General features: G+C 65.9%; 47 protein-coding genes and 2 pseudogenes (1 of these 49 running past the window's edge). 20 read left to right on the forward strand and 29 right to left on the reverse strand.

Annotated features, from left to right (window positions below; all coding sequences use genetic code 11):
- Nucleotides 1-542, forward strand: partial view of a hypothetical protein gene (locus FHY19_RS13545; RefSeq protein WP_259166647.1) — the 3' portion only. 424 nt of this gene lie to the left of the window's left edge; the window shows 542 of its 966 coding nt (coding positions 425-966); its start codon lies off the left edge, out of view; its stop codon occupies nt 540-542.
- A 348-nt stretch (nt 543-890) separates the two neighbouring features.
- Entirely contained in the window at nt 891-3,182 is a 2,292-nt protein-coding gene (locus tag FHY19_RS13550; protein ID WP_276580836.1) for a PAS domain-containing protein, read from the forward strand.
- A gap of 661 nt (nt 3,183-3,843) precedes the next feature.
- Here FHY19_RS13550 and FHY19_RS13555 read toward each other — a convergent pair.
- From FHY19_RS13555 to FHY19_RS13565, 3 genes are read right to left on the reverse strand one after another with little or no spacing between them, the layout of a single operon-like run.
- Nucleotides 3,844-4,971, reverse strand: a complete 1,128-nt coding sequence (locus tag FHY19_RS13555) for an XVIPCD domain-containing protein (protein WP_259166650.1) — start codon at nt 4,969-4,971, stop codon at nt 3,844-3,846.
- A gap of 15 nt (nt 4,972-4,986) precedes the next feature.
- Nucleotides 4,987-5,553, reverse strand: coding sequence for a hypothetical protein (locus tag FHY19_RS13560; protein WP_259166652.1), 567 nt, complete (start codon nt 5,551-5,553; stop codon nt 4,987-4,989).
- 3 nt (nt 5,554-5,556) lie between these two features.
- A complete protein-coding gene (locus tag FHY19_RS13565) occupies nt 5,557-6,726 on the reverse strand; it encodes an HDOD domain-containing protein (RefSeq protein WP_259166654.1) in 1,170 nt (389 codons plus the stop codon).
- 272 nt (nt 6,727-6,998) lie between these two features.
- Here FHY19_RS13565 and FHY19_RS13570 point away from each other — a divergent pair, with 272 nt between their 5' ends.
- On the forward strand, nt 6,999-7,439 hold the full coding sequence (locus FHY19_RS13570) for an SRPBCC family protein (RefSeq protein ID WP_259166656.1): 441 nt from the start codon (nt 6,999-7,001) through the stop codon (nt 7,437-7,439).
- A 414-nt stretch (nt 7,440-7,853) separates the two neighbouring features.
- On the opposite strand, the gene FHY19_RS13575 is transcribed toward FHY19_RS13570, so the two are convergent.
- The 4 genes from FHY19_RS13575 to FHY19_RS13590 form a co-directional block, all read right to left on the reverse strand.
- Nucleotides 7,854-8,165 carry a protealysin inhibitor emfourin gene (locus FHY19_RS13575; protein WP_259159206.1) on the reverse strand — a complete coding sequence of 104 codons (312 nt, stop codon included), beginning with the start codon at nt 8,163-8,165 and terminating at the stop codon, nt 7,854-7,856.
- Nucleotides 8,162-9,226: a M4 family metallopeptidase gene (locus tag FHY19_RS13580; RefSeq protein ID WP_259166657.1), complete on the reverse strand. Its 1,065-nt coding sequence runs from the start codon at nt 9,224-9,226 to the stop codon at nt 8,162-8,164. The genes FHY19_RS13575 and FHY19_RS13580 overlap by 4 nt, the downstream gene beginning before the upstream one ends.
- Before the next feature lie 110 nt (nt 9,227-9,336).
- Nucleotides 9,337-9,993 carry an SDR family oxidoreductase gene (locus tag FHY19_RS13585; RefSeq protein WP_259166658.1) on the reverse strand — a complete coding sequence of 219 codons (657 nt, stop codon included), beginning with the start codon at nt 9,991-9,993 and terminating at the stop codon, nt 9,337-9,339.
- A 312-nt stretch (nt 9,994-10,305) separates the two neighbouring features.
- Nucleotides 10,306-10,920 carry a TetR/AcrR family transcriptional regulator gene (locus FHY19_RS13590; RefSeq protein ID WP_259166659.1) on the reverse strand — a complete coding sequence of 205 codons (615 nt, stop codon included), beginning with the start codon at nt 10,918-10,920 and terminating at the stop codon, nt 10,306-10,308.
- A gap of 207 nt (nt 10,921-11,127) precedes the next feature.
- Here FHY19_RS13590 and FHY19_RS13595 point away from each other — a divergent pair, with 207 nt between their 5' ends.
- The 8 genes and pseudogenes from FHY19_RS13595 (at nt 11,128) to proP (ending at nt 22,703) form a co-directional block, all read left to right on the forward strand.
- Nucleotides 11,128-12,339 (forward strand): MFS transporter, encoded by a 1,212-nt coding sequence (locus tag FHY19_RS13595; RefSeq protein WP_326521130.1) that lies wholly within the window; start codon nt 11,128-11,130, stop codon nt 12,337-12,339.
- Nucleotides 12,340-12,544: 205 nt separating this feature from the next.
- The gene (locus tag FHY19_RS13600) at nt 12,545-12,988 is read left to right on the forward strand and encodes an NUDIX domain-containing protein (RefSeq protein WP_259166660.1); all 444 of its coding nucleotides are present in this window, start codon (nt 12,545-12,547) and stop codon (nt 12,986-12,988) included.
- Between the two features lie 280 nt (nt 12,989-13,268).
- Nucleotides 13,269-16,991, forward strand: a complete 3,723-nt coding sequence (locus FHY19_RS13605; protein WP_259166948.1) for a M48 family metalloprotease — start codon at nt 13,269-13,271, stop codon at nt 16,989-16,991.
- Nucleotides 16,992-17,140: 149 nt separating this feature from the next.
- The gene (locus FHY19_RS13610) at nt 17,141-18,181 is read left to right on the forward strand and encodes an AI-2E family transporter (RefSeq protein WP_259159213.1); all 1,041 of its coding nucleotides are present in this window, start codon (nt 17,141-17,143) and stop codon (nt 18,179-18,181) included.
- A 298-nt stretch (nt 18,182-18,479) separates the two neighbouring features.
- Nucleotides 18,480-19,616, forward strand: a pseudogene (locus FHY19_RS13615) (alpha/beta hydrolase fold domain-containing protein).
- A gap of 106 nt (nt 19,617-19,722) precedes the next feature.
- On the forward strand, nt 19,723-20,121 hold the full coding sequence (locus tag FHY19_RS13620) for a host attachment family protein (protein WP_005994775.1): 399 nt from the start codon (nt 19,723-19,725) through the stop codon (nt 20,119-20,121).
- A gap of 136 nt (nt 20,122-20,257) precedes the next feature.
- Nucleotides 20,258-20,587, forward strand: coding sequence for a thioredoxin family protein (locus FHY19_RS13625; RefSeq protein WP_259166661.1), 330 nt, complete (start codon nt 20,258-20,260; stop codon nt 20,585-20,587).
- Between the two features lie 625 nt (nt 20,588-21,212).
- A complete protein-coding gene (gene proP / locus FHY19_RS13630) occupies nt 21,213-22,703 on the forward strand; it encodes a glycine betaine/L-proline transporter ProP (protein ID WP_259166662.1) in 1,491 nt (496 codons plus the stop codon).
- Nucleotides 22,704-22,716: 13 nt separating this feature from the next.
- On the opposite strand, the gene FHY19_RS13635 is transcribed toward proP, so the two are convergent.
- Nucleotides 22,717-23,175 carry an SRPBCC domain-containing protein gene (locus tag FHY19_RS13635; protein WP_259159220.1) on the reverse strand — a complete coding sequence of 153 codons (459 nt, stop codon included), beginning with the start codon at nt 23,173-23,175 and terminating at the stop codon, nt 22,717-22,719.
- A gap of 166 nt (nt 23,176-23,341) precedes the next feature.
- On the opposite strand from FHY19_RS13635, the gene FHY19_RS13640 reads away from it, so the two are divergent.
- The gene (locus tag FHY19_RS13640) at nt 23,342-24,145 is read left to right on the forward strand and encodes an EcsC family protein (protein ID WP_259166949.1); all 804 of its coding nucleotides are present in this window, start codon (nt 23,342-23,344) and stop codon (nt 24,143-24,145) included.
- A gap of 85 nt (nt 24,146-24,230) precedes the next feature.
- Here the strand turns inward: FHY19_RS13640 and FHY19_RS13645 are convergent, their stop codons facing one another.
- A complete protein-coding gene (locus tag FHY19_RS13645) occupies nt 24,231-24,659 on the reverse strand; it encodes a hypothetical protein (protein WP_259159221.1) in 429 nt (142 codons plus the stop codon).
- A 113-nt stretch (nt 24,660-24,772) separates the two neighbouring features.
- Between FHY19_RS13645 and FHY19_RS13650 the strand changes: the two genes are divergently transcribed.
- Nucleotides 24,773-25,408 carry a class I SAM-dependent methyltransferase gene (locus FHY19_RS13650; RefSeq protein ID WP_259166663.1) on the forward strand — a complete coding sequence of 212 codons (636 nt, stop codon included), beginning with the start codon at nt 24,773-24,775 and terminating at the stop codon, nt 25,406-25,408.
- A 178-nt stretch (nt 25,409-25,586) separates the two neighbouring features.
- Here FHY19_RS13650 and FHY19_RS13655 read toward each other — a convergent pair whose 3' ends face one another.
- Entirely contained in the window at nt 25,587-26,564 is a 978-nt protein-coding gene (locus FHY19_RS13655) for an AraC family transcriptional regulator (RefSeq protein ID WP_259159224.1), read from the reverse strand.
- A 299-nt stretch (nt 26,565-26,863) separates the two neighbouring features.
- Between FHY19_RS13655 and FHY19_RS13660 the strand changes: the two genes are divergently transcribed.
- The 6 genes from FHY19_RS13660 to FHY19_RS13685 all read left to right on the forward strand — a co-directional run bounded on the left by FHY19_RS13660 (nt 26,864) and on the right by FHY19_RS13685 (nt 32,250).
- On the forward strand, nt 26,864-27,832 hold the full coding sequence (locus FHY19_RS13660; RefSeq protein ID WP_259166665.1) for an enoyl-CoA hydratase/isomerase family protein: 969 nt from the start codon (nt 26,864-26,866) through the stop codon (nt 27,830-27,832).
- 108 nt (nt 27,833-27,940) lie between these two features.
- Nucleotides 27,941-28,747, forward strand: coding sequence for an SDR family NAD(P)-dependent oxidoreductase (locus FHY19_RS13665; RefSeq protein WP_259159227.1), 807 nt, complete (start codon nt 27,941-27,943; stop codon nt 28,745-28,747).
- A gap of 46 nt (nt 28,748-28,793) precedes the next feature.
- Nucleotides 28,794-29,090 (forward strand): YciI family protein, encoded by a 297-nt coding sequence (locus FHY19_RS13670; RefSeq protein ID WP_259159229.1) that lies wholly within the window; start codon nt 28,794-28,796, stop codon nt 29,088-29,090.
- A gap of 360 nt (nt 29,091-29,450) precedes the next feature.
- Nucleotides 29,451-30,221 (forward strand): SDR family oxidoreductase, encoded by a 771-nt coding sequence (locus FHY19_RS13675; RefSeq protein WP_259159231.1) that lies wholly within the window; start codon nt 29,451-29,453, stop codon nt 30,219-30,221.
- 124 nt (nt 30,222-30,345) lie between these two features.
- Nucleotides 30,346-31,719, forward strand: coding sequence for an NAD-dependent succinate-semialdehyde dehydrogenase (locus FHY19_RS13680; RefSeq protein ID WP_259166666.1), 1,374 nt, complete (start codon nt 30,346-30,348; stop codon nt 31,717-31,719).
- A 93-nt stretch (nt 31,720-31,812) separates the two neighbouring features.
- Nucleotides 31,813-32,250: a nuclear transport factor 2 family protein gene (locus FHY19_RS13685; protein WP_259159234.1), complete on the forward strand. Its 438-nt coding sequence runs from the start codon at nt 31,813-31,815 to the stop codon at nt 32,248-32,250.
- Nucleotides 32,251-32,818: 568 nt separating this feature from the next.
- Here the strand turns inward: FHY19_RS13685 and FHY19_RS13690 are convergent.
- The 19 genes and pseudogenes from FHY19_RS13690 to FHY19_RS13780 form a co-directional block, all read right to left on the reverse strand.
- Nucleotides 32,819-34,561, reverse strand: coding sequence for a carboxypeptidase regulatory-like domain-containing protein (locus FHY19_RS13690; RefSeq protein WP_259166667.1), 1,743 nt, complete (start codon nt 34,559-34,561; stop codon nt 32,819-32,821).
- Nucleotides 34,558-36,816, reverse strand: a complete 2,259-nt coding sequence (locus FHY19_RS13695) for a DUF4175 domain-containing protein (protein ID WP_259166668.1) — start codon at nt 36,814-36,816, stop codon at nt 34,558-34,560. Before FHY19_RS13695 ends, FHY19_RS13690 begins: the two co-directional genes overlap by 4 nt.
- Entirely contained in the window at nt 36,813-38,003 is a 1,191-nt protein-coding gene (locus tag FHY19_RS13700; RefSeq protein WP_259166669.1) for a BatA domain-containing protein, read from the reverse strand. The genes FHY19_RS13695 and FHY19_RS13700 overlap by 4 nt, the downstream gene beginning before the upstream one ends.
- Before the next feature lie 513 nt (nt 38,004-38,516).
- A complete protein-coding gene (locus FHY19_RS13705; RefSeq protein ID WP_259166670.1) occupies nt 38,517-39,413 on the reverse strand; it encodes a DUF58 domain-containing protein in 897 nt (298 codons plus the stop codon).
- 10 nt (nt 39,414-39,423) lie between these two features.
- Complete coding sequence (locus FHY19_RS13710; protein WP_259166671.1) at nt 39,424-40,416, reverse strand: MoxR family ATPase; 993 nt, start codon at nt 40,414-40,416, stop codon at nt 39,424-39,426.
- 247 nt (nt 40,417-40,663) lie between these two features.
- On the reverse strand, nt 40,664-41,482 hold the full coding sequence (locus FHY19_RS13715) for a DUF4159 domain-containing protein (RefSeq protein ID WP_259166673.1): 819 nt from the start codon (nt 41,480-41,482) through the stop codon (nt 40,664-40,666).
- The gene (locus tag FHY19_RS13720; protein ID WP_259159247.1) at nt 41,479-42,813 is read right to left on the reverse strand and encodes a TldD/PmbA family protein; all 1,335 of its coding nucleotides are present in this window, start codon (nt 42,811-42,813) and stop codon (nt 41,479-41,481) included. The genes FHY19_RS13715 and FHY19_RS13720 overlap by 4 nt, the downstream gene beginning before the upstream one ends.
- Nucleotides 42,814-42,827: 14 nt before the next feature.
- Nucleotides 42,828-44,462, reverse strand: a complete 1,635-nt coding sequence (locus tag FHY19_RS13725; protein WP_259166675.1) for a TldD/PmbA family protein — start codon at nt 44,460-44,462, stop codon at nt 42,828-42,830.
- A gap of 763 nt (nt 44,463-45,225) precedes the next feature.
- A complete protein-coding gene (locus tag FHY19_RS13730) occupies nt 45,226-46,854 on the reverse strand; it encodes a TldD/PmbA family protein (protein ID WP_259166677.1) in 1,629 nt (542 codons plus the stop codon).
- A gap of 321 nt (nt 46,855-47,175) precedes the next feature.
- A complete protein-coding gene (locus tag FHY19_RS13735) occupies nt 47,176-47,565 on the reverse strand; it encodes a hypothetical protein (protein WP_259166679.1) in 390 nt (129 codons plus the stop codon).
- Between the two features lie 70 nt (nt 47,566-47,635).
- The gene (locus FHY19_RS13740) at nt 47,636-47,890 is read right to left on the reverse strand and encodes a DUF2164 domain-containing protein (RefSeq protein WP_114996586.1); all 255 of its coding nucleotides are present in this window, start codon (nt 47,888-47,890) and stop codon (nt 47,636-47,638) included.
- Nucleotides 47,891-48,004: 114 nt separating this feature from the next.
- Nucleotides 48,005-48,391, reverse strand: coding sequence for a hypothetical protein (locus FHY19_RS13745; protein WP_259166680.1), 387 nt, complete (start codon nt 48,389-48,391; stop codon nt 48,005-48,007).
- A gap of 79 nt (nt 48,392-48,470) precedes the next feature.
- Nucleotides 48,471-48,938: a LuxR family transcriptional regulator gene (locus FHY19_RS13750; protein ID WP_259166950.1), complete on the reverse strand. Its 468-nt coding sequence runs from the start codon at nt 48,936-48,938 to the stop codon at nt 48,471-48,473.
- A 307-nt stretch (nt 48,939-49,245) separates the two neighbouring features.
- Nucleotides 49,246-49,368 (reverse strand): annotated as a pseudogene (locus FHY19_RS13755) (fructose-bisphosphatase class I); the annotation flags it as partial.
- A 602-nt stretch (nt 49,369-49,970) separates the two neighbouring features.
- Nucleotides 49,971-50,327, reverse strand: coding sequence for a hypothetical protein (locus tag FHY19_RS13760; protein ID WP_153064750.1), 357 nt, complete (start codon nt 50,325-50,327; stop codon nt 49,971-49,973).
- Between the two features lie 133 nt (nt 50,328-50,460).
- On the reverse strand, nt 50,461-50,988 hold the full coding sequence (locus FHY19_RS13765; RefSeq protein ID WP_259166681.1) for a hypothetical protein: 528 nt from the start codon (nt 50,986-50,988) through the stop codon (nt 50,461-50,463).
- 286 nt (nt 50,989-51,274) lie between these two features.
- Nucleotides 51,275-52,033: a hypothetical protein gene (locus FHY19_RS13770; protein ID WP_259166682.1), complete on the reverse strand. Its 759-nt coding sequence runs from the start codon at nt 52,031-52,033 to the stop codon at nt 51,275-51,277.
- Between the two features lie 183 nt (nt 52,034-52,216).
- Nucleotides 52,217-53,233: a class 1 fructose-bisphosphatase gene (locus tag FHY19_RS13775; protein ID WP_259159253.1), complete on the reverse strand. Its 1,017-nt coding sequence runs from the start codon at nt 53,231-53,233 to the stop codon at nt 52,217-52,219.
- Nucleotides 53,234-53,935: 702 nt separating this feature from the next.
- Nucleotides 53,936-55,138 carry an amino acid aminotransferase gene (locus tag FHY19_RS13780; protein ID WP_259166684.1) on the reverse strand — a complete coding sequence of 401 codons (1,203 nt, stop codon included), beginning with the start codon at nt 55,136-55,138 and terminating at the stop codon, nt 53,936-53,938.
- Between the two features lie 156 nt (nt 55,139-55,294).
- On the opposite strand from FHY19_RS13780, the gene FHY19_RS13785 reads away from it, so the two are divergent.
- The gene (locus tag FHY19_RS13785; protein WP_259166686.1) at nt 55,295-57,433 is read left to right on the forward strand and encodes a TonB-dependent receptor; all 2,139 of its coding nucleotides are present in this window, start codon (nt 55,295-55,297) and stop codon (nt 57,431-57,433) included.
- Nucleotides 57,434-57,671: the final 238 nt, after the last annotated feature.

Genomic DNA, 57,671 nt, shown 5'->3' on the forward strand with positions numbered 1-57,671 from the left:
GCGTGCAGGATGAGCTCAAGAAGCAGGGCATCGACCTGGATTGGGGCGACCTGCGCGGCCAGCTGGAAACGGCGCTGCGCCAGACCGGCAAGGCCGAGCTCGCCCCCGAGCGCCTGAAGGACCAGGCCGAAGGTGCCACCACCGACGGCAAGGCCACCGCCAGCGCCGCGGCGCAGACCCCGCAGGCGGCGCCGGATGCCTTTGCCGCCTGGTTCGACCGGGTGCGTGCCCAGGCCAAGCCGGCCATCGATGCCGCCGACCGCGATGCCCTGGTCAACCTGATCATGGCCCGTACCGGCAAGCCGCGCGCGCAGGCCGAGCAGATTGCCGACAACTACGCGCAGACCTACCAGCAGGCCATGGCGCAGTATGCCGCGCTCAAGCGCACCGCCGAGCAGAAGGCCCGCCAGGCCGGTGATGTGGCCGCCCGCGGCGTGTCGCGCGCGGCCTGGACCACCCTGGTGCTGCTGATCCTGGGTGCCGGCATCGCGTTTGGCGCGGGCCGTTTCGGCCGCCGCAGCGACCCGATCGTCGAGGTGTAAGCCCTCGCGTCGAAGGCACACGGTGGGGAACCGTGGCCTGCAGCAGGGCACCGTGCGCAAGCCGGCGCTGCCGAAGGTGCAGGACCTGAGCAAGCTGCAGGGGCCACCCTTCCGGATGGATGCCGTGACGCGCTCGACACCGGGCCATCCAGGGATGGCCCGGTGTTTTTTTGTGTGTGGCGGGCGGAGCAGGCGTGGGTGCCGACAAGCCGGGTCCGCCGCAGCCGCGTCGCCAGCACCCTGCAGGCCAGCATGCTGCCTGCGCCATCGCAGACATCGGGCCAACCCAGACTCAGGCAGCCGACGCCGCACGCGCACTGCACATCGCGCGCAGGAGCGCATGCAACAATGCGCCCACTTCCAACCAGGCACGGCCGCCACCACGTGAGCACAGCGCACTCCGCCATCGAGCCGAACGGTCTGGAATTCCTGTCCGGCGGCGGCGTCATGGGCGCGGCCATCCGTGCGTACGACTGGGCGGCCACGCCGCTGGGCGACCCGCACTGCTGGCCACAATCGCTGCGCTCGGCGTTGTCGATGGTGCTCAACGCCCAGTTGCTGGGTGCAGTGCTGTGGGGGCCGGACCTGCGCATGTTGTACAACGATGTGTACCTGCAATCGTTGGGCGACCGCCATCCGCATGCCCTGGGGCAGCCGGTGGCCGAGGTCTGGGGCGAAACCTATGCGCCCATCGCGCAGGACTTCGACCGGGTGATGCAGACCGGCGAAGGCTTCGGCCAGGGGGTCATCGCCTTGCCGATGCGCCGCAACGGCATCAGCGAGATGACCTACTGGAATGCCACTGCCTCGCCGATCCGCGGCGAGGACGGCAGCATCGTGGGCTTGATGAACATCGCCATCGAAACCACTGCGCAGGTGGCGGCCGATCGCAACCGCGACATGCAGCATGCGCTGCTGAGCGACGAGAACACCCACCTGGTGCATGAGGTGGTCAACCGCACCAGCGAGCGCGATCGTGCGCTGGAAGCGGAGACCGTTGCGCGCCGCAATGCCGAACGCCTGCAGCTGGCGCTGGCCGCCGGCGCGATCATCGGCACCTGGATCTGGGATCTGCCAAACGATGCGTTTTCGGTCGACGAAGCCTTTGCCGAGACCTTCGGCTTCGACCCGTCCATCAGCCGCACCGGCCTGCCGTTGGAGCAGGTCATCGCCACCGTGCACCCGGACGATCGCGATGGCCTGCGTGCGGCGATCAGCACTGCGATCGCGCGTGGCGGTGCGTATGCGCACCAGTACCGGGTCAGGCGACGCGATGGCAATTACTACTGGCTGGAAGCCAACGGCCGTGTGGAACATGCGCCCGATGGCACGCCGCTGCGGTTTCCCGGCGTGCTGCTGGATATCGACGCACGCCATGCCCTGTCCGAAGAACGCGACCGTGCATTGGCCGCGCTGCGCGACCTGAGCCAGACGCTGGAGCAGCGCGTCACCGCGCGCACGCGCGAGCTGATGGCGGCCGAAGAAGCGCTGCGCCAATCGCAGAAGATGGAAGCGGTGGGGCAGCTCACCGGCGGGCTGGCGCACGACTTCAACAATCTGCTGGCCGGCATTTCCGGTGCGCTGGAATTGATGACGCTGCGCCTGGAGCAGCAGCGCTTCCCGGAACTGCCGCGCTATCTGGGGATTGCGCAGAGCGCCACCACGCGCGCTGCGGCGTTGACGCACCGCTTGCTGGCGTTTGCGCGGCGGCAGACCTTGCTGCCCAAGCCGACCGACGTCAGCCAGTTGATCGCCGATATCCTGGAGCTGGTGCAGCGCACGGTGGGCCCGGGCATCCAGGTGGACTACACCCCCAATGCCGCGCTGTGGCCCGCGCTGGTGGATGCATCGCAGCTGGAAAACGCATTGCTCAACCTGTGCATCAATGCGCGCGATGCCATGCCCGATGGCGGGCGGCTGCACATCGAGACCGGCAACCACTGGATCGACCACGACCTGGCACGGCAACTGGGCATGCGCCAGGGCCCGTACCTGTGGCTATGCGTCGGCGACACCGGCACCGGCATGCCGCCGGACGTGGTGGCGCGCGCATTCGACCCGTTCTTCACCACCAAGCCGCTGGGAGAAGGCACCGGGCTGGGGCTGTCGATGATCTATGGCTTTGCCAAGCAATCCGGCGGGCAGGTGCGGATCCAGTCGGAAGTGGGCAAGGGCTCCAGCGTGTGCCTGTATCTGCCGCGCCACCTGGGCGATGCAATCCAGCCCGATGCCCACGCCGACCCGTTGCAACTCACGCCTACCGATGCCGGCGAGACGGTGCTGATCGTCGACGACGAACCGTCCATCCGTCTGCTGTTGAGCGAGGTATTGCAGGAGTTGGGTTATACCGTCGTCGAAGCCGGCGACAGCGTGGCCGGCCTGGGCCTGCTGCAATCGGCAGCGCGCATCGATCTGCTGATCAGCGACGTGGGCCTGCCCGGCGGCATGAACGGCCGTCAGATGGCCGACGCCGGCCGCGCTCACCGCCCCGGGCTCAAGGTCCTTTTCATCACCGGCTTCGCCGAGAACGCCTTGCTGGACGACCGCCACCTGGAAGCGGGCATGGCGGTGCTGACCAAGCCGTTCAGCGTGAGCGTGCTGACCGCACGGGTGAAGGAGCTGATCGCCGCGCAGGCATGAGTGCGCCGGCACAAGCACTCACCTACGCTGCGACATCCTGCGCCGCGACCGTTGCAGCGTGCTTCCATGGCCGGCGGCGCTGGTTGCCGGTTGCAGTGGTCTGCATCACTTGTCGCGGCGCTGGTCGCGCAAGCTGTTTGGTGAGCGCATCGCGATACGCCAATCACCACGCTCGCAGGGCTTGCCGGGGATGCTTTGTTGCGCCTGGTCTTCCAGCGTGTCGCGTGGTCGGCAGGGAGTCGCTGGATCGGCCAAGGATTGCGAGTCGCTCACCGGTGCTCTGCATGAAATCAGGAAGCGGAGCATCGAACGGACGTGGGACACGAGTGGCTAGCATGCAGCCCAAGCAATACCACACCTGCAAGGCCGAACTGAAGCATAGCGTTTCAAGGATGACTTCCAGGATGCGGACAATGACCGCAAGGCCGCCGCCAGCGATGCCGCCGCGCTCTGCGTCCTAGCGAGAAGAAGGCCAGATTGCCTGGGCCCGGGCCGTCCGCCTGAAGTGCGGTGCTGCTGCTCCTACTTTTGGACGATGGCATTATGGCTCCGGGCGCCGGCGCACCTACTAGCTCTACCGATGCAGTAAGCACAGTGTCACCAAAACCATTCATTTCCGTCCGTTTCGATGCGAGTGCTCATCAAGTGCCGCAGCCTGCACTTATACCCGTTGTATGGCTTTGACCTGCTCGTCCTGCTGTTGCGCCATGGCTTGTTGACTTTGCAAAGCCTGGTTGCGCTGTTCCACATGCGCCATCTCGCGAAACGAAGTTTCTACAGGCGTAAAGATGGCCTGATCTGTCGACATATGCGCGCGCAAATGAGCGGGGTCGTTAAGTTCACCCTGCATGACAAACACCTTCTGTCCCAGATTAGCCTGCTTGCCTTGATCGCTCAGCATTACGTGGTCGACGCGCTCTAGGCCATTTGCCACAGCAAGGTTGGTAAGGCTTGCCGCCATACACGCGCTTTTCCCATCTGGCTCTCGTCCAAGTTGGTGGTCCAGCGCACCGACGCCGGCTCTGCATTGCTGATATAGGGCGTAACGAGGATGATCTGGATGTTGTGGTGTCAACTCGTCGACGCTCGGCGTAGCGGCACCGAAAAAGCCAGATGCTCGCGGTGCTGCTGGCACGACTTCCGGCGTCTTCAGGTGTCCTTCAATCGCTTCTTTGGGTGAAAGTCCGTGTTGGCCAACTTGGACTTGATCGCTCCACGCAAGCGCCCCGTTACGATCCATAAGAATCAACTTGCCTTCCTTCAGTGCATTACCCACCAATTGCGCAAGCTGCTCTTCGGATGCGCCGGGATTGTCCGCCGCGATGCCTCTGCCAATCTTATTGTTGTATAGATCCATCGCTTCGCGGTTTGCAGGGTTTTCCGGCGTTCCTTCGTGTGCCGTTGCAAGCGCCTCTGCCCATTCGTTTCCAAATTCTTTGACAAGCAAGGCATTCCAGTACGTATGACGAAAAGCATCACGGTGGCCATCGTTGAGTTGCCACTCCTTTGCTCGATTGTCTGGAACATTGTCAGGTACCGGCTGATTCGGGAATCGGCGTCCACTCTCGCTGAATGCGAGATCCTGGGTGTTCTTGAGCTCGAACAGACCTTGCAAGCCTCTACTCCAGGTCATCTCATCCATGAGCTTTCCCTCTGTCGCCGTGACTTTAATCGAGGGCGAAAACGGTATATCCAGTTTCCCGGCCAACCTTGGGTGGTATTCGATCATTTGATCGTCTTGCACCTGAAAAGTGCTGCGGATCCGATCGAGGTCGAGTCTGTCTGACATCCCTGTTATCTCCTTTTAACCTTGCACGATATTGTGGCTGACCACTTTCCCGTCTTTGTATTTAATGTCGTACTCTTGTGTGTCTCCTGCGTATGGAGAAATTCCAAGATAGTACACATCGGTTGATGTGCCCTCACCGTCTTCGGAATAATCGGGAGGGCCCAGCAGAATGAGCACATCTTTCTTGCTCATTCCCACATGGATTACACCCTCGACGGCTTCCATCATATAGATGCGATTATTTTTTTCGAAGTCAACGCCTCGTTGCGATTTCCAGGAGGCCGTATCGAGTTCCTGATTGGATTGCATGGCACAGGCCGTCAATGAGTTAAGCAGCAAAAGGGAGGCAGAGATTGTGCAGATCATGCACCTGGATCGCATCTTCACCCACATGAGACAACCCCCATTCAATTTTGGTCGCTGACGGTGTCTTGGGTCGTTGGCCCCAAGGACGAAATCCGGCGTTTTGTATCCAAAGATCACGACAGAAATCGATAAAGCGCGATCTGCAAGAACGCCGTAACAATAACTCGCCCGGGTCATCGAAGTCAGTGAAGTCCGCATCACGGCCGCTGTAGACACGTGCTACTCCACGCTGGCAGCCACCAGCCGTTGCCACAAGGCCGCGTTGGCGGCGTCGTCCGGCTCCAGCGTGGCTAGCACGCTCAGAGCATGGTCTTCCTGCTCGGCGCCATGCCGGGCCAGCATGGCCAGCGCAGCGGCCAGGCGGCCGTAGCGCAGTGCGCGGCCCAATGAGGTGGCCAGCAAGGTGCTGTCGTGTTCGGGGCGCTGCTCGTCCAGCGCGGTGCCCAGCGTTGCCGGCAGCTCCCAGGTGGTGGCGATGGTCTTGGCCACTGCGGCGGTGTGGCGGTCGACCAGGGCCGCGGCCACCTCCAGGCTGTAGGGCAGGCCGGGGCGCTCGGCATAGGCATCGCGCAATACGCGCAGGATCACCACCGCGCCGAGGCCCTGCAGCAGGCCGGCCAGCTGCGCCGACAAGGTATCGCCGCCGCGTCCGCGCATGTAGGCGGCCGCCGCGGTGGCGGTGCGCAGCGCGTAATCCCACACCGCCGCGGGCAGCCGCGCGTGCAGGCCGCCATCCAGGCTCAACACCGGTTGCATCACCGCCGCGGCGACGATCTGGCGCACGCCCTCGGTGCCGATGTGCACCACCGCGCGCTCCAGGCTTTCCAGCGGAGCGCCCTGCGGGCGATACAGCGCACTGTTGGCGATACGCAGCAGGCTGGCCGCCAGCGCCGGGTCCTGCGCGATGATCGCGGCGATACCGCGCCCGGACGCATCGGGGTCGTTGACCGCGCGCATCAGCTGCGGCAGCAGGTGCGGGCGGCGCGGCAACAGCTGCGGGCGCAGGTCGACGTGGTCGAGCGCGGCGGTCGCCGCGTCCAGCACGGCGACCTGCGCGGGATCGCCGGGCAGGCGGCCGTCGGCCAGCGACGGGGCGGCCATCACCGCGGCATACATGCGCCGCAACAGCGGACGCATCGGCGGCGGCTCGGCCTGCAGGGGCTGCGCCGCGGCAGGCGCTGGCGGCGGCACCTGCGTCTCCATCGCGATGGGTGCCGGCGCGACCGCGCCTGACGCGGCCGGCGCATCGGAGGCCGCGGAACCACCGACTGCCGGGGCCGCGGGCTCGGGCGCACCCTGGCGCAGGCGCATCCACCACACGATGGCTCCGACAATCATCGCCACGGCAACAAGTCCGGCAACAAGCAGCAACACAATCGCGAGCATCATAGGAAGTTGTCTGATCAGTGCAGCGACTATCGGCGATGGCGGGCGTGGCGGCAATGTCGCGCGCCGTGGCGGGTACATCGCGTGACCGTCAGTGCCCAGGGACGAGCGCGGCCGGGCAGGCGTTCACGCCCGGCCGTCACCGATGCATGCGATGCGCGCGCGCCACCTTGCGCATGCGGCGGCGCCCGCCGTGCGCAAGCTGCGGCAGCTGCGCGCCAGGGTCATCGCGCGGTAGCATGCTGGGCGTCCTCTGCCAGCCAAGCCAGTGCGCCATGTCCACCGTCACGCTGCACCGCGTCGTGCGTGCCAGCCCCGAGCGCATCTACCGCGCCTTCCTCGATGCCGATGCATTGGCCAAGTGGCTGCCACCGGCCGGCTTTACCGGCAACGTCGAACACCTGCATGCGCAGGTTGGCGGCACCTTCCGGATGGCGTTCACCAACTTCGCCAACGGCCAGCGCCATGCCTTTGGCGGCACCTACCTGGAGCTGCAGCCCAACGCCTTGCTGCGCTACAACGACGTGTTCGACGACCCGGCGTTGCCGGGCACCATGTTGACTACCGCGCAGTTGCATGCGCTGCCCTGCGGCACCGATGTGCACATCGTGCAGGAAGGCATCCCCGAGCAGATTCCGCTCTACGCCTGCTACCTGGGATGGCAGGACTCGCTGACGCTGCTGGCGCATCTGGTCGAAGCGGAACCGGCGCACTGAGCGCACCGTCATCGGTGCCGCGTGGAAGCTGAAGTGCGGGCGTGTTGCGCACCGGCAGTCATCGGGCGTGCATCGTGTCGCAGGCGCGTCTAACGGCAGGTTGGGTGTGCGCAACATGCGTGGCGCCAGCTGCTGCAAGGGGCGGGGCGATGTCGGCTGCGATGGCTGCACTGCAGCAATGATGGGTGTGTCTTCAAGCTGACCACTGCGCTGCACGTCACGCTAACGCAGGGGTCTGCACCATGCGTCACCAGCTGTGCAGTTCTAGAGCATCTAGGCAGCTTAAAGGGTGCAGGCATCCGCAGTTGGACCACCTTCCATCGAAGACACCGCGCATTGCGCGGTGTCTTCGTCTGCGCGTGATGCGCACGCGTGCGGTGCACCAAGAGCACGATCAGTGCAGCACACCTCGCGCTACAGCGTGCCCTGCTTCCATAGCCGCACGAGTTCGGCCGGCGCATGTTCTTCGGGGATGCGCAGCGGTTCGCTGGCACCGTCCCAGGCGATGCTGAAATAGCGCCGGTCGCCGCCACCCGCCTGCGGGCGCGGCAACGCATGCACCAGGCATTGGTCCAGCAACGCGCGCAGGTGCAGCCGCTGCGCATCGTCCAATGCATCCATCGGCAGTTGCCGCTCGCGGCGCATGGCCGGGAATGCCGCCACGCCGCCCTCGCGTGCAAGGCGCAGGGTCACGCCCGACTCCACTGGCGGCCGCTGTGGACTCATGCCAGCACGCCCACGTCGCGCCAGGCCTGTTGCACGGCGCGTGCCTCTGCGCTGTTGGCGCCGTAATCGTTGCTGGCGACAGTGACGGTGCGTGCGGCAAAGGTGGCGAAGTCGGCACCGGCGGCCAGGTCGCCACCGGTGAGCGTGCGGTACCAGATGCGGCCGGTCTTCTCCCACGCAGCCCCGCCGATCGCGACCGCAGCGCGATAGAACGCGTGATTAGGGATGCCGGAGTTGTAGTGCACGCCGCCGTCGTCCTCCTGCGTGTTGACGTAGTCGGCCATCGTGGCCGGTTGCGGATCTTTGCCCAGTGCAGGGTCATCGTACGCGCTGCCCGGCGCGCGCATCGAGCGCAGGCCCGCACCGTTGATGCCGGGCATCAACAGGCCCGCACCGATGATCCAGTCGGCCTCGCTTGCGCTCTGGCGCAACCTGTACTGCTTGATCAGCACCCCGAACACATCCGACACCGATTCGTTCAACGCGCCCGATTGCCCCTGGTAGATCAGGTTGGCAGTGCGTTCGGTGACGCCGTGAGCGAGCTCATGGCCCACCACATCGATGGCGATGGTAAAGCGGTTGAAGACCTCGCCATCGCCATCGCCGAACACCATCTGTTCGCCATCCCAGAATGCGTTGTCGTAACCGCGCTCGTAATGCACGCTGCCGATCAACGGCATGCCTGCGCCATCGATGGAATTGCGCCCGTACACGGTCTGGAAGAAATCATGCGTGGCACCGAGATAATCGTAGGCCTCGGTCACGGCCACATCGCCGGTGGCCGCAGCGCCTTCGTCGCGCACCAGGATGCCGGGCAAGGCGGTGCCTTGCTGCGCATCGTAGATACGCCGCCGCACCGCTTGCGTGGCCGGTGCGGCATCCGCTGCGAGGACCTCTGCGCGTGCCAGCAGCCCACGCGCGCGCTGCTGGCGCAGGTGGGCGGTGATCTGGCGGGACAGCTGCGCGCAATGGCGTGCATGCTCGGGCGCCGCCTGTGCCACATGGTCCAGCAGATACGGCGGCAGGATGCCGGCACGGCGCGGGGCGAGGGGCGCAGACATGAGCGGACTCCACAATGGGGTGCGCACGCGACTATGCCCAGGCCGGGTTTAGGAAAACGTTAGGCCTGGTCGTGTTGCGCGCATGCAACGGGTTGCGACAGGGCTGGCGTTCATTCCAGCTGCGACAAGGCGTCCTGGATCGGGGTCTGGCCGTCGATAAAGCCCACCGTTTTGCCGATGGTGGCCGGCGTTGCCAGTGCTGCGGCGATCACCTGGGCCACATCGGCACGCGAGACGCCACCGTCGGCATCGCTGCCCGGGTCGCGGGCGATGCGGCCCGTAGGCGCATCGAGCGTCAGCCGGCCGGGGCCGAGCACGGTCCAGTCCAGACCGGTGCTGCGCAGATGCGCATCGGCCGCCGCCTTGGCCTGGGCATAGGCGAAAAAGCCGTCGTCCGGCCCGATGCCGTGTTCCAGCCCGGCGCCCAGATACGACACCATCACATAGCGGCGCACGCGTGCCTGTTCGGCCGCATGCATCGAGCGGATCGCCGCATCGCGGTCTACTGCATAGGTGCGTGCGGCATCGCCGCCGCCGGCACCGGCCGACCACACCACCGCATCGTGGCCTGCCAGCTGCGCGGCAATCGCATTCGTATCGGCGTGTTCGATGTCGAACACCATCGGCGTGGCGCCATCGGCAATCACATCGCCTTCGTGCTCGGGATTGCGGAACAGCGCGGTGACGTGATGGCCGCCGGTCAACAGCAGTGGGGTGAGCAAACGTGCCACCTTGCCGTGGCCGCCGATGACGAGGATACGAGACATGCACAACTCCAACCGATGCGCGCCGACACAGCGCCGAAGGCGATCATCCTCGCCAATGCGACGCTAAGACGATGTCAGCGCAGAGGTGTGCAGGTGCTGCGCTGGCCAGCGCGTTCATCGATGGAGCGAATGGGCAAAGCGTGCGGGCGCGAAGCACCAGGTCAGCGAACGGAGGCCGTGTGCAGAGTGCACAATTGCGAAGGCGCGAAAGAGTCCATCCGGTGCTGAGGGCTACTCGTCTTGTGTTGCCGCTCAGTGAGGGAACGGCAGGCGATACGTGCGCTGTCGCACCGGGATATCGCCAGGCATGGGCTATCCAGCGCTGTTGTGATCCCAAAGCTGCAGGACCTGCGCGATCGCTGCCTCCATGAGCTTGAAACCCACACCATCTCTTGCGAGCGTGGAAAGCCCGAGCAGGAAGCTGTCGAAGACACAGGTCAGGGCGGCTGCATCGAGGTCGGCTGCCAATTCTCCGCTGGCGATGGCGCGCTCCACGCAGGCGCGGATGCCCGCACGTGTCCGCGCGCGCGATCGCGTCAGCGGGCTCGAGATTGCAGCCAGTTCCGGAGATGGCGCGCTCATGACCCCCAAGGCAACCATGCAACCCTTGGGATGCCCGCGTTCGCACTGCATCTTGGCCGAGCGCCGCAAGGCAAGTTCCAGCGCCTGCCTTGGCGCAAGCGAGGCATCCCACAAGCAGTGGGTGACCTGCGCATAGGTCGCCAGATAACGCTCCATGCATTCCCTGTAGAGCGCTTCCTTGGAGCCGAACGCTGCATAGAAGCTGGGCGCGGTGATCCCGCCGCCGATGGCAGCCTTGAGCTGGCTCAGCGACGTCGACTCGTAACCCTGCTCCCAGAACAGGTGCAGGGCCTGCTCGACCGCGACATCGCGATCGAAGGTTCGTGGTCTGCCCATCTGTGCCATCACGCGCTCCACTTGCTAGATCAATACTATTCGATACATAAGTCATTGACAACTGGATGCCGCCGGCCTAGATTTATATCTATCGATACATATCTTGCAATGTCACTGGACGAGGATATCGACAGGCCCGCACAGCGGGTTTCTTTTTTGCCTACATATATATCGTTCGGTACATAAATTTCCGTTGCTCATGACCAAGGACATCCTGTGACCGCTTCCAAGGCCCCACCGGCACTTGCGCCTGCTGCTCCGTTGCCCATCGCCGCCCTGCTGGCCCTAGCCATGACCGGCTTCATCTGCATCGTGACCGAAACGCTGCCGGCCGGCCTGCTGCCGCAGATCTCCCAGGGCCTGGGGGTGACCCCCGCGCTCGCCGGCCAGACCGTCACTGCCTATGCGGTGGGCTCGCTGCTGGCGGCCATCCCGTTGACCATCGCCACCCAGCACTGGCGCCGTCGTCGCGTTCTGTTGCTCACCATCGTCGGCTTCCTGGTGTTCAACTCGGTCACTGCCCTGTCCACCCACTATGGTCTGACTCTGGTTGCACGGTTCTTCGCTGGCGCAGCGGCGGGCCTGGCGTGGAGCCTGCTTGCCGGGTATGCCCGGCGCATGGTGCAACCGGAACAGCAGGGCAAGGCCATGGCGATCGCGATGGTGGGCACGCCGATCGCGTTGTCGCTCGGCGTGCCGCTGGGAACCTGGATGGGCGGGCTGATCGGCTGGCGCACCGCGTTCGCGGCCATGTCGGCGCTGACGGTCGCGCTGATCGCCTGGGTGTTGCTCAAGGTGCCGGACTATCCCGGCCAGACGGCAACGCAGCGGGTGCCATTGCGCAAGGTGCTTGTCACGCCCGGTGTACGCCCGGTGCTCGCCACGGTGATGGCCTGGATGCTGGCGCACAACATCCTCTACACCTACGTGGCACCGTTCGCTGCGCGCGCAGGGCTGGGCCAGCGCGTGGACGTGCTGCTGCTGACCTTCGGCATGGCGGCACTGCTGGGCATCGGCATCGCCGGCAGACTGGTGGAACGGCATCTGCGCGGCACCGTGCTGGTCTCGCTGGCCACGTTCTTCGGGGTATCGGTGGTCCTGGCGCTGCTACAGGCAGTGCAGCCGGTCGTGTATGCGTGCGTCGCGGTCTGGGGGCTGACCTTCGGCGGTGCAGCAACCCTGTTGCAGACCGCGCTTGCCGATAGCGCAGGCGATGGCGCCGATGTCGCGCTGTCGCTCAATGTCGTGGCCTGGAATAGCGTCATCGCCGGCGGTGGCGTGCTGGGCGGGGTGCTGCTGGAGCACTGGGGAGCGCAGAGCTTCCCGACTGCCATGGCAGTGTTGCTGGCAATCGGATGGGCAATTGCATGGTCCGCCCGCACCCACGGATTTGCGGCTGGCGCGCGCACAGCGGTTCCTGGTCACTAGGCGTGCGGGAGGCGTGACGCGCAGGCCCGGCGTCGCATCGCCGTAGCCAGCCGCCGACGCCCAGGCACGGTGCGTTGCATCTGGACGTCGTGCAGGTTGGACAGGCAGGCCATGCACGCCGGGCCAGTGCCAAACTGCGTGTAACCGCGTTACCCGCACGCGCAGATCTGGGACACTGGCGCGCCACAGCTTGCGAGACCTGTCGATGTCCAACTCTGCCGAGTGGCGCCCGCGCGTTGGTTGCGGTGCCTTCATCCAACGCGCCGATGGTCATTTGTTGCTGGTGTTGCGCGGGCGTGCGCCCGAGCAGGAGCATTGGGGCCTGCCCGGCGGCAAGGTGGACTGGATGGAAACGGTGGAGGCCACGGTGGTGCGCGAAGTGCTGGAAGAAACCGGCCTGCAGGTGCATCCGCAGCGCGTGCTGTGCGTGGTCAGCCACTTCGAGCCGGACATGGATCCGCCGCAGCACTGGGTGGCGCCGGTGTATCTGGCCACCATCGAAGGTAGCGAACAGGCGCAACGACGCGAGCCGCAGGTGCTGCTGGATATCGGCTGGTTTGCGTTGGATGCGCTCCCCACGCCGCTGACCCGCTCGGCGTTGCAGGCGGTCCAGCAGGTGCAGGCCGAGCGGCGCGTGCAGCACGACTGAAACGTGGTGTCGCCGGCGGGCAGCGCGTGGCCGCCAGCGCACGCCCGTCGCCGCGCATGGATTTTGCTGCGCCAGTCCGCTATTTTCGGCGCTGCCGGGGCGAGGGGAGATCGCGCCCGGAGACTCGACCATACGGCCGGGATGCCGATTGACTGCGTGTGGCCCGGTCACTCATCACAGGGACTGAAGAATGGAATCGCTGTATCCGCAAGGCCCGGCGGTGGTGCCGGAGCGGCTGACTGCACCCAGCAGTAAATACCGACGCAATGCCTGGCTGGCCATGCTCGGGCTGGGCGGCTTCATTGCCGTGTATCTGGGATTGCTGGGGTGGTTCGCCTGGACGGCGTATCGGCTGGCCTCCGGGCTGCTGCAGGGCTCCAGCGGCGAGCAGGCCGTGTGGCTATGGCTGGTGGCCGCAGGCGCTGCCTTCCTGGCGGTGTTCATGGCCAAGGCGCTGGTGTTCAACAAGCGCGCCGAACGCGATACCCGCGCGCTGGAACTGCGTCCGGCCGAGCAACCGGAGCTGTTCGCGTTCCTGCATCGGCTGGCCGACGAAGCCGGCGCGCCGCGCCCGCACAAGGTCTATCTGTCGGCGCAGGTCAACGCCGGCGTGTTCTACGACCTGTCGCTGCTCAATCTGCTGCTGCCTTCGCGCAAGAATCTGGATATCGGCCTGGGCCTGGTCAATGTGCTGAACCTGGGCGAATTGAAGGCCGTGCTCGCCCACGAATTCGGCCACTTCGCCCAACGCACGATGGCGGTCGGCCGCTGGGTCTACATCGCCCAGCAGATCGCCGCGCATATCGTGGGCAAGCGCGATGCACTGGACAAGCTGCTGGCGACGCTGTCGCGGATCGACCTGCGTGTGGCGTGGATCGGCTGGGGGCTGTCGTTGATCGTGTGGTCGATCCGCTCGCTGGTCGAAATCGCCTTTCGCGGCGTGGTGCTGGCGCAGCGCGCGCTGTCGCGCGAGATGGAATACCAGGCCGACCTGGTGGCCGCCTCGCTCACCGGCAGCGACGCGCTGGTGCATGCGCTGCACAAGCTGGAAGCGGCCGACGACGGTTGGCAGCGCGCGTTGCGCTTTGCCGGGCGCGAGTTTGCGCAGGACCGGCCGGCCAAGGATCTGTTCGCCATCCAGTCGCGCATCATCGAGCACATGCGCGTGGTCTTGAACGACCCCGGCCACGGCGTGGTGCCAGCGGTGCCGGAGGAGACGGCGCACGCGTACCGGCTGTTCCAGAACGACATCGCGCAGCCGTCGCAGATGTGGGCCACCCATCCGCCCAGCGCAGCGCGCGAAGAAAACCTCAAGCGGCACTACATCGCCTGCCCGATCGACGCACGCCCGGCGATGGACGTGCTGCGCAACGCGCAAGCGTTGCGCGAGCAGGTCTCGCTCGGCCTGTTCACCGGCCAGGCGCCCAGCTGTGTGGACATCGAGGTGTCGCTGGCAGCGCTGGAGCGCGAGTTTGCGGCCTTGTCGTTATCGCGGCGCTATCAAGGCCTGTACCTGGGCCGCTCCTGCACGCGCGCTGGGCGAACCGTGGCCGAGCTGTACGCCGATCCGTTGCCGCAGGGCGATCTGCTGCAGGCGCTGGATGGGCTGTACCTGCCTGAGGATGGCCAGGCCATCGAGCGACTGCGCGAACGCGAGCGGCAACGCGCCAGCCTGCAGGCCTTGATGGACGGCGGGCTGCGCGCAAACGGCGGCGTGGTGACCTGGAAGGGCACCAGCCTGACGCGCGCGCAGCTGCCTGCGGTGATCGCAGAACTCGATGGCGAACTGCAGGTGCTGCGAGCGCGGGTCAGCGGCCACGACCGCCGCTGCCGCAGCGTGCATCTGGCCGCGGCCACCACCCTCGGCGGCGGCTGGCCCGAGCTGTTGCGTGGCTACCTGGCCGTGCTGCATTACACCGACCACACCATCGCCGATCTGGAGGATGCGCACCTGCTGTACCTGCAGACCTTCCACAGCGTGATCGCCGATGGCCGGGTGTCTGCCAGGGAGCTGCGCCAGTTGGTGGCTGCGTGCAACGAGCTGCAACGGGGGCTGCGCCGGGTGTACGAGCAAGCCGCGCGCCTGCACTTGAATGCCCCGCTGGCCGCGGCGCTGGGGAAGGAACACTGGCAGCAGTGCCTGCCGGAGTTCCGGCTGGCCGAGGCCGACCAAAGCAACATCAACCCGTGGATGGACGCGGCCAAGGGCTGGGTGCAGGTCACCATGGGGGCGCTGTGCGAGCTGCGCGATGCCAGTATGGAGCAGTTGCTGCGTGCCGAAGATGCGGTGGCCGCGCAGTTGCGCCACGCTGCGCCTGCGTCCAGCAGTGATACCCCGGCGGCGGCACCTGCGGATTATCCGGTGCGTCTGCCTGGCGAGGAGCGCCAGCGCAACCTCAAACAGAACCTCTGGCAGCGCTTCCTGGCCGCCGACGGCCTGTTTCCTTCCGTCGCGCGCGTGGCGGTGGCCGCATCAATCGTGGCCGGGGTCCTGTGGGCCGGCGGCACAGTCGGCCTGGCCGAGGTGGTTGCCTACAACGGCTTGCAGCAGACGGTGACGGTGACCATCGACGACCAGATCGCCTCGCTGCCGCCCAACGGTCGCCACGTGTTCCAGCTGACAGAACGTGCAAGCCACCACGTCAGCACGCGCTCGGCCGCGGGCGGGCTGATCGAAACCTTCGATGCGCCCAGCGGCGGGCACGGCGGCCAGTTCGCCTACAACGTGGCCGGTGCCGCGCTGCTGCTGCACTGGCGCGCCAGCTATGGCGCGGCAGCGGAAGACAGCACACGCCATCTCGAAAATGCACGCTGGGAACGCACCACCGCGCAGGCGGTCTTCGACGAGCCGCCGCAAACGGTCAGCGGCAAGGGCAGCCAGTACCGCGATGTGGTGACGGCCGTTTCCGACCGGCCGCCGCATCAACTGCTGGGCGAGCTGACACCCGCGCAGGACCTGGCGCTGATGCAGGCGCACGCACGCTGGGATGCCGGCGACGCACCGTACATCCTGCAGTGGCTGGCGCAGTTGCAGCGGGTGGCGCCGGAGATGCTGCCGGCAGTGCTGGACGAGCGCCTGCAGCGCGATCGGCAGGACGTGGCCGCCCTGCGCATGCAGCAGGACATCGCCGCGCCGGCGCAACGCGGGCAGGTGTGTGCGCGGCACACCGCCAGTGCCCAGGCTGCCCCGCAGTCATCGGCACTGGCCTATGCGGCGATCCGCTGCAGCGCCCAGGGCCCGCAGCGCGACCAGGCCTTCGTGCAGGCGCAGCAGCGCTGGCCGCGCGATCCGTGGTTGCAACGCGCCGCCGCCGCGGTGCAGATCGAACAAGGCCAGCTGGCACAGGCGCAAACCCTGCTGGAGCAGGCCGTGCGTGCGCCGGCGCTGAGCGACGAGGTGATCGTGATGTTGGCGCGCCTGCAGCGCTACCGCGGCTTGGCCCCGGACCTGCCGGCGCTGGCGCAGCAATCGGCCGCGCTGGCCTCGATCATGGCACTGGAGAGCGGCAAGGGCACCGAGGGCACGCCGTATGAGGGGTATCACGCGCTTGCCCAGGGCGAGCTGCGCACCGCCGTGCTCAAGGCCTCCGGCAATGCCGATGTCCACGCGCGGCTATTGCGCCTGGCGGCCGCCTCCAAGGGGGCCGGGGCCGACCTGCTGCACCAGGTGCGCGCGCTGCCGACCGGGGCCGGGCTGGATGTCTATACCGCACCGAGCGCCTGGGCTCTGGCCGCACGCGAGGGCTGGCAGGCCGATGCGGCGCGGGCCATCACCCTGCAGGAAGCCGACGAGGATGCGGCCGGGATCGAGCGCTTCTTCGCCGCTGTGCAGGCCGGGCGCAGCCCGGAGCAGGCCGAGGCGGCGCTGGGGCGGGTGAGCCTGGTCGGCCGCGGCATGGCTTACACGATGGCGGTGGTCGTGCTGGGCGAACGTTGCCCCACGCACTGGCGCAACGCTGCGCGCCAAGTGCTGTTTGCCAGCGAGCGGCCGTACCTGGGCTGATCGCCACACCAGCCAGGCGGGCCATGTGCGCGGCTGCCGTCCCACCGACGGCCGCGCCGCGGCCGGTGGCACGCGCATTGGCATGGCAACGGGATCTTCTCGTCAGCGTGATTAGGCTGGCGGGTGTGATCTGTTTTTGCGAGTGAGCCATGCCCTCTTCCGAGCTTCGCGCCTTTGTCGTCCGTGTGATCGTCGTGCTGGCCCTGGTGGCCTGTGCGTGGATGATGTGGGCGTTGTCGGATCTGTTGTTGATGGTGTTCGGTGCGATCGTGGTGGCGGTATTGCTGCGTGCCTTGTCCGGCTGGGTGAGGCGACGCACGCGCCTGTCGGACGGCTGGGCGCTGGCCCTGGTGGTGATCGTGCTGACGCTGGGGTTCACCGCATTGCTGTGGTTGTTCGGGTCGCAGCTGGCCTCGGAAGTGGGCGCCCTGCAGCGCACCTTGCCGCAGGCCTGGACGCGCGTTCACGACTGGCTCGCCGCCGGGCCGTTGGGCCCGGCCCTGGACGAACTGACACGCCAGGCGCCGGCGCGCGTATCCAACCTGGCGCCGCGCGCCGGTGCCTTTGCGCTGAGCATCACCGGCGGTGTGGCCAATCTGTTTCTGGTGCTGGCCGGCGCGGTGTATCTGGCAGCGCAGCCGCAGCTGTATCGGCGCGGCGCGCTGTTGTTGCTGCCGGCGCATGTGCGGGCCACCACCGACGATGCGTTGCAGGCCAGCGGCACCGCCTTGCGGCTGTGGCTGCGCGGCCAGTTGATCGCGATGGCGGTGGTGGGCGTGCTCACTGGCCTGGGGCTGTGGGCGCTGGGCATTCCCGGTGCACTGGCGCTCGGCATCGTGGCCGGGTTGCTGGATTTCGTGCCGATCGTGGGGCCGATTCTGGCGGCGATTCCGGCCATCCTGCTGGGCTTCACCGTCAGCCCGCAGATGGCGTTGGCCACTGCGGCGCTGTTTGTGGTGGTGCAGCAGATCGAAGGCAACCTGCTGCTGCCAGTGATCCAGCAACGCACGGTGGATCTGCCGCCGGTGTTGTTGCTGTTCTCGCTGTTCGGCATCGGCATGCTGCTCGGCCTGCCCGGCGTCTTGTTGGCCGCGCCGCTGACGGTGGTGGGATACGTGCTGATCAAGCGCTTGTACGTGCAGGAAGCGCTGGGCACGCCCACCACCATCCCCGGGCAAAAAGCGCACTGAGCGCGCCAGCAAGGTGTTGCAAGCGGCTACCGGGTGAGTGTGGACGGCGCGCCCAACACCGGAGCGTGCGCATGGCCACTGTCGCAGCGAGCACCGGCCACGCCCGGCTGGTCGTGCGCACGGCCGTTGTGTTGGCCGCTGTACGCCCAGCGTCGCACGTGGCCTTGGATGCCAGGCGTGCGTTGGTACGCAGGCCGCATCGTAGCCGCTGACGGCGGCAACGCCGACACATCCGGCACAGCGCTGCAGCGCGCGCGGCCGCTATGCTCCACGGCGGATCACGCCTGGGAGGGCTTGCATGACATCACCGTGGTGGAAGACACGTCGTTTGATCGCGCTGATCGGTGCCGCCTGCGCCTTGAGTGCAGCGGCTGCAGACCTTGCAGCCGCGCCCGCCACGCCGGCGCCCGAAGGCGTTCGCCAGGTTGCGCCGTTTGCCCTGCCGGTCTCCGAGTATCTCAGCTCCGCAGCGCGCGCCCACGTGCAGGCCGAGGTGGCACGTGCGGACCCGTTGGCCAAGGCCGACAACGCCATCTTGCTGCAGCAGCTGCCAGCCATTCGCGCCGACACCGAACGCTGGGCCGAAGAGGTGATCGCGCAGCTGCGCACGCGCTATGCCGTGGAGGTCACGCGCGAGCGCTGGAACGCGGTTTCCGTGCTGCGGGTGGAACCACGCACGCGCACGCCAGAGCAGGCCAGGCGGCTGTTGATCGAGCTGCATGGCGGGGGCTTTGTCATGGGTAGCGCGCAATCGTTCGGGCTGATGGAGGCCATCCCGATTGCGGCAATGACCGGCATGACGGTCATTGCCGTGGATTAGCGCATGGGCCCGGAGCATCGCTTCCCCGCGGCCAGTCAAGACGTGGCGGCGGTGTATCGCGCTGCGCTCACGCGCTATGCGCCCGCCCACATCGGCCTGTTCGGCTGCTCGGCCGGTGGCGTGCTCACCGGCGAATCGCTGGCGTGGTTTGCCAAGGAGCGTTTGCCGATGCCGGCAGCGGCAGGCATGTTCTGCGCGGCCGGCGATGCCCGCTACCGAGGCGATTCGCGCTATGTGGTCGCCGCAGTGAACGATGCGCTGCTGCCGGACGCGGCCGGCCAATTGCCGATCATGGAAGACCTGTACTACGGCGATGGCGTGGATTTTCACGACCCGCTGGTGTCTCCGGTGTTTTCCGATGCGGTGCTGCGGCAGTTTCCGCCGACGCTGCTGATCACCGCCACGCGCGCGGCCGAACTGAGCGCGGCCGCATACACGCATTCGCGTTTGATCGACCTGGGGCGCGAGTCGGACCTGCACGTGTGGGACGGGCTGGGCCACGCGTTCCATCTCACCGATACGTTGCCGGAAAGCCAACAGGCGTTGCGCGTGACCGTACGCTTTTTCAGCCGGCATCTGGGCCTGCCGGTGCCAGCGTCGGCAGCTGCTCGCTAACGCGGCGCTGACACCGGCTAGGCACAGTGCTTACATCTTCTCGCCTAGGTTGGAGTCGACCGGATGCGGCACCTGCTGCATCGATCATCGAAACAGGAGAAATCGGATGAGTCTGCAAATTCCCCAGGGAGCCTTGGTGGTCGTGGCCGACGGCGGCGAAGCGCGCTGGTTTACCAATACCGGCAACGAGGCCAAGGTAGTGTTGCGCCAGCATGCGCGCACCGACGTGCAGAACGTCGACGACGATGGCCCGGCCGGCAAGGCACCGCAGGATCTCACCGAAGCAGACCGCGATGAAATGACCTTCGCCAAGCAGCTGTCGCAGGCCTTGAACGATGGCGCGCTGAAGCACGACTACGCGCATCTGGTGCTGGTGGCCGACCCCACCACGCTGGGCCGCATTCGCCCGTTGTTGCACAAGGAAACACAGCAGCGCCTGGTTGGCGATCTGGCCAAGGATCTGACCAACCTGCCGCTGGAAGATATCCAGCGCGCACTGTCGTAAGCGCCCCGATCACATCGCGCAAGCCCGGCGCTCGGCATCGGGAGGAATTTCGTACACTCCCGTTCCGGGCGTATTGCGCACCGCCATCGACAGCGAAGTCGTGGTTCAGTCGCCCACCGTAACGGAGGCAGTGTCGATGGGGTTTGTTCGCGAATACGCCGCACAGGCGCCTGAGCGTGACGAGATCGACGCGCAGGCCGGGCTGCAGGTGCTGGAGTTCGGCACCGACTGGTGCGGGCATTGCATCGCGGCGCAACCGTTGTTGCAGAAGCTGCTCGGTGGCTATGACGCGATGGTGTACCGCAAGTTCGAAGATGGAAAAGGGCGGCCGCTTGGTCGCTCGTTTCGGGTCAAGCTCTGGCCGACGGTGATCCTGCTGCGCGATGGCCAGGAAGTCGCCCGCGCGGTCCGCCCGCAGACGCGTGACGATCTGCAAGACCTGCTGGCGGTGCTGGACGCAGGTTAACCCGCGTCGCAACTGTTGTAGCCTGCAGTTGCCTATGCACTGCAGCTGTCTCGATTGCGCGCGTCGTCGCATTGGGAGCGGCCAGGAACACGTGGCGAGCACTCGTCAGCTTCGTGCAGACGATGCAACTAGTGCTGCAGACGACGCACCCGGAACTGCAGTGTACGAAGTCGTACATGCCCACGCCGAGCACGTGCCGCGCCCATCTGGCAACTGCACAGCTGTGTGGGCTGTTCCGAGCCTGCAGCGCCACGCAACCCGCCGTGCCCAAGCATCAGAAGCCTATTATTGGCATCGCGCAGCCGGCGTTGCCGCGGTCTTGGGCACTGCGCAACATCACGCAAACGCCTGAAATCAGAGCAAATCCTGCACTGCGCGCGCTCGCGCCTGCAGCGACTTGCACGCTGTAGTAACATGACGCGCTGATCAAGCCCTTGGGCGCACGCCCATCCCTTTGGTCATCTGTCCCGCAGCGCCGCTGAGTTGACGCGGCCGTCCGGGAATGCCTCCGGCCTCTCCAGTGCATGTGCTCCTGCCGTGTGTGTGTGATGTGCCGTGTCCTGTGGGTTGTCAGGACGAGCGGGCAGCGGTGGCCCGCAGCTGAAAAGCACCTGGAGACCAACACATGCACGACACACGCGCGATCCGTTCGCACTTCGGCTGGTTCAAACGCCGCCGCCAACTGCAGCTCGACGATGTCACCGTGGTGGATCGCGGCATGCTGCGCCGGGCGGTGAGCGCCGCGGCGCTGGGCAATGCGATGGAGTGGTTCGACTTCGGCGTCTATGGCTACCTGGCGGTGACGCTGGGGCAGGTGTTTTTCCCGGCGAGCAATCCCACCGCGCAGTTGATCGCCACCTTCGCCACCTTCACCGTCGCCTTCCTGGTGCGGCCCATCGGCGGCATGGTGTTCGGCCCGCTGGGCGATCGCTACGGGCGGCAGAAGGTGCTGGCGGCCACGATGATCCTGATGGCCTTGGGCACCTTCAGCATTGGCCTGATTCCCTCCTACCAACGCATCGGCCTGTGGGCACCGGCCTTGCTGTTGCTCGCACGCTTGCTGCAAGGCTTTTCCACCGGCGGCGAATACGGCGGCGCGGCCACCTTCATTGCCGAATACGCCACCGACCGCAATCGCGGCCTGATGGGCAGCTGGCTGGAATTCGGCACGCTGGGCGGCTATATCGCCGGTGCTGCCACGGTGACCGCGTTACACATGAGCGTGACCCCGGCGCAGATGCTCGATTGGGGCTGGCGGGTGCCATTCCTGATCGCAGGCCCGCTTGGGCTGCTTGGCCTGTACATGCGCATGAAACTGGAAGAAACCCCGGCGTTCCGCGCCTACACCGAACAATCCGAACAACGCGAGCGCGAGACTGCGGGCCAGGGCCTGATGACCCTGCTGCGCCTGCACTGGCCGCAGCTGCTCAAGTGCGTCGGCCTGGTGCTGGTGTTCAACGTCACCGACTACATGCTGCTGACCTACATGCCCAGCTATCTCAGCGTCACCATGGGCTATGCCGAGAGCAAGGGACTGCTGCTGATCATCCTGGTGATGCTGGTGATGATGCCGCTCAACATCGTCGGCGGCCTGTTCAGCGACAGGCTGGGGCGTCGGCCGATGATCATCGGCGCGTGCATCGCCCTGTTCGCGCTGGCGATTCCATGCCTGCTGCTGATCGGCAGCGGCTCCGATGCGCTGATCTTCCTTGGATTGATGCTGCTGGGGCTGGCGCTGGTGTGCTTTACCAGTTCGATGCCGTCCACGTTGCCGGCGCTGTTCTATACGCCGGTGCGCTACAGCGCCCTGTCGATCGCCTTCAATGTATCGGTGTCGCTGTTCGGCGGCACCACGCCGCTGGTCACCGCCTGGCTGGTGGAGCGCACCGGCGACCCGTTGGTGCCGGCGTATTACCTGATGGGTGCGGCGGCGATCGGCCTGGTGACGATGCTGTTCGTGCGCGAGACCGCCGGCCTGCCGCTGCGTGGCTCGCCGCCAGCGGTGGCCAGCGAGGCGGAAGCGCGCGCACTGCTGCAGGCCGATGGCCCGGTCACGGTGGATGCGCAGTTGCCTGTCCCCGGCGCGCCGCCGGTAGGCCAGCCGCGCACCGCATGAGCGCGCGCGGCGCTCAGCGCAGCGCGGGGTCGCGGGTGTCGGGCATGTCCGGGTAGGGCATGCCCCGCCCGGTTTCGACATAGCGTTTGAGGCTGCTGCCCAGGAAGTACCGCCAGCTCTGGGTGCAGGCCTCCAGGCACGGCGAGTCGCGGTAGCCGGACTGCACGAACTCCACCCGCGTGCCCTCGCTGGTGGAGATCAGATCGAATCGCATCACCGTGCCCTCCCAGGCTGCGGTGTCGAGCATGTTGGAGCGCTCGCAGCGCCAGCGCACCAACCGATGGTCGGCGCCTTCGTCGATACGCAGTACCACCTGCCAGCCATGGCCGCTCCAGTCCAGGCGCACGCAGTCATCGGCCTGCTGCACCTCGCGCGTCCACCAGCGTGCCAGCTGCACGGGCTCGGACAGCGCAGCGGACACCACTTCGGGCGCGGCGGCGATCACGATGCTGTGGCGGATCTCACGGTTCATCTGATGGGCATTGCCTGCGTGGACGCCGATGATCGCGCATTTTGCCAGCCAATTGCAGTTTTGGAAGATTTGCGGGCAGCCGCTCGTCGCGCTCACACGGCGCTGGGTACCATCGGCGCAGCCCCTTATGACGAGAGCAGGCATGACGACGCTTCCGATACCGGTGATGGATGTGGCCGCGCAGCGCGACCTGGCCACGGCGCACGCGCTGCTGGAAAACCCTGGCGTAGCAGCCCAACTGGCCAATGCACTGGGCGCGCCGATCGAGAGCCTGATCACCAGGCGGCTGCCGAAAATGGTGACCCGCAGCATCGACGGGCTCACCCGCCGCGCGCTGCAGGTGGCCATGAAATCGGCACTGCTGAGCCTGCGCGGCAAGCGCGAGGCGGTGCAGCCGGCCTCCACCACAAAGCACACCCTGGCGGTGGCGGTGGCCGGTGGCGCCGGTGGCTTTTTCGGCCTGCCGGGCCTGATGGTGGAGCTGCCGCTGACCACGACCGTGATGCTGCGCTCCATTGCCGACATCGCGCGCGCCGAAGGCGAATCCCTGCAGAGCCCGGACACCGCGCTGGCCTGCCTGGAAGTGCTGGCGCATGGCGGCCGCAGCGTGGGGGATGATGGCGCCGAATCGGGCTATTTCGCCGTGCGCGCAGCCATGGCACAGCAACTCAGCGCCGCCGCCCGCCATGTCGCCGCGCACGGCTTCGCCAGCAAGGGTGCGCCGGCCCTGGTGTCGCTGGTCTCGCGCATCGCCGCCAAGTTTTCGGTCAACGTGGGCGAAAAACTCGCCGTGCAGGCGGTGCCGCTGGTGGGCGCGGTGAGTGGCGCCACGCTCAACACGGTCTTTATCCGCCACTTCCAGGCCATGGCCCGCGGGCACTTCATCGTGCGCCGGCTGGAACGCAAGTTCGGCGAGGAGGCGGTGCGGCGGGCGTATGAGGCGCTGCCGCCTGCGCCGCACCCACGTTAGAAGCATCGGATCGATCAGGCCAGGGGACAGGAGGACTGTCGATCCGATGTGGATCTATCGATAACGGGGTGCTGTCAGTTCCTGCTCAGATGGGCTGCGGCGTACACAGCGCGCGCGCCGTGGCAGAGCCGATGAACTGGTTGTTCGCGTCGCTCACCATGACGGTGGCATTTATGAAGGTGCTGGTGCGGGGGCAGTAGAACGAGCAATCGGAACTGTTGCTGCAGTTCCTGGGGAATATCGCACCTGCGGTGTTGCTGAAACTCCAGGCGTATTTGAACGGTTGTGGCGACCCAGGGCTATCCACGCCTGCCCAGCAATAGTCGCTGCCGGTGCAGTCGAGCAGGACCGTGGACGCCTGCGCCTGGGCACTGGGTGTGGCGGCGATGCCGGCAACAGCCAGGAAAAGACTCGCGGTGCAACTAGCAACAACCTTGTTCATGCACATATCCTCGTGAGTAGGTCCCCCACCGCGATAGTGCATGCTGCGCATCCATCCAGATGAGATGCGCATCGCCAATTCCTCCGGCGTGCGGCCGGGAACGGCAATGCCTGTGAGACCCATCGCATGACCTCGCATCCTGCTGCGGCCGTGCATAATCGAGCGCCTTCGAAGGCCCACTTCCGATGTCCAAGCCATTCTCTCCCGCTTCCGCACGCAACCGCGATCCGATTCTCGCCGTGTTGCAGCGGCACTTTGCCGATTGCCACCAGGTGCTGGAAATCGGCGCGGGTACCGGCCAGCACGCGGTGCATTTCGCTGCGGCGATGCCGTGGTTGCAGTGGCAGGCCAGCGACCACGCCGATCATCTGCCGGGCATGCGGCAGTGGCTGGACGAGGCCGCGCTACCCAACACACCGCCGCCGATCGCCATGCAGGCCGTGTTGACGCCCTCGCCCGGGCTGGCACCGCTTCCGACCTTGCCCGTGCAGCCCGATGGCCGGCGGGGTTTCGATGCGATCTACAGCGCCAACACCTTGCACATCATGGGCTGGCCGCAGGTGCAGGCCTTGTTTGCGGGCCTGCCCGCGGTGATGGCACCGCAGACGGTGCTGGCGGTGTATGGGCCGTTCAATCGCGATGGTCAGTTCACCAGCGACAGCAATCGCGACTTCGATGCGATGCTGCGCACACGCGATGCGGCGCCGGGTATCCGCGATGCCGCCGACGTGGACGCGCTGGCCGCGCAGGTGGGCCTGCAGCTGGTGGACGATGTGGAAATGCCGGCCAACAACCGCTGCCGGGTGTGGCGTCGGAGTTAGGGCGTACTGCCGCTTGAGGCGCGTCAGGCAGTGCAGTTGCGGGCGCTGCATCGCATCCGCGCCAGCGCCTGCCGTCCTCGCATTGCCGAACACGCAACGCTGCGTGATCGCTTGCGGTGCCCTCGTCGTGGCCGCGAGGCACCGCCTGCCAGATCCTACGCTGCGCCATCGCTGCATGTCATTGCTGCGGTGGATCGCGGCGAACCGCCTGCGGTGTCTTGCCGGTCCAGACCCGGAACGCGCGTACGAACGAGTTGGTATCTTCAAACCCGAGCAGCAAGGCGATTTCCGCGCTGGACATCATGGTCTTGCGCAGATAATGCTCGGCCAGCGCCGCGCGCACCTTGTCCAGCGTCTGCTGGAACGTGGTGCCCTCATCATGCAGACGGCGTTGCAAGGTCCGGCAGCTCACTCCCAGGCGCTTGCTTACTGCCTGCATCGATACCTCGCCTGCAGGCAGGGCTTCGAGCAACGCGCTCCTGACACGTTCGACCATGCTGGCGGTGCGATCCAGGTCGGCCAGCCGCTGGCGCAGCGAAGGTTCGAAGAACTCCCAGAGCTTGTGATTTTCAGTGAGAAACGGGCGCTCGATGTCGGCCATCGAAAACACCAGCAGCGGTGCGGTCGTGACTTTCACCGGCCTGCCGAAAAAAGCGGCATATAGCGCCCTGTCGGCATCGCTGTCGTCATCGGACAATGGCCAGCCCACCTGCAGCGGCACCACCGGCGTGCGCGTGGCAAGGCGAGCCAACTGCACGAAAAACACGAGTTTGAACGCCATAAAGACGTTGGGCGGCGGCTTGGTCTGGTCGAGAAAACCGATGGTGACATTGGCCTGCGTCTTGCCGCGCTCCACGCCGATCACCATCGGTGCGATCAGTTTGACGAAACTGCCGATACGATCGAGTGCGTTGCCGAGATTGGCACTGCATAACGCGGCAAACAGCTCCGGGTCGAACCAGTCGCTGGTCATCACCCGCGCGATGCGTAGCGGCGCGGGCAGTTGCGCATCGATGGAGCGCGCTTCGGCCTCGATGGCAAGCCAAAGGTCGAAAAACATCGCCGGGGTCAGGCGTACGTTGTCGCGCGAAAACAGATCGCCCGGCAATTGCGCGCGCCGTAGCACCGGTGCCGTGGCCAGGCCCGCGTCCTGCATCAGCAATCTCCAGCCTGGCCAGATCGCGTAATCGAGGATCGAGCCGGAGCGCACGGACGTTGAGTTTTTTTGAGGAATCATCGAAAAAGCTTAGGTGTCGCCCGCAGCGTAAGCAACTGAAAAACACGCAGAAAACCGATCTCGACAGGTTGGCGCGATCGGCATGACGGTTGGCGCGATCGGCTAGAGCGTTGGCGCCGATCGCCGCGCATAGTGCGCTCCGGCAGCCCCGCTACCCCCGCTGCCTGGCAAAGATGTCCATCCATCACGCAACGCTCCACGTCCTTTCGGGAATCCACGTGCACCTGTTCAAACGCATGATCGTGTTGTCTGCCGCAACCCTTGGCAGCGTTGCTATGGCCAGTGCCGCCGGCCTGCCGGGCGCGCTAGCGGCCCCCGCGCATCGCTCGGCCGCCAACCAGGATGCGATGCCGCTGTGGCAGGTGCGCGAGATCTCGCCGGCCATCCGCGAAGTGGCCTACGCCAACCCGCCGTTGAATCTGATCGAGCCGCGCACCCTGGTGGAATTGAATGCGCTGGTGACCAAGCTGAGCGCGGACGCACAGCTCAAGGTGGTGATCTTCAAGAGCGCCACGCCGGGCTTTTTCATCAATCACTTCGACACCAGCCAGTTTGCCGGCTTTGCCAGCCAGACCGGCGCCGGGTCCAAGCCGTTATGGGTCGATCTGATCTCCAACCTGCAAAAAGCGCCGTTCATCAGCATTGCGCAGATCGATGGCCGCACGCAGGGCGGTGGTAACGAACTGGCCCTGGCGATGGATCTGCGTTATGCCAGCACCGATGCCGTATTCGACCAGCCGGAAGTGGGCTTGGGTTTGTTCCCAGGTGGCGGTGGTCCCGACCATTTGGTGCGGCTGGCAGGGCGCGACAAGACGCTGGAGGCATTCCTGAGCAGCGATGACTACGACGCGGCCACCGCAGAGCGTTTCGGCTGGGTGACACGCGCATTGCCTGCCGCAGCGCTGGAGCCGTTCGTCAGCACGCTTGCTGCACGCATCGCCAGCTTCGACAAGACCGCACTGGTAGAAACCAAACGCCATATCGATGCGATCGCCTTGCCGACGGAAGCCGAGCGTTTGGCGGCCAACCAGAAATTCCTCGGCTCGTTGTCGTGGCCGGGCCTGAGCGCGCGTATGCCGGTGTTCGGGAAGCTGATTCAGGAGGCCGGCCCGGCCACCGTGGAAGGCCGCATGGGCTACTACATCGGCGAAGGTAACCGCAGAGTGCACGAAGGCGCGGGAAAGTAACACGTCGTTGCTTGGCAGCCATGGCCACTGCCTGGCTGCTGCGCCACACCATATCGATTCGATCCAACTTTTTTTCATCACCATTACCTGGCGCTCGGAGAGAGAGCAATGAAGAAGACAATTCTGGTCACCGGCGCCTCGTCCGGATTTGGTTTGATGCTGGCCACGATGTTGCACAAGCAGGGCCACACGGTTGTTGGCACCAGTCGCGATCCCGAGCGGCATGCCACCAAGGTGCCGTTCAAGTTGCTGCGCCTGGACATTGACGACGATGCCTCCATCCAGGAATTCCCGACCGTGTTGTTCCGCACGATCAAGAAGCTGGATGTGCTGGTCAATAATGCCGGCTACATGCTCACCGGCCTGGCCGAAGAAACGCCGCTGGATGCGGCACGTCAGCAGTTCGAAACCAATTTTTGGGGCACGGTGAAGGTGACCAATGCATTGCTGCCGTACCTGCGCGAGCAGCGCTCCGGCAAGATCATCACCGTCAGCTCCATCGTCGCGTTGATCGGCCCGCCGAACCTTGCGTTCTACACCGCCTCCAAACATGCGGTGGAAGGCTATTTCAAGTCGCTGCGGTTCGAGCTCAATGCCTTCAACATCCAGGTGGCGATGGTCGAGCCGGTCTGGTTCAAGACCAATCTGGGCAAGAACGCGGTGGCTGCCGCCAGCGGCGGCATCGCCGCCTACGATGCGTATCGTCGCAAGGCACAGGCTGCCACGCAGAAGGGACTGGACGAGGCGGAACAGCCCGATGCCGTGGTCAAGAAGATTTCCGAGCTGGTCGATTCCACGCAACCCAAGTTCAGCAACCCGGTCGGCAAGATGACAGGCATGTTCCTGTTCCTGCAGAGCTATGCGCCAAAGATGTTTGAAAGCTCGATTCTCAAGAGCGTTGCCGGCGCCGCCTGAGCGGCCAGGCATTGCGTATCACCGCCTTCGATCCAAGGACACCGCAGTGAAATACTATCTTTGCAAGTACATGCCGCCGCGCGCAGAGTTCCTGCAGACCATGAGCGCAGATGAAAAGACCTGGATGGCGCAGCACGGCGTCTTCCTGGACAGCCTGCTGGCGCAAGGCATCATCGTCGCGCATGGGCCGGTGATGGACCCGGCCGGTGGGTATGGCGTGTCGCTGTACCGCATTGCCGACGATCAGCAGATCGAGCAGCTCACTGCGCAGGACCCGATCGTGCGTAATGGTGCCGGCCACTACGAGCATTACCCGATGCTGCATCTGAAGGCACGCGATTAAGCGCAGCTGACAGAGCTCTGTAATGACGTCAGGCGTGCGTCGTCGATGCTTGGTGCGGCATGTGTCACTCCTAGGCTCGGGTTGCTCGGTGCCTTGCGCACCCACCTGAAGACGGCTCGCGACGCGTTGTTGCCCGCTTTCAAGCGCTGCGTACCATTCGGCTGCGCGGCATCACGTGGCCGCGTACATCGCTCGGGATCGGCATGCCGCTCGCGGACGCTGCAGGGTCAAGCATGTTGCCCGCATCCGTTTGAAGATGGCGCATTACGTGCCGGTCGCGGCAGCGGCAGCGCCCTTCGACACGACTGCACCCCGCCAGCCCTGCAGCGTTCTCCGCCATTCGGTCACCAAGGCATTGTCATGACAACCACACTCGTAACCGGTGCCTCCAGTGGCATCGGCGCAGTCTACGCACATCGGTTCGCTGCACGTGGCCATCACCTGGTGCTGGTGGCGCGCGCCACCGACAGGCTCGACGCACTCGCCACACAACTGCGCGTCGAACATGCGGTCGCCGTCGAGGTGGTCACCGCCGACCTGACCGACCCGGCGCAGCTGCACAGCGTGACCCAGCGCATCAGCGACAGCCCGATCGACATCCTGGTCAATAACGCCGGTGCCAGCCTCAACGGGGGCTTGCTGCACGCGCAGCCCGCCGCACTCGAACAGCTATTGCGCCTCAATGCGTTGGTGCCGACCTTGCTTGCACGTGCTGCGTTGCCTGGCATGCTGGCGCGCGGCCACGGCGCCATGATCAACATCGCCTCAGCACTGGCGCTGTTGCCGGAGTACTCGCCAGGCATCTATGCCGCCACCAAGGCCTATGTGTTGGCACTGTCGCAGAGCCTGCACGTAGAAGTGGGTAACCGGGGTATCCAGGTGCAAGCGGTGTTGCCGGCCGCCACGCGTACCGAGATCTACACACGTGCCGGCATGGATATCAGCCGCGTCCCGGATGTGATGGAGGTGGACGCGCTGGTGGATGCGGCGCTGGTCGGTTTCGACCGCAAGGAGCTGGTGACCATTCCACCGCTGCCCAATTCCGCCGACTGGGATGCCTTCGAGCAGGCCCGCATGACCCTTGCCAAGGGCTTCAGTCATGCCGAACCGGCCGCACGCTATCGCCCTTGATCGCGCCAGGCTCAGTTGCCGCCGGCACCGCTTCTCAACCTCCCATACCGGCGTGCAACGCAGTTGCTGCGGCCACGCTGTTGCCCGCTGTCTTCCGCTCCATCCCTCCGCGCAAGGATCAGACATGACGTACAGAACGCTGAACCCCTATACCGAACAAATGACTCGCGTCTTTCCCGAACACACCGATGCGCAGGTGGAAGCCGCGCTTGCCGCTGCCGACGCGCTGTACCGCTCCAGTTGGTGTCGGCAGGACCGTAGCCAGCGTCTGGCGGTGCTGACCACGCTGGCCGAGGTGATCGCCAGCGAGCGCGATCTGCTGGCGCGCACCATGGCCGAAGAGATGGGCAAGCCGCTGCTGCAAGGGCTGATGGAAGCGGATCTGTGCGCAGACATCGCACGCTACTACGCGCGCATGGGAGAGGACTTGCTCAGGCCGCAGCCGCTGCATACCGATGTGGGGCAGGCAACTGTGGAATTGCACCCGATCGGCGTACTGCTGGCGGTGGAGCCGTGGAATTTCCCGCTGTATCAGTTGGTGCGCGTGGTCGCGCCGGCAATCGCCGTGGGCAACCCGGTCATCTACAAGCACGCCAGCATCGTGCCGCAATGCGCGGCCTTGTTCGAAGAGCTGGTGCTCCGCGCAGGCGCACCGCAGGGCGCGGTGAGCAACCTGTACATTTCCGCCGCCAAGGTGGCCGAGCTGATCGGCGACGACCGTATCCAGGGCGTGGCCTTGACCGGTTCGGAAGGTGCGGGCAGCAAGGTGGCCGCGCGGGCGGGCGAGATGCTCAAGAAGGCAACGATGGAGCTGGGCGGCAGCGATGTCTTCGTGGTGCTCGACGATGCCGATCTGGGCAAGGCCGTGGAAGGCGCCATCTTCGGGCGACTGGGCAACGCGGGCCAGGTCTGCACCGGAGCGAAACGTTTCATCGTCCATGCGTCCATTGCGCGGGCGTTTACCGACGCCTTCGTCACTGCCATGCAGTCGGCGCCGGTGGGCGACCCGTTGGATGCGCAGACCCTGCTGGGGCCGCTGGCTTCGCGCGAAGGGCTGGAAGGGCTGAGCAAACAAGTGGACGCCGCCATCGCCCATGGCGCCACCGTGTTGACCGGCGGCAAGCGTATCGATCGGCCCGGCTTTTTCTATGCGCCCACGGTGCTGACCGATGTGACGCCGCAGAACCCGGCCTTCTACGAGGAGTTCTTTGGCCCAGTGGCATTGTTGTTCGTGGTCCAAGACGACGCCGCAGCTGCGGCATTGGCCAACGATTCGGTGTTTGGCCTGGGCGGGACGATCTACTCCGGCGACATCGCGCGCGCACGTGCACTGGCAGCGCAGATCGAGACCGGCATGGTGTTCATCAATACTCCAACCACCTCGCGCCCCGAACTTCCGTTCGGTGGCATCAAGCGCTCCGGCTTCGGGCGCGAGCTGGGCGATGTGGGCATCAAGGAGTTCGTCAATCGCAAGCTGGTGGTGGTGGCCGGCGCCTGAGTCCAGTGGCGCCCGGCATATCGATGCCGTGGCGCCTTTCTTGTCTGCACGCGCGGCATCCCTCGCCGTGCACTGCCATTGCGGAGCGTCGTCATGCACCCTGAAGCATCTTCCATTACCCACACCCACCCGCACGCCCTGCCTGCGCCCGCGCAACGGTGGCATCGCATCGTGCTGGAGCGCGACTGGGATGCGTTGCCGGCACTGCTGGACGCCCAGGCGACCTATCACACCCCTGCGCAGCTGGAACCGCTGCGCGGCAGGCAGGCAGTGACCGACGTGCTGCGCCTGGTATTCAGCGTTTTCGACAGCTTTGCGTACCTGCGCAGTTTCAGTGGCGAAGACGGGCATGCGCTGGAGTTCACCGCACGCGTGGGCGACAGCACGCTGTTCGGAATCGACCTGGTGCGCTTCGATGCCGATGGCAAGCTGGTGGAACTGGTGGTGATGCTGCGGCCGCGCGAGGGCCTGGATGCACTGGGTGCGGCACTGGCGCGACGCATCCAGCACAGCGCTGCGCCGCCCAAGTAAGCGCGGCCAACGAACGGTGGCCACATTGACGCTGACGAGCGCGCGTCAGGCGTGCACCGACTGCATAGCAGTGCGGCGTCAGCGGGGTGAGGTCGCGCTTGGGAGCTGCGCGTTCGATGGTTGTCACGCCCGGTGCTTGCGGGCTTTGCTGCGCGTCAGCGATGTTTCACAACGGCGAGCAAAATGCAGCGCGCCATCGTCGGCGAGCGTGGACGGCACGTTCGAAAACCGCAGCGGACGAGCCGCACATCCCGCACCAAGCAGCGTCCGCGTCTGCCTGGCGGTGCGTGCAGTGTTTTATTAGATGCTCTACGCGCTGCTGTGAAGCTGCGGCGGAGAGCGAGCACCCGACTTACCATGTCGCTACAGCGCTGGCGTATACCAGCGTGCGGTTCTGCGATCTTGGGACGCAATAAGCAAGGGCACCGCATTACCGCAGCACGCCTGTCGTACTGCCGTGGCTACTCAGGATCGCTTGCGCGCGACATCCGGGTCACGGGTACGAGAGCAGCGACGACGAAACGATTGGGCGCATCGGCTACGGCATTCGCAGCGACGCCCTCGGTCGTCAGGCGCGCCTGCGCTCCAGCCACCACGTGGCGGTTGCCACCGCCAGCCATAGCAGCAGCCACGGCCAGCGCGGACCGGGCTGCGAGGCGGGGCGCGTCGTTGCAGGCGTGGATGCGTGCGCTGCGGCCAATGCCAGCGTGTGCGCGCGCAGTTGCTGCCGGTACAGCGCCGGCGCCTCGCCGGGTGCGCGCACATAGATCCAGCGTGGGCTGGGTCCGCCGTGCAGCCGATGCCAGCCGGTGGCAGCCGGCCAGTAGCCTGCGCAGCGCGCTGCGTTGCCGGTGCGTTCGACCAACAGACGCTGGCGGCTGCCATCGGGCGCACCCACGGCCGCGTCGGCCGCCAGATCGCACAGAAGCATGCGTTGTCCCGACCAGCCCTCCTGCACCGCCGATGCTGGCGCGCCTGTCGGGCGTGCCACCGCGCCGAGCAATTGCGCCCAGAGCTGCGCATGCAGCGCGCGCTGGCCGGCCAGCACCAGCGTGTAACTGTCCTGGACCACGCTGACCCCGATGCGCCCGCGCCCGACACTGCGCCACCAACCCAGGGCCGTACCGTCGCGGGCGCGCGCGGAGATCACCGCATCGCTGCCCTGCGGCTGCAGGTTGCGGCGTTGCAGCGACGGCGGGGCGGTCTGTGTGCCGGCATCGCCAGGCGTGCCTGCCGGTGCCAGGGCAACGGCGCTGCTGGCGTCGCCGCCGGTCACCGCCAGCCCGAGCGCGGCCAGGGCGGTGCGGGTGGCGGCATCGGCCGGATCGGCCGCCTGCACCAGCACGCCCAGGCCGCGCGCGATCGCTGCGCTCACCGCCTGCCGTTGCGGGATGGGCATGGCCAGCAGGCGCCGGGCGTCGAGCACCAGCACATCCATCCGGTCGAGGCTGGCGGCGTCCAGGCTGACCGCATCGCCCAGCTGCAGGCCGGCGCTGACGCTGACCTGGCTGCGCGCCACCAGTCCCGCATCGCTGGCCCAGCGGCGCAGGTACTTGAACTCCGGCTGCGGCGCACCGGCCAGCAGCACCACCCGGGCCGGCGGCACGGCGGCGATCTGCACCGGGACATCCAGGCGGCCCAGCTTGCCGCCGGCGGCATCGCGCAGCTGCAGCGCGAACAGCACCTGCCCTGGTGCATTCGCCAGGCCACGCAGGCGCACCTGGCCCTGCGCATCCGGGTGGGCGCGATCGACGCGCTGGCCGGACGGGTCGAGCAGGTCCACCTGGGCGTTGGCGACGCCCTGCACCTGCGCGGTGAGGGTGACCAGCTGGCCCGGCGCGACGGCTGCCGGTGCCCAGGCCGCGACCAGCCCGCGCATGGGCGGGCCCAGCGCGGCCTGCACCGCCACCCCTGCCAGGCCATCGCGGTCGCGTGCGGGCAGGCCGTCGCCATGTACCACCACGCTGGCGGTGCCGGGGTTGCGACGCAGCGCAGTCGCCAGGTCGGGCACGCGCGGCACGCCGGGCAGGCGGGGGGCTTCCGGCAACGCCACCCATTGCGCGCCCGGGCGGATCTGCGTCGTGTCGGTGCCTGCGGTGGCCACCTGCAGCACGCCGGCAATGTCGGCCCGCGGTGGCGGCAGCAGCACCGGATAAAGCAGGACCGCCAGCACCGGCTGGGCAGCCAGCAACCACCACAGCCGGGCGCGCGCACGCGCCTGGGCTGCGTGCGCGCGCAGCAGACGGATCCAGCCGACGACCACCAGCAGCGCCAGAACGGCGGCCACCAGCCAGGGCAGTGCGGTGGTCATGGCGGTGGCCCCCCACGCAAGGCATCCAGGTAACGCTGGCCGCGCGCGTCGGCGGCCGGGCGTCGGTCCACCGGCGCCGGTGGCGCACTGAGCGTGGGCCACACCAGCGCACGCAGCTGCGCGCGGCAGCGCAGGCAGGCAGGCTCGCTGCGCAGGGTTTCCACCGCGGCCGCCACGCCGAGTGGGTCGGGCACCAGGTCCTGGGCGCCCTGCAGCCAGCGGGTGTAGCGATCGAGGACGGCCTCCGGTACCGCGCCGTCTTCGCCCAGCGCGGTCCACAGCGCCAGCGCCGAGGGGTCCGGTGGCGGTCGGGTGTCCAGGGCGGCGGGGCGGTCGCCCAGTCCGTCGCGCTTGCCGCTCATGCGCCGGCTCGGATCGATCGGCGGCAATTGCGTGCCGACGCGTGCGAGATAGATGCGCTCGGCCTGCTGCACCTGCTTGATGAAGCCCAGCGCCTTGTTGGCGAACGGCAGCGCGCGCTCGGGGTGGCCCTGGCGCAGCTCGCCTTCGGACTGCCACATCTGGTCCAGCGCGGCGCGCAGCAGGGCACGGGTCTGCGGGTCCAGCAAGGTGGCCGCTTCGGCGTGGTCGTGGGTGTGGCCGAACTCGGTCAGCACGTCCTGCGCCTGTCCGAAGCCGCTGCGCTCGTGGCCCCCATCGGCGTGATCGTGGTCGTGATCGTCCAGGGCTGCCGCGCCGCTGGCGGGTGCAGCGGCGTGATCGTGATCGTGATCGGCGTGTGGATGGGTGGCGTCGTGGGCGTGCTCGGCCGGCGCATCGGCGGTCGGCATGTCGGCGGTGGGCAAGTCATCGGCCGGGGCGTCGCTGGTGGGCGGTGCGTCGGCGGTCGGCGGGCCCTTGGGTGCGCCTTCGCTCTCTTCGCCCAGGAACTGGCCGTAGCGCAGCCGCAGCAGGCGCTGGTCCACGCCGATGGCGTCGGAGCGTTTGAGATAGGTGGCATCGTCCAGGCGCGGTTTTTCCTTCAGCAGCGCCTGCGCGTCGATGATGATCTGGCGCTGGCTGCGGAAATAGGCCGGCAAGGTCTGTTTGACGCTGGCTTCCAGGCCGGCGGCCATGCTCTGTTCCGGTGGCGGCCAGCGCAGGATCACGCTGGCGCTGCGGCCTTCCTGTGGGTCGGGCTGGCGGGTGTCGTGCACGATGAGCTGCGCGATCAGGTCGTCGCCGGCGGCCATGCCCAGCGCCTGCGGCTGCAGCGTGGTGGTGAAGCTGCGGCGGGTGGCCGGCCCGCTGCCGGTGAGCGGGCGGCGCTGGGTCTTGAAGGTGATGTTCTCGCCGCTGCCCTGGGCCAGGGTCAGGCGCAGCTCGGCGCTGGTGGCCACGGCGTAATCGTCGCCGGCTTCGAAGCGCAGGGTCCAGGGGCCATTGGCCGGCGTCCACAGCACCAGGCTCTGCTCGGGCGCGAGCACGCGCACCTGCGGCGGGCGGTCGGGCAGTACCTCCAGCCGGTGCAGTTGGCGGTCGGCGGGCGTGCCGTCGATGAGGATGCGGTACAGGCTGGCGCGCGTGGCGGTCCATTGCCCCTGCCACTGATCGCTGCTGCCCTGCCGGGCCAGCGGGATGAGGCGGCCGTCAGTCAGGCGCAGTGCCACGTTGCGCGGGGCCGGGCTGACCTGCAGCTGCCAGTCCAGCCGGGTGCCGGCGGGCACGCGCGCGTCCAGGCCGGGCAGCCGCGCGGCGGGAAGGCCGGTGTAGGCCGGCGGTGTGCTGCGTAGCTGCGCCTGGCGCAGCATCGCAGCGCTGCTGCCGGCACCGGCGGCGCTCACCCGGTCGGCGGGGGCGGCAGGCGGCAGCGCACGCGGCGGCCACAGCAGTAACGCGCCGCAGGCGACCAGCCCGAGCAGACTCCAGGGCCATGTGCGTCGCCACGGCCAGGCCGGGCGCAGATCGCGCGGAGTGCTGCGCAGGCGCTGTTCCAGCCGCTGCCGTTGCAGCGCCTGCAGCGGGCCCAGTTGCGCGGCCGGCAAGAACAACAGGTCGCTGCTGTCGTCCAGGTCCGGTTCGCGATCCAGCCGACGGATCAGCCAGGTCTGATCCAGCTGCCGCGCTGCGTGCAGCGCGATGATGGCCAGTAGCACGATGCCCGCCAGCAACAGTGGCACCACCGCTGCGTGCGCGCCCATGCGCCAGGCCAGCGCACCCGGCAGCAACGCCAGCGGCCAGCCGAACACCAGCACGCCGGCAGCGCGCCGCCGGCGTGCGGCTTGCCACGCGCGCTGCAGCACCGGCGTGCTCATGCCGCGCTGCTCCTGCGCGGGGCGGTGGCCAGCCAACGCTCAAGCGCGAACAGCAGCAGCACCGCACCGATCAGCCACGATGCCAGCGGCCACGGCGGTGTACTCAGCCGGATCGCGCTGCCGCGCTGTGGTGGCAGTGTCTGCGCCAGGGCGCGTTGCGGGATGGCAGGTGGTTGCAGCGCAGCGTGCAGGCGGGTGGGGAAATCGGCGTCCAACAGTGCCGGCAGCTGCTGCGGCTGCAGTGGCGTGGCCCAGCGCAGCAGACGCCCGCGCCCGACTGCGGCGGCGTCGAGTACGGGCTGCCCCTGCAGGTCGAGCGCGGGCTGCAGCGCGGCGGCGAGTGCGGGCGGCACCGGCGTGCCCGCATCCAGCAGCAGCTGGCCGCCGGCTGCAACCCAGTCCTGCACCGGCGCGGGCGGAGCGGTGGACGACAACCATGCCACCACCGTGCCGGGCGCCCATCGCGCCGGCACTGCCTCGGCAGGCACGCCCACCGGCATGTTGCCCGGCAGCGCCCAGGCGGCATGCACCGCGCGTAGATAGCGCAGGGCCGGTGCGGCGCGGTCGTCGGCAATCGCCTGCAAGCGCAGCGGCGCGGTGGCAGGCGTGGCGGCCACCGGCGATGCACCGGGCAGCACCTGCCACTGCACTGCACGCGACAGCTGTACCCGCTGCGCATCCACCACGCCCCATTGCGCGGGCACGATCACGCTGAGCGGCGCGTCTACGGGCAGGCTGGCATCGAGTTCGCGCAGCAGGCTAGCCACCGGTTGCGGACTGTCGGCGTGTGGACCAGTGCCCTCGGTGGCATCGGCCCTGGCATCGATCGGTAAAAAGCCAGGCGCCAGCCACACCCACTGCGCATCCTTGGGCTGTGGCTGCGCGCGTGCCGCAGCCAGGTCCACACCCGGGCTCACCGCGATGCGCGGGCGTGCATCCTGCAGCGCGCGTAACGCGGGCTCGGCCAGCAGCAGCGCCAACGCGGCCAGCAGCAGCAGGCGTACCAGCAGCAGCGGCAGTTCGTCCAGGCGCACGCGGTGGCGTGGGCGCGGCACCGCACGCAGCCAACGCAGCGCGGCAAACTCGGTGGGCCGGTGCTCGCTGCGCCGCGCCAGATGGATCAGCAACGGCAGCAGCAGCGCAGCCAGTGCCGCAAGCCCGGCCGGAAACAGCAACAGCAGATTCATGCCCCTGCCCCTGCATTGACACTGCGCGCGCGTGCGTTCGTGGCACTGCGGTGGTGCGTCCGCCTGTGGGCATGCTGGAGTTGTTGGCTGAGCTGCCACCGCCGCTGTAGCCGCAATCGCAGCGGGAGTTGCATCCACGGTTGCATGGCGTGCGCAGGCGCGACGGTGGTCGGCGTTGCACCCATGCGAAGACCTCGCCCAGTGAGCTGTGCTTGCAACTGCAACTGCGGTCGCAGCATTGGCATGCAGAGCTGCGCATGCTCGACTTTGGTAAGCACTGCCCTCATGCGCAGGGGATACCCGGGCAATGCAGATGCACAGCACACGGTGCTGGATACCGTGCCGACATCGACATGCCGCACACGATGGTCGCCGGTACGCGTGGCTGCCACTGCGGCCTGTGCCCGCTGCCAGCAACACGCATTCGCCGCTGCGGCGGCTGCACCGCCGTGCTCCAACGCCGGACCGATAGCGAGATGGAAGGCGCAGTCGCCACACCATACAGGCACGTGCTCATCGGGCCGCACCCCGACCGAACAGCTGGCGCAGCGCGGCATCGGCCGGCGCATCCAGGTAATGCACGGCATGCGCAATGCCGGCCGCTTGCCAGCGCGCCTGCCGCGCGCGCTGGGCCGCGGCGAAGCATTGCAGATAGTCCTCGCGCATGGCCGCGCCATCGCCCAGCAGTTCTTCGCCGGTTTCCGGGTCGCGAAAGCGGTGCCCGCCGCTGAATCGAAAATCGCGTTCGTCGCAGGTGAGCACCTGCAGCTGCAGCACTTCACGGCGCGCGGCCGCGAATTTTTCCAGTGCGCTCGCCAGCTCTTCATCGAACCCATCGCCGATGGACAGCAGCAGGTCGTGCGCGGCGATGCGTTCCCACAACGGCCGTAGCGCATCCAGCCCGGGCCAACGGCCGCCGGCGCGCAAGCCGTGCAAGGCCAGCCACAGCCGGTCGCGTTGGCGGCTGCCGACACCGGCCGGCACCGCGACCAAGCCGCCGCCATGCAGTGCATACAGGCCGACACGATCGCCTTGCTGCAGCGCCACTTCGGCCGCGCAGGCGGCCAGCGTCGCCATCGTGTGCAGGCGGGTGTGCGCCGGCCGCGCGCTGTCGGCCTGCCCGGCCGAGGCAGTGGCATCGAGCAGCAACCACAGCGTCAACGGGCTTTCGCGCTCGGCTTCGCGTACGAAGAAGCGATCCGAGCGTGCGTAGAGCTTCCAGTCGATCTGGCGCAGCGCATCGCCCGGCTCGTAGGCGCGGTACTGCGCAAATTCCAGCCCGGCGCCGCGGCTGCGGCTGGCCTGCTGGCCGATCCCGTGCGCGCCCTGCGCCTGACGCGCACGCAGCTGCAGGCCGCGCAGGCGGCTGCGCACATCGGCGGGGATCAGGGCCGGCAGCGGTGAGTGCATGGCGCTGCGCTCAGCTCGGGAACGGCACGGCGTGCAGCAGCGCGGCGATCACATCATCGGCACTGCGTTGTTCGGCTTCGGCAGCGAAGGACAGCAGCAGGCGATGCCGCATCACCGGCGCCGCAAGCGCCAGCACATCCTCGCGGGTGGCGGCGAGCCGGCCATGCAACAGCGCACGTGCCTTGGACGCGAGCACCAGCGACTGCCCCGCGCGCGGGCCGGCGCCCCACTTGATCCATTGCCGGACCTCATCGCTTGCCTGCGGGCCGGGCCGGCTGGCGCGCACCAGGCGATTGATCCAGGTCAGCAGATCCGCGCCCACATGCACTTGCCGCACATGCTGCTGCAGCGCCTGCACGCTGGCCGCGTCCATCACCTTGGGCACCTGTGCGCTGGCCGTGCCGGTGGTCTGGCTGAGGATGTCGCGCTCTTCCTGCTCGCTGGGGTAGTCCACGCGCACATGCAACAGGAAGCGATCCAGCTGCGCCTCCGGCAGCGGGTAGGTGCCGGCCTGCTCGATCGGGTTCTGCGTGGCCAGCACGAAGAACGGCGCCGGCAGCGCATAAGTGGTGCCGGCATAGCTGACGGTGCGCTCGCTCATCGCTTCCAGCAGCGCGGCCTGGGTCTTGGGCGGGGTGCGATTGAGTTCGTCGGCCAGCAGCAGGTTGGTGAAGATCGGCCCCTGCTGGAAGCGGAAATGCCGGTGGCCGGTGCCGTGGTCTTCTTCCAGCAACTCGGTGCCGAGAATGTCGCTGGGCATCAGGTCGGGGGTGAACTGCACGCGGCGAAACTGCAGCTCCAGCGCCTGCCCGAGCGAGCGCACCAGCAGCGTCTTGCCCAACCCGGGCGCGCCTTCCAGCAGGCAGTGGCCACCGGCGAGCAGGCCTATCAGCAGTTGCTCCACCACCGCGTCCTGTCCCACCACCGCCTGGGCCAGGGCTGCACGCAGCGCGCCGAGTTGGGAGAGCTGTGCGGTGAGGGTGTCGTCGCTGGGGGAAGTCATGGGGGAAGTCTCGTTATTTGGCTGCTGGCGTAGGAGCGCGCTTGCGCGCGATGCTTTACCGGTAAATCTTCGTCGCGCGCCAGCGCGCTCCTACAAAGGCGTGCGGGGCTGGTGAGTGCGACGGCGGACGGTTGGCGGTGGTGTCGTGTCTGGAAAGATCTCCCGCACTTCCTGTAGGAGCGCGCTTGCGCGCGATGTGGCGTTACCGGGAAGGCATCGCGCGCAAGCGCGCTCCTACATGATGGTTTCAGTTGGTCAATGCATACATCACGATGTTCACTGCGAACCGGGTGTTGTCTTCGGCCAGGAAGCGTTTGTTGCGCCAGTCGTAATCCCATTCGCAGCCGTAATCCTTGTTGCTGTAGAGCACTCCAAGGCGTCCGTCGATGCTGATGCCCTTGAGATAGTCGTGCACCAGATCGTCGCCCCATCCATTGAGCTCGAAGCTGGTCGCCGGCGGGCCATCCGGGAACTTGAAGAACGCGCTGTAGAGGCGGTGGCTGTTGGGCAATTTCTGCAGTGCGCTCTTGCCGAACAGCGCGGTCATCTGCGCCGCGAACGAGGTGGCGAACAAGCCATCGATATCGTGGTTGCAATCGTCCACGAACACGAAGCCGCCGTTGCGCACGTAGCGTTCGAAATTACGCCGCTCGGCGGGATTGAATTCCACCAGCTTGTGCCCGGACAGATAGCAGAACGGCGCCTGCAACATGCGCGGGTCGGCCAGATCGATGACGTGCTCTTGCGGGTCCACCCGCAGCTGCGTGTAGTCGATCAACGAGGTGATCAGGTTGGACGGCATACGCGCATCCACATCCCAATCTCCCGAGTCATACCGCAGCCGGGTAAACCAGAAATCGTAATTGCCTGCCGCCCGCGCCCGCCGCGGTAACGCCAACGCAGCGACGCTACCGAGCAGCAATCCAAGGACATGACGGCGAGTCGCGGGCGCCGCCAGTGCGTGTAGACCGGGAACGGGATGTGCAGGAAAAGCATCGGGCTGCGAAGAGATTGCTCCGCTCCCCCATTCCCGATTCCCCACTCCCGATTCCCGGCTCTCAGTCACACCGCATCCGACAACGAGGTAAACGTGAAATCACGCAGGCGCATCGGCGGGATCATCATCACGTAGCTGGATTCATCGCCGGCCACGCGCACCGGCCTGCCCAGCTCGTCGATATTGTTGAGCATGATGATCGGCGATTCGTTGAAGCGGAAATTCTTCACCGGGTACTTGATCTGCCCGTTCTCGATGTAGAAGGTGCCGTCGCGGGTCAGCCCGGTCAGCAGCACGGTCTGCGGGTCGACCATGCGGATGTACCAGGTGCGCGTGACCAGGATGCCCTTCTCGGTGCCGCGCACCAGTTCGGCGATGTTCTTCTCGCCGCCGGCCATCAGCAGATTGCCCGGCTCGCCGATCGCACGCTTGCCGTTCTTCTGCGCCCAGTAGCGCGAATACTGCAGGTTGGCGACCTTGCCGTTTTCCACGATGGACATCTTTTCGCGCGGCAGGCCTTCTTCGTCCCACGGCAGCACCGCTGCGCGCGCATCCCACGGGTCGGCGGTGATGTTCACGCGCGGGTCGTAAACCTGCTCGCCCAGCTTGTTGCCGCCGCCCTTCTTGGACAGGAAGCTGCGGCCCTCGTCGGCCATGCGCGCATCGAAGTAGCGCATCATGAAGGAGATCAATCCTGCCGCCGCCGCCGGCTCCAGGATCACCGTGTACTTGCCCGGTTCCAGCGCCTTGGCTTCGGCCGAATCGCTGGCCTTGCGCATGGCGATGCGGATGTCCTGCTCGGCCTTGAAGTCGGCGGCGTCCTTCAGGTTGCGCCCCACCCAGCCCGAGCCACGGCCGTCTTCGGTGCGCACGGTGCAGGTGTAGTCGAAGCGCGCGTCGCGCTGATAGCCGAAGTTGCCCTTGCTGTTGGCAAAGGCGGTAAAGCTCTGGCCATCTTCCAGAAAGCCGGCGGCGATCAGGCCCTTGCCCTTGCACGGAGCGATCGAATCGGCGGCGACCTGCGCGCGGAACGCCGGGTCGATGGCGGCGGTGGATTCGCTGAAGGTGGGGCTGGCGGTGTAGGTCTGCTTGTCGACGGCCGGCATGAACTCCGGGTTTTCAGGCGCCAGCCTTGCCAGATCTTCGGCGCGGCGCACCACGCGTTCCAGCGATGCATCGTCGAACTCGTTGATGGTGGCGATGCCCACGCGCTTGCCGAACGCCACCTGCACCTGCAGATCGGTGTTGTCGACGATGCCGCTGGTGGACACGTTGTTGAGTGCGAAACGGATATTGCCGTCGATGGTGCCGGTGAGCGTGGCGGTGCACTCGTCGGCCTTGGACAATTTGATGACCTTGTCCAGGATGGCCTTGGCCTGCGCTTCGGTAAGGATGCTCATGTGGGTTTCTCCTGTCAGCCGAGCGAGCGGGCGGTGTTGATGACGTTGATGCCGTCGAAACGGGCGGTGGACGAGCCATGCGAGACCGCCGAGGACTGGCTCGGCTGGCCCTTGCCGTCGAAGAACGAGCCGCCCAGGCGGTAGTCGCGTTGATCGGCCACCGCGCTGCAGGCGTTCCAGAATTCCGGCGTGCGGATCTGGTAGGCCACGTCCTCGAGCATGCGGGTGATCGCACCGTTCTTGATCTCGTAGAACAGCTGGCCGCCGAATTGCGCGTTGTAGCGCTGCTGGTCGATGGAGAACGAGCCATCGCCGATGATGTAGATGCCGTTTTCCACGTTCTTGATCAACTCGCTCACGCTCAACGGCGTCTTGCCGGCGGCCAGCGACACATTGGCCATGCGCTGGAACTGCACGCTCGACCACGAGTCCGCATAACAGCAACCATCAGAGGCGGTCTTGCCGAGGATATGCGCCTGGTCGCGAATGGCCTGGTAGTCCACCAGCTTGCCGTCGCGGATCAGATCCCACTGCTTGGTCTTGACGCCTTCATCGTCGTACCCCACCGCGCCCAGGCTACCGGGCTGGGTCTTGTCGGCCAGGATATGCACCTTGTCGCTGCCGTACTGGAAACCGGCCTTGAGCTTGTCCAGGGTGGCGAAACTGGTACCGGCGAAATTGGCCTCGTAGCCGAGCACGCGGTCCAGCTCCAGCGGGTGGCCCACCGACTCGTGGATGGTGAGCCAGGTGTGCGAGGGGTCCAGCACCAGATCGTACTTGCCCGGCTTCACCGATGGCGCCTTGAGCTTTTCCTGCGCCTGCTTGGCCGCGGCGATCGCGTCTTCCTTCATGTCGTAGGACAGGCCGTAATTGACCACGCCGTTGGGCGAGACGAACTTGCCCGAGGCGGCACCGTCCAGGTATTCGTAGCCCAGGCCCATCGGCGCAGACAGCCCGTCGCGGGTGCGGAACTTGCCGCTGGCCTTGTCGATGGCGGTGACGCTCAGTGGCGCCCAGATGCGGTGCACATCCTGGTCGATGTACGAGCCGTCGGTGCTGGCGAAATACTTCTGCTCGTTGACCACGAACAGCATCGAGTTGACGAAGTTGGCGCCGGCAGCGGTGGCGGCAGCGTTGACGCCCAGCAGCAGATCCACCTTGTCCTTGATCGGCACCTCCATCGCGTTCTTCTTGATCGGCGTCTTCCAGCTGACCTCGCCGACGCCCGGTGTGGGCGCCAGTTGCACCGGCGTGCCCTGCACCCTGGCATTGGCCTTGGCGATCGCGGCAGCCTGCGCCGCGGCCTTGGCCACGCCCTGTTCGGTGAGCTCGTTGGTGGCAGCAAAACCCCATGCTCCGCCCACGATCACGCGGATGCCGGCACCGATGGATTCGGTGTTGACCACGTTCTGTACCTTGTCTTCGCGGGTGATGACGAACTGCCGCAGATAGCGGCCGATGCGCACATCGCAATAGCTCGCTCCGGCCTGCCGCGCGGCATTGAGCCCGGCATCGGCCAGGCGCTTCTTGAGGCCGACATCGAAGGGCGTCAACAACTGCTCGGCGGCAATCGCCTTGCCGAAGTAGGCCGGCACGATCAGCCCACCCATGGTAAGCCCGGTCAGGGCAAGGAAATCACGTCGCTGCACGGCAACTCCCCAATAGTCCCGCGCGGCGCGCAGGTGGTCTGGTGACGCACAGATGGGTATCTGCACGGTATCGCCGATTCTTGCCGGGCGATGAACGCTGCGTCAAATGACTTTCGGCAGGGGTGCAGCGGCAATCGCTGTGCTCGTCTGAATCGATTGGCACAGCTATCTGCATGCAAGTCTGGCGAGCGGGGCTGGTTGCCTGCGATGGATGCTTCGCGCGGGAACATGTGGTGGATGTCGTGCATGCTCGCCCTATTCACGACGATGCGATGCCATCACGCTCAATAGCTGCTGCGCAGGTTCAGAGCGGCTGACAAACTGCGTGGGCGATCTGCGCGCTGGCTGCAGGGCCCTTGCCCGCCCACCATCGCGGGACACGCTGCAAGTACGTCCCTGTAAGCTCTTACGCGGCATCCATGCCGCGTAAGGTCCCGCGGCGGTGGGCGGGCAAGGGCCAGTCGAGAGTGTCGGTAAGCATAGTGAGAGCAAAGCATGACGTGCCTTGTTTGAAGAACGCCGCGGATCATCTTCGCAACGCAAGGCGATCAACCTGAGGCTTCAAAAAAAAGCAACCGACTCACTCTCTGGTGCGGTGTCCTCGCCGATTGCGGGACCGTGTGGCGGCATGGATGCCGCCACCGAGCCTACAGGGACGTACTTGCGGCGTGTCCCCCGAGCGGCGAGGGCACCGCGCCCTCGACTGACCAAGCTTTTGATCGCACCCAACAACGCTGCGAATCGACATCATGATGAGCCGCTCTCAGCCTAACGAACGCGCGGTATTGATCACGTTGATACCATCGAAGCGCGCCGTGGCCGAGCCATGCGACACTGCCGACACCTGGCTGGGTTGGCCCTTGCCATCGAAGAACGAGCCGCCCAGACGGAAGTCGCGCTCGTCGCACACCGCGCTGCAGGCGTTCCAGAATTCCGGCGTGCGAATCTGATAGGCGCCGTCTTCCACCAACCGCGTGACCTGGCCGTTCTCGATCTCGTAGAACAGCTGCCCGCCGAACTGGGCGTTGTAGCGCTGCTGATCGATCGAATACGAGCCGCGCCCGTGGATGTACAGCCCGCGCTCGACGTTCTTGATCATGTCCGCCACCGCCAGCGGCGTCTTGCCCGCAGCCAGCGACACATTGGGCATGCGCTGGAACTGCACGTTGGACCACGAGTCGGCGTAACTGCAGCCATCGGAGGCGGTCTTGCCGAGCAGATGCGCCTGATCGCGCGTGCATTGGTAGTCGACCAGGATGCCGTCCTTGACCAGGTCCCATTGCTTGGTCTTGACGCCCTCATCGTCGTAGCCCACCGCACCCAGGCTGCCTGGCTGCGTCTTGTCGGCGACGAACGTCACCGTGTCGCTGCCCCAGCGGAACTTCGCATCGCGCTTGTCCAGCGTGGCGAAACTGGTGCCGGCGTAGTTGGCCTCGTACCCGAGCACGCGATCGAGCTCGAGCGGGTGGCCGACCGACTCGTGGATGGTGAGAAACAGATTGCTCGGGTCGATCACCAGATCGTATTTGCCGGCCTTCACCGAGCGCGCGGTGAGCTTGGCGCGCGCCTGCTTTGCGGCGGCAATGGCGTCTTCGCGCGCATCGTAGCTTTTTCCATACCCGACAAGCCCGCCAGGTAGCGCGTGCTTCTCGCGCGCATCGCCGTCCAGATACTCGTAGCCCATGCCCATCGGCGAAGACAGCCCGTCGCGGGTGCGGAACTTGCCGCTGGCTTTGTCCACCGCAGTCACGGTGAAGGGCAGCCACAGCCGGTGCACATCCTGATCGATATAGGAGCCATCGCTGCTGGCGAAGTATTTTTGCTCGTTGATGGCAAACATGCGCGAGGCCACGAAGGTGGCGCCGGCGTTGAGCGCGGCCGCATTGACGTCCATCAGCAGCGCCACCTTGTCCTGCAGCGGTACTTCCATCGCATTCTTCTTGATCGGCGTGCGCCAGCGCACTTGCCCGGCCGCTGTCACGGGCGCCAGCTGCACCGGCGTACCACCCAGCCGCGCGTTGGCCTTGGCGATCGCCACCGCCTGGCGCGTGGCGGTGGCCACGCCATCGCTGGTAAGCGTGTTGGTGGCCGCAAACCCCCACGCGCCATCGGCCAGCACGCGCACGCCCACGCCGCTGGATTCGGCGTTGACCACGTTCTCCACCTGCGCCTCGCGGGTGATCACGAACTGGCGCAGATAACGGCCTACGCGCACATCGCAATAACTGGCACCGGCTGCCTTGGCGGTGCTCAGCGCGGTATCGGACAAGCGCCGGCTGCGCACGGCATCGTTGGGTGTGAGCAACTGTTCGGCAGCGATCAGGCGCGTGTTCGGCAACAGCAAGCCGGCAGCGCCGATGCCCGACAGGGTGAGGAAGGTACGACGGTCCACGGCGGTTCTCCGTTGAAGGCGAGCGGCACGACCCCCGCCGTGCCAGCCCCCGAGACTGGCCGGTGTGGGCGTTGGCGGTCAAGGGGGCAGCGCCGGCGGGCCGGCGCCCGCGTCCAGATCGCATGGTGCGTGGCGATACGATGCGGACACCGGGCGGCTGTCGAAAGGCGCGCCGACATGCGGGCAGCGGCAGCGCACGCATCGATCCAGATCTCTATGTACCGTTTGTGCACTTCTGCGTTGCGGCACATCGAAACGTCAAGCGCCGCAGCACAACCGAGCACGACCACTGGCGATGGCAGGCTGTATGCGCTGAGTGCATCAGCGTGCTGCCGTGTGCCGCAATCGCCGGTCCAGCAGATAGCCGAGCGCGCCGCCGACGGCGATGGGCAGCAGTGCATAGATCGGGATGAAGATCAGCGCCAGCGCCGACTGCGCGTCGGCACGCAGATCCAGCGTGGCGTGCGCCCAGGCCAGCGCACCGAAGCCCAACGCACAGGGGACAAGTAGCGAGATCGGACGCCGGTACAGGAAGCTGATGCCGAGCAGCGCGCCCCATGCAATCGCATTGAACGCGCCCAAGAGCAGCCAGGCGCCGATAGCCGTGTCGGTGTATTGCGCAAGCCATTCCACCCCGCGCGGCAGGCGCGCCGCGTAGGGTAGCAGCACACCAACCAGCACAATCATGAAACGGCAACTCCGCATGGTCATTCGCACGCCATCCCTGCTGGTAGGAACGAGGATGTTGGCTCTCGTCATCGCATCCGCGTGGTGAGACCAGTCACTTTTTAAAGTCGGTCGGACGTTCCAGCTGGTAGATCGACTCTCCCAGATCGTCCAGCTGCTTGGCGATGATCGCCTGGGCATCGTAGACGCCACGGTTGTAAAAGTAGGCTCCGACTTCTTCGGCAAAGAAATCGAGCAGGAACTCTGCATCGAAGCGTCCGATCTGCTGCTTCAGCTCCTCGCTGAAGTAAAGCTGGACCTTGCGGATGATCGCCGCCCGCTCGCCTTCGGTGAATTTGATATTGGTCATGGAGGCTCGGCGCAACGACGGTCTCGGGACGATTTGCATTGAGACACAGGCAGCTTGGCGCGACTGGTGCCTGTTGAACCCAACCGCTTGCCTGGTCGGTATCGAGATCGAGGCTTAGGTGGCAGCCGGCCAACGGGCAGGCCGGCCGGCCCGAATGTAGTCGAGGTATTCGGACTCGGCAATCCCAAGGTTGGTCCAGCGCGTGGGGTCCGCCGCCAGGGATGTGCTGGCATACATCACGGCAGAGGCAGCGTCCGCAAAAATGGCAGCAGGGGCGTCCGGTCCATCCGGATCGAAAGACATGAAGTCATACAGGTCCGAATGGTCCTGGCTGCCAATGTCCTCCACGTCATGAATCCACACCTCGATGGAGTCGTTTGCCGGGCGTAACTCGATATGGCGAATGTACGTTGCATCGACTGGGCTTTTTCCGAGGAACTGCTCGACCGACGTGTTGCGCCGTAACGTAGCTGGAATATCAACCGGTAAAAGATGTCGCATACGGCCTCCCTGCCTTCAAGCTACCGCTGCTCCAAAAATACATCGAGCCGCGCCGCTGTGCGGCGTGGCTCGACAGTGCTCACTTGGTCTGACTTGCCACGCGCTTGAAATACGCCGTGCGCATCATCGGGTTGCCGTCCTTGAAGTACGCTTCGATCTCGGTCATCACCTTGCCATCGGCGCTGACCGTATAAGTGCGTGTGGATGCCGGCAAGCCTTGATACATCAACTGCATGACCAGCACGCCGGGCTCGGGCATTTTGACTGCGGCACGATCGACCAGGTAGGTGCCGGATGCCTTGCCCGGCGTGCCGTCCAGCGACAGCGTGGATTGCGCCTGCAAGGTGTTGTTGTCGTGTTCGACGATCTCGGCGCTGGTGGCCCATTTGTTGCCGGGGACCTGTTTGAAATCCAGGACGACACGTTTGGGTCGTGCAGCAGGTGGCATCGGCAGGCTGCTGGTGTCCAGCAGCCAGGTTCCGACCAGCGGCGAGGTTGCGGTTGATGCGGAGAATGCGGGTGTGGCTTGCAACATGACGGCAGCCACCAGTGCAACACATGCGGTCTTCATGTGAACTCCCTGATCGATACGTGGTCCCTGCGGGCAGTCATGCGACTGTTCGCAAGGCACTGTGAGTAGATCAACTTCCCGTAGACCGTCCCACTCCGGCCCGATCGCGATACTCACCGCCTGGCGGCGGTGAGTCAACTCGCGGTACCAGGTGGCCGTTGGCGCAGTTCTCGCGCTCCAGCGCATCGCCAGCGGCGCAATCAGCATGCGTTCCATAAAAAGGCAGCCACACCGGGCAGGTGTCTCGCATCAATCAAGGTTGCTTGTCGCGCAAGCCGAAACCTCAGCCCTGCGCCTTGTCGAACCCAACGCGATACCGCGTCGCCTCGGTCACGTCATCGCGTGAGCCCAGGAACACCGGCACGCACTGGTGCCGTTATGCGGGCTGGATGTCCAGGATGCCTTCGTACCGTCCCAGTGGCGAGCTTCCATCATCAGACGTGTGCGGGCGGTCAGCATCACTGAGTCGGGCAAGGCTTGTTTCCCCATTGCCGCTTTGCAGCGCCGCGTCCCAGGACGGTCTGACAGTCTGCTGGTAAAGGCAGCTGGCAATTACGGCCCACAGCGGTGTGGCGATGTAGAACAATGCCGACCGCTTCACCAAAGGGCCGATGTTCTGCGGACCGACAAGCAGGTAAAGGCAAAGGCGGATCATCGCTGCGGTGATTGCCCGGTTAGTGCAGCATGGCGTGGGCGCGCGCACGCTTCAGCCAGATACCAAGTGCAAGACTGGCACGCCGAGAGCAAGAAATGCAGGCACGTCGACGACGAAAGAAATGAGTGAGAAGGCAGAAGGAAGAAAACAACATGCCTAACGCTCATCCCTGGCGTAAATAGACACCGCCATGCACAGGACGATGCCACTGAAAACCGATGCACTCAAGCAAGCGTAAATGGACACTTCCAAATCTTAAAGCCCGCGCTCACCATCCGCGCAACGGTCAGTAAGAGTGCCTTGTACTGAAGTGGCTTTGTCATCCCGGCCACTCGCACCGAAAGTTTTCGGAATCAACACACCAGCTCTCCAATGAGGATGCGGTCGCCGTCTTCAAGCCTGAAGTACACATCCTGCTTGGGGCATAGTAGGTCACCCGCACGAGCGATATGGATGTCCACAAGCGTAGGACCACCCTGTGTAGACGTGTACACAAAGTACTTGGGTTCCTCGCCTGTCTCAAACGGAACGTCCTCCCAGGAACCATCGTAAGGCACGATGCAAGCACCCTGGGAATCTGTATAAGCAGTCAATGCCTCTCCGAGAGTGACTGCGTCGGCAAGTACCGGGACAGGCGTGTTCACGACCACTGTCTCGCCCTGTTTGTGTACCAGCTTCATATCGCTGGACGGGCCGATGATCTCGATCATTTTCAACACTCCCCAAGCTGTTTGAGCCTTTATCAGCTCATTTCGATAATTCCGGCAGTCAGTGCTGACGGGGGCAAGGTTGATGGGTGATGCCAGCCACGTGTACACAGGCGGAAATCTACGGACAACGCCATTATATCGCCTCCGTCGCCAGTTGCTTTGTGCGCTGATAGACGCAGCTTGCGATTCCTGCCCAAAGCGATGGGAAAGCGACAAGTACCGCGATGGTGTCCCAGGAAGAAAAGGGTACTGAGGAGTGATGCATCAAGCGCAGGATCAACATGCTGCTTGCTGTGATTGCCGCTCCCGCAATTCCCGCACTGTAGGGATGTGCATGCTTCAGTCCAGGGAAAAAGTGCAGGAGTGGAACGCCTGCAAGGAAGAATGCGGGGGAGCCAATGCCAAACGAGAAAAAGCAGTAGTACAAGAAAAACGCACCGGCCGTCTCACTATCGCGTGACGTCGCCAGAATGAGAGTCAAACAAAGTCCGCTGAGAATCGTTGCCGCGACACATGAAAGAAGCACCGAGCCCAGAAAGATGAGAGTCACTTTTGCTGCGCGTGCGGCCGCGAAAAAGACGTGGGTCATGCCTGCTCTCGCGGTGCGGAAACAATATTTGCGCTCGGCAAGCGAGTTCTCCGATGAGGATGCGGTCGTCATGCGGCAATTGCCGCGTATGCCGCCAGGGTCTCTGAGCCTGCGCCTCTCTCAACAGCGGCGTGGCAATCAACGCCGTAAGTTCAGTTTACTGGCCTGTTACAGATGAGAATTCACTGGAGGGATCGATGATTTCTGGCAGTCGACACGCTTGCGAATACAAGGGAGGGGCACAAGATTTTTTTTCAGCTGCTGCGCGAATAAACACCAGGTCCGCTTCATGCTCTTGTAGAGTCTTCCACTTCTGCTCAACAGCGGACGTTCCGCAAAGTCGCGAATTTGGGGGGTGCTAATGAATCTGGAACTCAAGATTATTAACTAGCTGCACTTGGCCCCAGGTGAAATTGCATATGTAAGCTGTCAATGCGCCGTCCTTGCTTCCAGGTAGGCAGCCGCCACGAATTGTCGATTCCTCTGGGCCCTGTAAGGATAAGGGGAATTCAATCGATACGCTGCGGGAGACCTTGTGTTTGAGGACGACATCTTCCGCATAATCGTCGGCCAGCGTAAAAATCTCCAGGCCATCTACACGAAGCCTGAAATACATGTGATCGAAATTTGCGCCCTTGATAAGGCACATTTCTGAGGTGTGGTCTTCTGGTAGCTTCTGCGACTTGCACTCTGGTGCCGACAACTGTTTAGCTGGTTGCGCCGCCATCAATCTGGCTACTTGATACTTGGTCAACTGCTGGCCAAGTCTGCGATGCTCACGACGCTGGTCCATGAGAGCCAAACACTCTTGCTCAGACTGGGGGTTGGCAGCTTTGAGCTGGTTTGCGCTGCCGCTGATCGCTTCTTCTAGCTGGGTGGCGATGGGCGACTTTCCATTCTTCAAAATAGCGATAACTTCGTTGGTCGCTGCCGTTGGTGTGATATTTTTTCGATCCACCAAGAACGCTACTCCGAGTTTAAGAGACTCGACGTCGACAGGAGGCGTCTTGGTCAGGCTCGCGTATTCGGATTTATACTTCAATGACTGGTTGCAGTCATATGCAAAAGCCGGCGAAGCAAAAAAAGCAACGCATAAAAGTGCGTATAGGTGTTTCATCGACCGTCCAATGGTGTATAGGCAATAAAATGCTAGCAACGCTGAGGCTGGCCGTCCATAGAGGGCAGCGTTGAGCTTGCGTCAAGACACGTAAAATAGTGAAGTCATCTCGCAGTAAACGAGCGGGTCACCCGCGCGAGGCGGGCGACCCACTTGTCGCACAAGTGAGTGCCCGATACAACCTCAGCCCTGCGCCTTGTCGAACTCAACGTGATATCGCGTGGCCTCGTTGACTTCGTTCTTCGAGCCCAAAAATACCGGTACGCGCTGGTGCAGCTGCGTGGGCTGGATGTCCAGAATGCGCTCGCGCCCGGTGGTCGCCGCGCCGCCGGCTTGCTCGACCAGCATGCTCATCGGGTTGGCTTCGTACATCAGGCGCAGCTTGCCCGGCTTGGATGCGTCCTTCTTGTCCCAGGGGTAGATGAAGATGCCGCCGCGGGTGAGGATGCGGTGCACGTCGGCGACCATGCTGGCGATCCAGCGCATGTTGAAGTCCTTGCCGCGGCTGCCGTCCTTGCCCGCCAGCAGATCGCCCGCGTAGGACTGCATGGCCGGTTCCCAGTGGCGCTGGTTGGACATGTTGATGGCGTATTCGGCGGTGTCCTCGGGCACGCGCATGTTGGCCTGGGTCAGCAGGAAGCTGCCTTCCTCGCGCTCCAGGGTGAAGGCGTGGGTACCGTGGCCCAGTGTGAGCACCAGCATCGTGCTGGGGCCGTAGATGCAGTAGCCGGCGGCCACCTGTTGCGTGCCCGGCTGCAGGAAGTGCTCGTCGCCGGGCTTTTCGGTGCCCTTGGGCGCGCGCAGCACCGAGAAGATGGTGCCGACCGAGACGTTGACGTCGATGTTGGAGCTGCCGTCCAGCGGGTCGAACAGCAGCAGGAAGTCGCCGCTGGGATACTGGTCGGGCACCGGCTGGCTGTGGTCCATTTCTTCGGAAGCGCACGCAGCCAGATGGCCGCCCCAGGCATTGGCTTCCAGCAGGATGTCGTTGCTGAGCACGTCGAGCTTCTTCTGCGCCTCGCCCTGCACGTTGCCGGTGCCGGCATCGCCGAGCACGCCGCCCAGGGCGCCCTTGCTCACGGCAATGGAAATGCGCTTGCAGGCGCGCGAGACGATGGTGATCAGCTGGCGCAATTCCGCATCGATACGGCCGGCGTGTTGTTCTTCGATCAGGAAGCGGGTCAGCGAGGGACGCGACATGGGGGCGGGCAGCCTGTGTAGGAAGTGGGCGGCTATTGTCGCCATTGCGCCGTTAGATTTCGATCACTTGCTGCGCGTTTTGCAGCGTGATTGATCGAACGTGCGCGAATGGGGGATGGTGGTGGGTCAGCGATGGTTGCGCTGCGCTTGCCCCCATCCGCCCTTCGGGCACCTTCCCCCGCAGGCGGGGGAAGGGAGCGTTGCCGGTGCGTGGGTGGCGGGTTGGCGATGGTGGCGCTGGGTTTGCCCCCATCCGCCCTTCGGGCACCTTCCCCCGCAGGCGGTTGAAGGGAGCGTTGCCGGTGCGTGGGTGGTGGTGGGTTGGCGATGGTGGCGCTGCGCTTGCCTCGATCCGCTCTTCGGGCAGCTTCCCCCGCAGGCGGGGGGAAGGGAGCGTTGCCGGTGCGTGGGTGGTGGTGGGTCAGCGATGGTTGCGCTGCGCTTGCCCCGATCCGCGCTTCGGGCGCCTTCCCCCGCAGGCGGGGGGAAGGGAGCGTTGCCGGTGCGTGGGTGGTGGTGGGTCAGCGATGGTTGCGCTGCGCTTGCCTCGATCCGCCCTTCGGGCACCTTCCCCCGCAGGCGGGGGAAGGACGCGGCGAGGGCAGGGGAGCGAGCGGCGGCTGCGCGCACAAAAAAACCGGGAGGCTGGCGCGCTCCCGGTTTGCTGGTATTGGCCGGTGTGGCCGATCGCGATGCGGTTGCTTACATCCGGCTGACGGTCGCCACCGCCTGCGCCACGTAGTCCAGGTTGCGCTGGCTCAGTGCGGCCACGCAGATGCGGCCGGTGCCCACGGCGTAGATGGCGAACTCTTCGCGCAGGCGGTCCACCTGGGTCCTGGTCAGGCCCGAGTACGAGAACATGCCGGCCTGGCGCTGGATGAACTCGAACTCCGGCGCGCCCAGCGTGGCCAGCTTGGCCACCAGGCCCGCACGCAGGGCGTGGATGCGCTCGCGCATCTCGGTCAGCTCCTGCTCCCACAGATCGCGCAGCTCCGGGCTGGTCAGCACGCCGGCCACCAGGGCGGCGCCGTGCGTGGACGGGCTGGAGTAGATCGTGCGGATGATGCGCTTGACCTGCGATTGCACGGCCTTGGCTTCGGCCGCAGTGGCCGAGACCACCGACAGCGCGCCCACGCGCTCGCCGTACAGCGAGAACGACTTGGAGTACGAACTGGCGACCACGTAGCTGTCGATGCCTTCGGCGGCGAGCAGGCGCACCGCGTAGGCATCGGCCTCGATGCCCTTGTCGAAGCCCTGGTAGGCGATATCGACGAACGGGAACAGGTTGCGTTCCTTCAACAGCCCGGCAACCTGCTTCCACTGTTCCTTGCTCAGGTCGGCGCCGGTCGGGTTGTGGCAGCAGGCGTGCAGCAGTACCACCGTGCCCGGCTCCAGCCTGGCCAAGTCGGCCAGCATGCCGTCGAAGTTCAGCCCATGGCTGGCGGCATCGAAATAGGTGTAGTCCACCACCTCGAAGCCGGCCGCGCCGAACACGGCGCGATGGTTTTCCCAACTCGGGTTGCTGATGGCGATGGTGGAGGTGGGCAGTAGTTTCTTGAGCAGGTCCGCGCCCACGCGCAGGGCGCCGCTGCCGCCGACGGTCTGCGAGGTCGCCACGCGGCCGGAGGCCACCAGTGCCGACTCGGTGCCGAACAGCAGCTCCTGGGTGGCCTTGTCGTAGGCGGCCAGGCCGTCGATGGGCAGGTAGCCGCGCGGTTTGGCCTCGAGCGCGAGCTGCTGCTCGATCTTGTGCACGGCGCGCAACAGCGGGATGCGCCCGTTCTCGTCGTAATAGATGCCCACGCCCAGGTTGACCTTGTTGGGGCGGCTGTCGGCGTTGTAAGCCTCGGTCAGGCCCAGGATGGGGTCGCCTGGAACCTGTTCCACGTTTGCAAAGAAGGACACGGCATGACTCGCTGAAGGACGAAAGAGTGAGGGACTTCCGGATGCTCGGCCGCGGCTGGGCCAAACCACTTCATCGTAGCAGCCCATGGCCGGCGTAGCATGCTTCGTTCCGTACGCAACGATGCGGCCACAGTACGGATGAGGGACACTACGCCCATGCCCAGACTGACCTTGTTGGCCGCCGCCTGCGGCCTGTTCGCCACGAGCGCCGCGTCGCCCGTCCTGGCCGCCGATGCGGCGCCGCCCGCCTCCCCACCGATCCAGCGCTTGCCCACCGTGCAGGTGGACGCCGCGCGTGTGCGCGGGGTGGACGACTTCGACCTGCCGGCCTCCTTCACCGTGGTGGCAGCCGACGATGACAACCGCCGCGGCGCGCAAGTGTCCGAGCTGCTGGACGGCATCCCCGGCCTGGTGGCGCGCGATCGCCAGAACTACGCGCAGGACACCCAGCTGTCGATCCGCGGCTTCGGTGCGCGTTCCACCTTCGGCGTGCGCGGCGTGCGCCTGCTGGTCGACGGCATCCCGGCCAGCATGCCCGATGGCCAGGGCCAGCTCTCGCACTTCAACGTGCTGGGCGCCGAGCGGGTGGAAGTGCTGCGCGGCCCGTTTTCGGCGCTGTACGGCAACTCCTCCGGCGGCGTGCTGCAGCTGTGGAGCGCCGACGGCGCGCCGGGCGACCCGTGGCGGCTGCGCGCCACCTACGGCAGCAACGCCACCGTCAACACGGGTGCGCAATTGCTCGGCCAGCAGGGCGCGGTGCACTACAACCTGGCGGCTAATCATTTCGAAACCGACGGCTTCCGCGCCCATAGCCGCGCAAAGCGCGATTCGGTCAACGCCAAGCTGGGCTTCGACCTGGCGCCCGGCAGCCGGCTGGACCTGGTGCTCAACTATTTGGACGCGCCCGATGCGCAGGACCCGCTGGGCCTGACCCGCGCGCAGTTCAATGCCGACCCGGCGCAGGCCACGGCAGTGGCCACCCAGTTCAACACCCGCAAATCGGTGCGCCAATCGCAGGCCGGGGCGATCTTCACCCAGCAGTTCGACAGCCAGACGGTGCGGCTGATGGCCTATGGCGGGCAGCGCAGCGTGGAGCAGTTCCTGGCGGTGCCGATAGCGGTGCAGCGCAATCCGCTGCATTCGGGCGGGGTGATCGATCTGGACAGCAATTACGAAGGTGCCGACGCGCGTTGGGCCTGGCAAGGCGAGGCCCTGGGCCGGCCCTTGCAGCTGACCGTGGGCGCAAACGTGGATCGTCAACGCCAGCACCGCACCGGCTACGAGAATTTCGTCGGCACCACGCTGGGCGTGCAGGGCGCGCTGCGCCGCAATCAGCGCGACCAGGTCGAGAACGTGGATCAGTTTGCGCAGGCCTGGTGGCAGTGGAGCGAGCGCTGGTCGGCATTGCTGGGCGTGCGGCATAGCCAGGTGCGTTTCCGCTCGGACGACCATTACATCGTGGGCCGCAATCCCGACGACAGCGGGCGGCGCGATTATTCGGCCACCACGCCGGTAGCCGGCATCGTGTTCCGCGCCACCGACGATCTGCGTTTTTACGCCTCGGCTGGACGCGGCTTCGAAACGCCAACCTTCAACGAGCTGGGGTACCGCAACGACGGCGGCGCGGGTCTGGCGCTGGACCTGGGCTCGGCCACCAGCCGCAACTACGAGGTCGGCAGCAAGTGGCGCGCCCAGAGCGGCGCGGCGCTGCAGCTGGCGTTGTTTCGCGCAGACACCGACGACGAGCTGGCAGTGGCCAGCAACACCAACGGCCGAAGCACCTATCGCAACATCGGCGCCACCCGCCGCCAGGGCGCGGAGCTGAGCTGGAATCAACCAGTGGGCGCCACCCAGCAGTTGCAGCTGGCCTATACCTTCGTCGATGCCACAGTGCGCGATGGCTATCTCACCTGCGCCAGCAGCGGCTGCGCCACGCCCACCGCGCCAGTGGCGAGCGGGTCGCGCCTGCCCGGCGTGCCGCGTCAGCAGCTGTTTGCGCGCTGGCAGTGGCAGCCGTTGCAATGGCAGTTCGCCGCCGAAACGGTGGCCTCCGATGCCACCGTGGTCAACGACCTGGCCACCGAGCACGCGCCCGGCTACGCGCTGGTCAACCTGGAAGCCTCCCGGCGCTGGACCACCAAGCTGGGCGGGCTGCGTACCTTCGCCCGCATCGACAATGCGCTGGACCGTGAGTATGTCGGCTCGGTGATCGTCAACGACGGCAACGGGCGCTATTACGAACCCGGCCCGGACCGCACCTACACGGTCGGCCTGCAATGGGATTTTGGCGGCTGAGCCACCTGCAGGCGGGGCGCGTTCAACAACGCGCGCCCGCCACCGTAGGAGCGCACCCTGGCGCGACAAAGCCGTCCAGCCAACGCGCGCATCGCCACGCGGCGGCACAACAGCATGCGGATGTCTCTCCAACAACCGGTCGGCCTGTAATGGAAGTTCGGCGGCGAATCCGGCCGCATGCGGCGCACGTTCAACAACGCGCGCCCGTCACCGTAGGAGCGCACCCGGGCGCGACAAA

Source organism: Xanthomonas sp. 4461, assembly GCF_024806475.1.
GTDB lineage: Bacteria > Pseudomonadota > Gammaproteobacteria > Xanthomonadales > Xanthomonadaceae > Xanthomonas > Xanthomonas arboricola_F.

What these genes read in the sequence shown, in the direction of transcription:
- FHY19_RS13550 (WP_276580836.1), top strand. Translation starts at nt 891, where the DNA reads ATGCGCCCACTTCCAACCAGGCACGGCCGCCACCACGTGAGCACAGCG.
- FHY19_RS13555 (WP_259166650.1), bottom strand. Translation starts at nt 4,971, where the DNA reads ATGTCAGACAGACTCGACCTCGATCGGATCCGCAGCACTTTTCAGGTG.
- FHY19_RS13565 (WP_259166654.1), bottom strand. Translation starts at nt 6,726, where the DNA reads ATGATGCTCGCGATTGTGTTGCTGCTTGTTGCCGGACTTGTTGCCGTG.
- FHY19_RS13570 (WP_259166656.1), top strand. Translation starts at nt 6,999, where the DNA reads ATGTCCACCGTCACGCTGCACCGCGTCGTGCGTGCCAGCCCCGAGCGC.
- FHY19_RS13575 (WP_259159206.1), bottom strand. Translation starts at nt 8,165, where the DNA reads ATGAGTCCACAGCGGCCGCCAGTGGAGTCGGGCGTGACCCTGCGCCTT.
- FHY19_RS13580 (WP_259166657.1), bottom strand. Translation starts at nt 9,226, where the DNA reads ATGTCTGCGCCCCTCGCCCCGCGCCGTGCCGGCATCCTGCCGCCGTAT.
- FHY19_RS13585 (WP_259166658.1), bottom strand. Translation starts at nt 9,993, where the DNA reads ATGTCTCGTATCCTCGTCATCGGCGGCCACGGCAAGGTGGCACGTTTG.
- FHY19_RS13590 (WP_259166659.1), bottom strand. Translation starts at nt 10,920, where the DNA reads ATGGCACAGATGGGCAGACCACGAACCTTCGATCGCGATGTCGCGGTC.
- FHY19_RS13600 (WP_259166660.1), top strand. Translation starts at nt 12,545, where the DNA reads ATGTCCAACTCTGCCGAGTGGCGCCCGCGCGTTGGTTGCGGTGCCTTC.
- FHY19_RS13605 (WP_259166948.1), top strand. Translation starts at nt 13,269, where the DNA reads ATGCTCGGGCTGGGCGGCTTCATTGCCGTGTATCTGGGATTGCTGGGG.
- FHY19_RS13610 (WP_259159213.1), top strand. Translation starts at nt 17,141, where the DNA reads ATGCCCTCTTCCGAGCTTCGCGCCTTTGTCGTCCGTGTGATCGTCGTG.
- FHY19_RS13620 (WP_005994775.1), top strand. Translation starts at nt 19,723, where the DNA reads ATGAGTCTGCAAATTCCCCAGGGAGCCTTGGTGGTCGTGGCCGACGGC.
- FHY19_RS13625 (WP_259166661.1), top strand. Translation starts at nt 20,258, where the DNA reads ATGGGGTTTGTTCGCGAATACGCCGCACAGGCGCCTGAGCGTGACGAG.
- proP (WP_259166662.1), top strand. Translation starts at nt 21,213, where the DNA reads ATGCACGACACACGCGCGATCCGTTCGCACTTCGGCTGGTTCAAACGC.
- FHY19_RS13635 (WP_259159220.1), bottom strand. Translation starts at nt 23,175, where the DNA reads ATGAACCGTGAGATCCGCCACAGCATCGTGATCGCCGCCGCGCCCGAA.
- FHY19_RS13640 (WP_259166949.1), top strand. Translation starts at nt 23,342, where the DNA reads ATGGATGTGGCCGCGCAGCGCGACCTGGCCACGGCGCACGCGCTGCTG.
- FHY19_RS13645 (WP_259159221.1), bottom strand. Translation starts at nt 24,659, where the DNA reads ATGCGCATCTCATCTGGATGGATGCGCAGCATGCACTATCGCGGTGGG.
- FHY19_RS13650 (WP_259166663.1), top strand. Translation starts at nt 24,773, where the DNA reads ATGTCCAAGCCATTCTCTCCCGCTTCCGCACGCAACCGCGATCCGATT.
- FHY19_RS13655 (WP_259159224.1), bottom strand. Translation starts at nt 26,564, where the DNA reads ATGCAGGACGCGGGCCTGGCCACGGCACCGGTGCTACGGCGCGCGCAA.
- FHY19_RS13665 (WP_259159227.1), top strand. Translation starts at nt 27,941, where the DNA reads ATGAAGAAGACAATTCTGGTCACCGGCGCCTCGTCCGGATTTGGTTTG.
- FHY19_RS13675 (WP_259159231.1), top strand. Translation starts at nt 29,451, where the DNA reads ATGACAACCACACTCGTAACCGGTGCCTCCAGTGGCATCGGCGCAGTC.
- FHY19_RS13680 (WP_259166666.1), top strand. Translation starts at nt 30,346, where the DNA reads ATGACGTACAGAACGCTGAACCCCTATACCGAACAAATGACTCGCGTC.
- FHY19_RS13685 (WP_259159234.1), top strand. Translation starts at nt 31,813, where the DNA reads ATGCACCCTGAAGCATCTTCCATTACCCACACCCACCCGCACGCCCTG.
- FHY19_RS13690 (WP_259166667.1), bottom strand. Translation starts at nt 34,561, where the DNA reads ATGACCACCGCACTGCCCTGGCTGGTGGCCGCCGTTCTGGCGCTGCTG.
- FHY19_RS13695 (WP_259166668.1), bottom strand. Translation starts at nt 36,816, where the DNA reads ATGAGCACGCCGGTGCTGCAGCGCGCGTGGCAAGCCGCACGCCGGCGG.
- FHY19_RS13700 (WP_259166669.1), bottom strand. Translation starts at nt 38,003, where the DNA reads ATGAATCTGCTGTTGCTGTTTCCGGCCGGGCTTGCGGCACTGGCTGCG.
- FHY19_RS13705 (WP_259166670.1), bottom strand. Translation starts at nt 39,413, where the DNA reads ATGCACTCACCGCTGCCGGCCCTGATCCCCGCCGATGTGCGCAGCCGC.
- FHY19_RS13710 (WP_259166671.1), bottom strand. Translation starts at nt 40,416, where the DNA reads ATGACTTCCCCCAGCGACGACACCCTCACCGCACAGCTCTCCCAACTC.
- FHY19_RS13720 (WP_259159247.1), bottom strand. Translation starts at nt 42,813, where the DNA reads ATGAGCATCCTTACCGAAGCGCAGGCCAAGGCCATCCTGGACAAGGTC.
- FHY19_RS13735 (WP_259166679.1), bottom strand. Translation starts at nt 47,565, where the DNA reads ATGACCATGCGGAGTTGCCGTTTCATGATTGTGCTGGTTGGTGTGCTG.
- FHY19_RS13740 (WP_114996586.1), bottom strand. Translation starts at nt 47,890, where the DNA reads ATGACCAATATCAAATTCACCGAAGGCGAGCGGGCGGCGATCATCCGC.
- FHY19_RS13745 (WP_259166680.1), bottom strand. Translation starts at nt 48,391, where the DNA reads ATGCGACATCTTTTACCGGTTGATATTCCAGCTACGTTACGGCGCAAC.
- FHY19_RS13760 (WP_153064750.1), bottom strand. Translation starts at nt 50,327, where the DNA reads ATGATCGAGATCATCGGCCCGTCCAGCGATATGAAGCTGGTACACAAA.
- FHY19_RS13765 (WP_259166681.1), bottom strand. Translation starts at nt 50,988, where the DNA reads ATGACGACCGCATCCTCATCGGAGAACTCGCTTGCCGAGCGCAAATAT.
- FHY19_RS13770 (WP_259166682.1), bottom strand. Translation starts at nt 52,033, where the DNA reads ATGAAACACCTATACGCACTTTTATGCGTTGCTTTTTTTGCTTCGCCG.
- FHY19_RS13775 (WP_259159253.1), bottom strand. Translation starts at nt 53,233, where the DNA reads ATGTCGCGTCCCTCGCTGACCCGCTTCCTGATCGAAGAACAACACGCC.
- FHY19_RS13785 (WP_259166686.1), top strand. Translation starts at nt 55,295, where the DNA reads ATGCCCAGACTGACCTTGTTGGCCGCCGCCTGCGGCCTGTTCGCCACG.